Raw genomic sequence first — 57,082 nt, 5'->3', positions numbered from 1 at the left:
GATAATGCTGCTACACGTGGTGCAATTGTTAAAATTGCGCACTTAGTTAGTGTTGAAGTTGTTGAAGGTTAAACAATAGTCTATATCAAGGAGGTGTAACTGCATGAAATTACATGAATTAGAAATTAGTGAAGGTGCCCGTCACAGTCGCAAACGTGTTGGTCGCGGTACTTCTTCTGGTACTGGTAAAACAGCCGGCCGTGGTCAAAAAGGTTTGTTGGCTCGTTCTGGTGGTAAAACACGTCCCGGTTTTGAAGGTGGCCAAATGCCTTTATACAGACGTATGCCAAAACGCGGTTTCAAAAACATCAACCGCAAAGAATACGCAGTCATCAACATTCGTGATTTAAATAAATTCGATGCTGGTACTGAAATCACACCTGCATTCTTAAAAGAAAACGGCGTGATCAAAAATACTAAATCAGGAGTTAAATTACTAGCTAAGGGCGAATTGACAACTAAGTTAGATATCAAAGTTAATCAATTCTCTCAAGCTGCCAAAGAAGCAGTTGAAGCTGCCGGCGGTTCTATTGAGGTGATTTAATTGTTCAAAACGTTGAGAGATGCTTTCAAAGTAAAGGAAATTCGTTCTAAAATTCTCTTTACTTTGGGCATTTTAGTCATTTATGCCCTCGGGTCACAAGTCACTGTGCCAGGTGTAAATGCGAAAGCTTTGACATCGATTGGCCAAACTGGTTTAATTTCCTTTATGGATACAGTCAGTGGTGGTGGTTTAAGCAACTACTCCATTTTCTCCATGGGGGTGTCACCGTACATCACAGCTCAGATCGTCATTCAGTTATTGCAAATGGACATTGTCCCCAAGCTAACTGAATGGAGTAAGCAAGGTGAAGTCGGCCGGCGGAAATCAAATCAGGTTACCCGTTATCTGACGATTGTCTTAGCATTCATTCAATCCATTGGTATTACTGCTGGATTCAACGCTTTGAGTAGCATGGGCTTGGTTAAAAATCCCGGGACAGGTACGTTTGTTGTCATTGGGATCATCTTAACCGGTGGGACCATGTTATTAACTTGGATGGGTGAGCAAATCACCGATCGTGGTTTAGGTAATGGGATTACTATGATTATCTTTGCTGGTATCATTGCCCGCTTGCCTGCTGGCGTGCAGCAGTTATACAAAGATCAAGTTGTCAATGCCGGTGCTGGTAATCAGTGGAAGGGCTGGATTTTCCTAGCCGTATTACTTATCGCTGTGCTCGTGATCATCGCATTTGTAACTTACGTGCAACAAGCAAACCGTAAGATTCCGATTCGTTATACCCGGCGTGTTGTCGGTGGTGGTAGTGAATCATTTCTACCATTGAAAATCAATGTGGCTGGGGTTATCCCAGTAATCTTCGCCAGTTCTTTTATTGTAATGCCTTCAACGATTCTGTTGATTTTCCAACAAAATCACAGTGAAGATCATTGGTTCCAAGTTCTACAAAACGTCTTCAGCATGCAAACAACGACGGGTGCAATTTTATACACGGTGCTAATTATCCTGTTTACGTTCTTCTACGCTTTTGTGCAGGTCAATCCTGAAAAAGTATCTGAGAATTTACAAAAACAAGGCAGTTACATTCCTAGCGTTTGGCCAGGTAAAGCAACTGAAAAATACTTATCACAGATGTTGATGAAATTATCCACTGTCGGATCATTGTTCTTAGGTTTAGTTGCCCTGTTACCACAGTTGGCAACCAACCTTTGGGGTCTACCACAATCCATTGGGTTGGGGGGAACCAGTTTGTTGATCGTTGTGCAAGCAGCGATTGAAATGAACCGCCAATTAAGTGGTTTGTTGATGAAACGTGAATATGTAGGATTTATAAGAGACTGAGGAGAACATAATGAATTTAATTTTAATGGGTTTACCTGGTGCTGGTAAGGGCACGCAAGCCGAAAAAATTGTGGATGAATTTCACATCCAACATATTTCGACTGGGGATATGTTTCGCGAAGCTATTGCTAACAAAACAGAAATTGGTTTGAAAGCAAAAGCTTTTATGGATCAAGGTAACTTAGTACCTGACGACGTAACTGAAGCTATTGTGAAAGCACGCTTGGCCCAAGGGGATACAGCTGATGGCTATATGCTTGATGGTTTTCCTCGGACCATTGCCCAAGCTGAAGCTTTGAATCAGATTACGGCCGATTTAGACAAACCCCTTGATGCTGTCATTAACATAGACGTTGATCCAAAAAAATTGGTTGATCGTCTATCCGGTCGCTACATTTGTAAGAACTGTGGCGCAACTTACCACAAAATTTACAATCCGACGAAGGTTGCAGGGACTTGTGATCGTTGTGGCGGACATGAATTTTTCCAACGTGAAGATGACAAACCTGAAACAGTTAAAAATCGTTTAGACGTCAACATCAAAATGAACACTCCTTTAATTGATTTTTATAAATCAAAAGGTCTATTACACACAGTTAACGGTGATCAAGACATTGATGATGTATTTAAACAAATAACTGGCGTCTTAGCTAAGCTGAACTAACTTTTCAACCAAGCAAGCAGCATCAGTTGCAAATTATTTGTAATATGGTATACTAACTCGGTATGACACGGCGGTGAGTGCTGAGGCTCTCACCATTTTTATGCGTTCAGTTTTGTAAGGGAGGTTTCCACTTGGCTAAGGACGATGTTATTGAAGTTGAAGGTAAAGTAATTGATACTTTGCCCAACGCAATGTTTAAAGTAGAATTAGAAAATGGCGCAACTATTTTGGCACACGTCTCTGGTAAAATTCGGATGCATTACATTCGTATTTTACCTGGGGATCGTGTCACAGTTGAATTGTCACCTTATGACTTGACTAAAGGTAGAATCACTTACCGTTTCAAGTAGTCGTAAGCAGTCGATCTAGATGTACATCTTTATAAAGGAGGATGTCGTATTATGAAAGTAAGACCATCAGTAAAACCAATGTGCGAACATTGTAAAGTAATTAAAAGAAAAGGCCGTGTCATGGTAATTTGTTCTGCAAATCCAAAACACAAACAACGCCAAGGTTAATATTAAATAAATAGGAGGTGCCAATATGGCTCGTATCGCTGGTATTGATTTACCTAAAGATAAGCGTATCGTCATTGCTTTAACTTATATTTTTGGTATTGGTAACACGACTGCACAAAAAATCTTAGCAACTGCTGGTGTATCTGAAGACGTTCGTACAAACGCCTTAACACCTGATCAAGAAGATAAGATTCGTGCCGTTGTCGACAACTACCGTGTTGAAGGTGACTTACGCCGTTCTGTTAATATGGATATCAAACGTCTACAAGAAATTGGTTCTTATCGTGGGATGCGTCATCGTCGGGGTTTACCTGTACGTGGCCAAAACACTAAGAACAATGCCCGGACTCGTAAAGGCCCTAAGGTCTCCATCGCCGGCAAGAAGAAATAACTGAAAAGGGAGGTTAACTAATGGCAACGAAGAAAACAACACGTAAACGCCGTGTTCGTAAAAATATCGAATCTGGCGTTGCGCACATTCACTCAACATTTAATAATACTTTGGTTATGATCACTGATCCCCAAGGCAACGCAATTGCTTGGTCTTCAGCTGGTGCTTTAGGTTTCAAAGGTAGCCGTAAGTCAACACCATTTGCGGCGCAAATGGCTGCTGAATCTGCTGCAAAAGAATCTATGGAACATGGCATGAAGGCTGTAGAAGTTGCTGTCAAAGGACCTGGCTCAGGTCGTGAAGCTGCAATTCGTTCACTTCAAGCTACTGGTTTGGAAGTAACGGCCATTCGTGACGTGACACCTGTACCCCATAATGGTTCTCGTCCACCAAAACGTCGTCGTGTTTAGTTGGGTGCGGTTATAGATTGTCAATATTATTTCTAAACGTAAATCTGATAAGCACTGCTCATTTTGAAAGGGGTACTGACAAGAATGATCGAATTTGAAAAGCCAACGATTGCTAAAGTTGATGAAAGTACAAATTATGGGAAGTTCGTAATTGAGCCTCTTGAACGCGGATATGGGACTACTTTGGGTAATTCATTAAGACGGATTTTACTGTCTTCATTATCTGGCGCAGCAGTTTCTAGCATCCAAATTGACGGTGTACTTCACGAATTTTCGACTATCGATGGCGTTCTTGAAGATGTCACACAGATCATCTTGAATATTAAAAAACTCGCTTTGAAATCTCATAGCGAGGAAGCAAGAACGGTTGAAATTGACGTTGAAGGTCCAGCAAAAGTTACTGCGGGTGATATCATTACCGATAGCGATATTGAAGTATTGAATCCTGAACAATATATTTGTACTGTAGCTGAAGGTGGCCATTTTCACGTTCGTATGATGGTTAAACAAGGTCGTGGGTATGTGCCAGCTGACCAAAACAAAACTGAAGATACCCCTATTGGTGTTTTACCAATTGATTCTATTTTTACCCCAATCGATCGCGTGAATTATCAAGTTGAAAGCACTCGTGTCGGAAAACGCAATGATTTTGACAAACTGACGCTTGACGTTTGGACCAATGGTTCCATTAATCCCCGTGAAGCAATTAGTTTGGCTGCTAAGATTTTAACGGATCATTTAAGCATCTTCGTAAACTTAACTGATGAAGCTAAGAATACCGAAGTTATGGTTGAAAAAGAAGAAACCCATAAGGAAAAGATGCTTGAAATGACAATTGAAGAATTGGACTTGTCTGTCCGTTCGTACAATTGCTTGAAACGTGCCGGAATCAATACAGTGCAGGAATTGACTAACAAGACCGAAGCTGACATGATGAAGGTTCGTAACTTAGGCCGTAAATCCTTAGAAGAAGTTAAAAATAAACTTAGTGATCTAGGTTTATCACTCAAACAAGAAGATTAAATGTAAAAGGAGGGTTAAATAATGGGTTATCGTAAATTAGGCCGTGCTTCTGCACCACGAAAAGCGATGCTACGCGATTTAACTACTGATTTAATTATCAATGAACGTATTGTAACAACTGAAACACGGGCAAAAGAAATTCGTAAGTCTGTCGAAAAGATGATCACTTTAGGCAAACGCGGTGATTTACCTGCACGTCGTCGGGCTGCTGCTTATGTCCGCGATGAAATCGCTGATATCCGTGAAGAAGAAGACAACGTGGTTGTTCAATCCGCTTTACAAAAGTTATTTAGCGATATTGCACCAAGATACACAGACCGTCAAGGCGGTTACACACGTATCATGAAAACACAACCAAGACGCGGTGATGGCGCTCCAATGGCAATTATCGAGTTTGTATAACATTCGCATTTTAATTTAAATTAAAATTGATCATTCCATACGGTGATAGGACGCTACGATGATGGGTCATCCCAAGTCTAGTTCGAACGCATTTCTTTAGAGATGTTTCATCTGCGAATGATTTTTTTGTGCACTTTTTTAAAGAATTCATTTTTTTAGCGATATCCCTTTTTAGAAGCCAGCGTTTTTATGATATGATGAAGCTAAATTCATTTTTGAGGATAATGTCATGAAGAGCATAGAAGTCAAGCATTTAAGCTATCGTTACAGTGCAGATACGGAGCTAGTCTTACAAGATGTCAGCTTCAATGTAGCTGCCGGGCAATGGATCGCCATTGTGGGCCATAACGGTAGTGGTAAAAGTACCTTAACTAAAAATTTAAATGGGTTATTAGCCCCAACTAGCGGCGAAGTCGTGATCAACGGCACAACCTTGACCGAAGATTCAGTCTGGGATATCCGCAAACAAATCGGGATCGTTTTTCAAAACCCTGATAATCAATTTGTGGGGGCAACGGTGGAAGACGATGTGGCCTTTGGGCTGGAAAATCGGCAGATTCCCCATGATGAGATGCATCGGCGGGTAAAAAAGGCTTTAAGTGATGTGGGCATGGCCGATTTTGCCACGAGAGAGCCAGCTCATCTATCCGGGGGCCAAAAGCAACGGGTGGCCTTGGCCGGTATCATTGCCATGCAGCCAGCAATCATCATTTTAGATGAAGCTACCAGCATGCTAGATCCTAAAGGCCGCAGTGACGTGTTAGGCATCGTGCAAGCACTGCAGACTCGGTTGCATGTGACTGTGTTGTCGGTGACCCACGATTTAGAAGAAGCGGCCCTAGCTGACCAAATATTGGTCTTAGATGGGGGGCGCCTCCAAGCCACTGGGACACCCAAGGAAATATTCTCCCAGGTGGACCTGATTCAACGGGCGGGGTTGACCTTGCCTTTTGTGCCCCAATTAACAGAAGATTTAAAAACCTCGGGCATTACACTGCCGGAGACGTATTTGAGTGAAGAGGAGTTGATTTCTGCGTTATGGCAATTACATTCAAAAATGTAGATTATTTTTATGATTTAGGAACTCCCATTGCCACGGCAGGGTTGAAGAATATTTCGTTGACTATCCCCGATAATAGCTATACGGCCATTATTGGCCATACAGGTAGTGGGAAATCAACATTACTCCAACACTTGAATGCGCTTTTAAAACCCAGTCACGGGGAAGTACAAATTGATTCTCGGGTGATCACCGCCGAGACAAATAATAAAAACTTAAAATCCCTCCGTAAAAAAGTCGGGATTGTTTTTCAATTTGCGGAACATCAGTTGTTTGAAGAGACCGTGGGGAAAGATATTGCTTTCGGGCCAATGAATTTTGGGGCGACACAAGCTGAAGCTTTGGAGATTGCCCGAGAAATGTTGACCACGGTGGGCTTAGATGAAAAATACTTCGACGTGTCGCCCTTTGACCTTTCTGGGGGCCAGATGCGTCGGGTAGCCATTGCCGGGGTACTGGCCCTCAAGCCAGATATCTTGGTGTTAGACGAGCCCACAGCCGGCCTAGACCCTAAGAGTCGCCAAGCGATGATGGACCTGTTTTTAGAATTACATGAAAAACGGGGGTTATCTATTATTTTGGTGACCCACCAAATGGATGACGTGGCTGATTTTGCCGAGCACGTCTTCATTTTAGAGCAGGGGCAGTTGATCAAATCTGGCACGCCCCAAGAAATTTTTAACGATTATCAATTTATGCTGGACCATGGCTTGGGATTACCTAAAGCCACCCAGTTTGCGCTGAAAATGCGCCAACAGGGGTTTAAGGTACCTACTTTACCCTTGAAAGAAGCAGAATTGGTTGATCTTATTACAAAACAGTTGACAGAGACGGAGCAGTGAAATGGATAAGCTGATATTAGGTAGATTTGTCCCTGGGGACACATGGATCCATCATATGGACCCCCGCAGTAAAATTTTGATAAGTTTTTACTTTATTGCGATTATCTTTTTGGCCAATAATGTGGCCAGCTATGCGTTGATGATCGCCTTTACCTTGGGTGTGATCTTTTTATCCGGTGTGGATCAAAAGTTCTTTTTCAGGGGTGTGCGACCGCTGTTCTTCTTGATTTTGATTACGGTCTTATTTCAACTGTTCCTGACCCGTGGTGGGCATGTTTATTGGCAGTTTGGGCCCTTTGCTTTGAGCCAATATGGGATCATCAGCAGTATTTATGTATTTTTACGGTTTATGATGATTATTTTAATGTCCACGTTACTAACGTTGACGACGGCACCGTTAATGATTGCCGATGGCATCGAAGCGTTGTTAAATCCGTTAAAGAAGTTACACTTACCCATTGATCAATTAGCCCTGATGATTTCTTTAGCCTTACGTTTTGTCCCCACGTTAATGGATGAAACCATGGCCATCATGAATGCCCAGCGGGCCCGGGGGGTTGATTTTGGAGATGGGGGCTTGATGAAACGAGTCAAAGCCATGGTCCCCGTTTTGATTCCTTTGTTTGTCAATACGTTTTCCCGAGCCGGGGATTTGGCGATTGCCATGGAATCCCGGGGGTATAACGGCGAAACAGAGCGGACCCGTTATCGGGTGTTGCAGTGGCACGCGGTTGATACCATCGCCATTATTGTCATGGTCGTCTTGACCGCTGCTTTAATCTTTGCAAGAAATTAGGAGTTTTTATGACACGTTATAAATTAACTATGGCCTATGATGGCACAGATTTCTCTGGTTTTCAGCGCCAGCCCAATCAGCGCACCGTCCAAGGCGTTTTAGAAAAGGCCCTCTTTAAAATGACCAAGGGGGCCGCCGTAACGGTGCACGGATCCGGCCGGACCGATGCCGGTGTCCATGCCCTGGGCCAAGTGATCCATTTTGATTACCCGGGCAATATTCCCGCTGAGAATATGTTAAAGGCTTTAAATTCTTTAATGCCCCTGGATACGGAAATTTTAAACAGCGCCATCGTACCAGAAACTTTTCATGCCCAATTCAATACCACGGGCAAGCGTTATCTTTATAAAGTGGACCGGGGCTACTACACCAATCCTTTTACCCGGCACTATGCCGGTCATTATCCATACCCCTTAGATTTAGCAAAAATCAAACTGGCCTTAGAAGATGTGAAGGGGACCCATGATTTCACCAGCTTCGCAGCATCTGGTGGGGTAATCAAAAACAAGGTTCGTACGATTTATGATGCGCAGGTTTGGACTGTCCCTGAACAAAATCAAATCCAATTTGAATTTTATGGCAATGGTTTTTTATATAATATGGTGCGGATATTAGTGGCCACCTTATTAGAGATTGGCAACGGCCGCCGGGATGTCCACGATTTTTTACGATTATATGAGGTCAAGGATCGCCAACAGGCCAGAGGGACTGCGCCGGCCAGTGGCCTGTACTTAAAAAAAGTTTACTATGAATCTGAAAATTCCCATTGACTTAGGGGGGGATATTAGATAAACTAGTAAACGGTATTGTTTGCCCCACGATAAGCCCCGGAAACTTACTGGTGTCAAACATCGACTCGAAAAATGGAGGAAATACAACGTGCGTACAACTTATATGGCTAAACCAACTGAAATTGAACGTAAATGGTATGTTGTCGACGCTACAGATATCGCCTTAGGTCGTGTATCTGCTGTCGTTGCATCAATTTTACGCGGTAAAAACAAACCAACTTTCACACCTAACATTGACACAGGTGACAACGTCATCATCATCAATGCTGGCAAAGTAAAGTTGACTGGTCGCAAAGCAACTCATAAATTCTACTATCATCATAGTAATCACCCTGGTGGTTTGAAAACTAAGACTGCCGGCGAATTATTAGCTAACAATCCAGTGCGCTTGGTTGAAAATTCAATCAAGGGTATGTTACCTAAAAATAGCTTGGGTCATCAACAATTCTTGAAGTTACATGTTTATGCAGATGCTGATCACAAACATGAAGCTCAAAAACCTGAAGCATTAGACTTAACAAAGTTAATTTAATTAAGGAGGAATTATAGTGGCTCAAGTATCTTATTCTGGCACTGGTCGTCGTAAAGACTCAGTAGCCCGCGTTCGCCTCGTACCCGGTTCTGGTAAAATTACCATCAACAACCGCGACGTTGTGGATTACATCCCATTTGAAAATTTAATCAATGATATGAAACAACCTTTAGACATTACCGAAACAGCAGGTAGCTATGACATTTTGGTAAATGTTAACGGTGGTGGCTTCTCTGGTCAAGCCGGTGCTATCAGACATGGTATCTCCCGTGCTTTATTAGACGTCGATCCTGATTTCCGTGGACCTTTAAAACGTGCAGGCATGTTAACCCGTGACCCTCGTATGAAGGAACGTAAGAAACCTGGTTTGAAGAAAGCCCGTAAAGCTAGTCAATTTTCAAAACGTTAATATTTTATATATTATCATTCAAAGCACTTCTCCTGTGGGAGAGGTGTTTTTTTGTCTCTTCATATAAAAGTCGGTCAAATAAATAACTAATTTACAACAGGGGCTTGCCTTGGAGTTCGGACGAAGGTTTATAGTCAATCTATGCTGTGAGACAGAAATAAATCGATGCAGCATTCAAACTGAACCATTAAATGGAGGAATTACGATGAACTTATTAATATTAGCCGCTAATGGTCAAATTGCCCGGATCGTTGAATCCCGTATTTTAGATGAAGCTCAATTTGCGGATGTGCACCTAACGCTGGGCTTGCGCAATCCGAATCGTTTGCAAGAACTTGCTACCAATCCCCGGGTGAAATTGTTGGACGTTGATCTGGATAATGCTGATGAAGTGAAACAAGCTATGGTTGGTCAGGATATGGTTTTCACCGCTGTGGTTGACCATGATTCCAATAATACTGCCACTAAAAATGTCATTGCTGCTGCCAAAGCAGCCGGTACCAAACGGATCATTGCTACCAGCTTACTGGGGCTATACGATGAAGTTCCAGGTGAATTTGGCCGTTGGAATCACCAAATGGTTGACAGTGGGTTACCAGCTGCAATTGCGGCCGATAAGCTGTTGGCCGATTCTGGGATCACTTACACCACTTTGCGCCTACCTTGGTTGAATGACCGCCCTGAGGTTAAATATGCCATCACTCATCGCCATGACACCTATATTGGCGTGTCTGGCTCCCGTCGCAGTATTGCGGATGTTGTTTTACGGATCGTGGCAGACCCAAGTTTTGCCGCCAATGATAGTATTGGTATTGCTGACCCTGATACCCAGGGCCAAGATCGGCCAGTTTATTGAGGATCGATTCGTTAAGCAGGATGTGCCGTGATGCGTCAGATAAAATGGAAAATAACTATCGAGGGCTTGCCTTGGTGTGCAGACCAAGGGTTACAATGAATTTGAATTGAATGAAGCCTAAACAAAAAGAAATGGAGTGCTTTATAAAATGCAAACAGTTAAATTAAATAATGGCGTTCAAATGCCGATCCTAGGCTATGGTGTATTTCAAATCACCGATCAACAGGTGGCTGAAACTGCCGTTGTCGATGCCATCGACAGTGGGTATCGTTTGATTGATACCGCTGCTTCTTATGGTAATGAAGCGGCGGTTGGTAAAGGCATCAAGCGCAGTGGGGTGGCCCGCAAAGATTTATTCATCACCACCAAACTTTGGGTGTCGGATACCGGGTATGAAGCGACCAAAAAAGCTTTTAACAAATCCTTGGAACGGCTACAACTGGATTATTTGGATTTATATTTGATTCACCAGCCTTATGGGGATGTTTATGGTTCATGGCGGGCCATGGAAGAATTGTATGAAGCCGGAAAAATTAGAGCCATTGGTGTGTCTAACTTCACGGCTGATCGGCTGATTGATTTGATGCTGAATAATAAGGTGAAACCTGCGTTAAATCAGATAGAAGTCAATCCGTGGATGCAACAAAAAGATGAGGTCGCTTATCTGCAAGCTCATGACGTGCAACCCGAAGCCTGGGCACCTTTTGCAGAAGGTAAACACGACATTTTCAAAAATGACGTGTTAACTAAAATTGGGGCTAACTATGGCAAATCTGTGGGTCAAGTCATTTTGCGCTGGCTGACCCAACGGGGGATCGTTGCGGTTTCAAAATCTTCCCGGAAAGAACGGATGGCCGAAAACATTAACAGTCTTGACTTCAAATTAACCGCTGCTGAAATGCAACAAATTGCGCAACTCGATAAAAAAGAAAGTCAATTTTTTGACCATCGTGATCCAGCTGCGGTTGAAAGAATTTTAAACTTGGTTCGTAAAGTCTAATTCAAAGGGGAGGCAATTATTATGAATATTGATGCTGTTGCTAAAAAATTTGATTTGACTAAAGATACCCTGCGTTACTGGGAACGGTTGGGTTTACTGCCACCCATTGAACGGAATCAAAGCGGCTATCGCACTTATAGTGAGCATGATATGAACTGGGTATTTTATATCAAAGTTCTGCGTAATGCGGGAATGACCATTGAAGCATTGATCGAATTTGTGAAATTGTACCGGGAAGGGGATCAGACGACTGAAGCTCGGAAATTGTTGTTGATTGATCAACGTGAGGAATTATTAAACAAAGTGGCGGCCATTCAAAAGACAGTTAAATATTTGAATTATAAAATTGATCATTTTGAAGACCACACATTGAATTATGAAAAAGAAAAGTTAGCTTATGAGGAGGAAAAAATTAATGAATAAAGTCGTTGTAATTACTGGTGCATCTAGTGGTATTGGCGAAACAACTGCCAAACTTTTAGCCCAAGACGGGGACTTACTGGTTTTAGGCGCCCGGCGTGAAGCTAAATTGCAACAAATCGTCAGTGATATTGAAGCGGCTGGTGGCAAGGCGGTTTATGCCTTGACTGACGTGACCAGTTTAGAGAGCGTCCAAGCATTGGCTAAACTTGCTTTAGACAAGTTTGGTCACATCGATGTATGGATGAATAATGCCGGTTTAATGCCCCATTCTGAATTTATCAAGGGCAAAGTTGCCGACTGGAATCGCATGATCGACGTCAACCTGCGAGGGCTGTTGTATGGGATTGATGCAGCCTTGCCAAGTATGCGGGCTCAAAAATCTGGCCAATTTATCAATGTGGCTTCCGTGGCCGCCCATGCGGTGCATCCCGGTGGCGGTGTTTACAGTGCCACCAAAGCTGGTGTTTTAATGATCAGTGAGGCCTTGCGTCAAGAAGAAGCGGCCGCTAAAAGTAATGTTCGTGTCACCGTGGTTTCCCCAGGTGCGGTGGCAACTGAACTGGTGGACCATGTGACGGATCAAAGCACCAAACAAGCATTGGAAGGTTATTATAAACAAAATGCGATTTCTCCAGAGCGGGTGGCGACTTCAATTAAAGCGGCCATTGATTTGCCGGCGGATGCAGCATTAAATGAAATTATCATTAGACCGACGCAGCAAGAATAGGATGTGACTTTTTGGAAAAAAGACAACTGGGTGCTTTGACGGCAGACGCAATGGGACTAGGTTGCATGGGCATGAGTTTTGCCATGGGGCCTTGCCTGATCAAAAGCAAATGGTCAAGTTATTGCAAGCTGCTGTAGAAAATGGCGAAACCTTTTTTGATACCGCTGAAGTTTATGGCCCCTTTACCAGTGAATCCCTGTTGGGCAAGGCGTTGGCCCCATATAAAGATAAAGTCACCATTGCAACTAAGTGTGGCATTCGAATTGAGAATGGCAAGCAAATTGTGGATGGCAATATTACGGGGATTCAGGAATCTGTAGAAGGGTCACTGCAAAGATTGGGTGTCGACGCCATTGACCTTTATTACCTGCATCGGGTTGATCCTAATGTGCCAATTGAAGACGTGGCTTATAAGATGGGGCAGCTGAAAAAAGCTGGCAAAATTAAGCATTGGGGTTTATCAGAAGCTGGTGTGCAAACGATTCGTAAAGCCCATGGGGTTGAACCCTTAGCAGCCGTGGAGAGTGAATACTCACTTTGGACGCGGGAACCAGAGCAGGAACTATTGCCCACACTTGAATCATTGGGTATCGGCTTTGTCCCGTTTAGTCCCCTGGGCAAGGGCTATCTTACTGGTAAAATCACAGCAGCTACTGAATTTAGCAAGGGGGATGGCCGCAATAATTTACCGCGATTTACGCAACATGCAATTGCAGCCAATCAGCAGTTGATCAAAGTCATTAGTGAGTTTGCCACAGCTAAACAAGCCACACCAGCACAAATTGCGTTGGCTTGGTTATTAGCACAAAAGCCTTGGATCGTCCCAATTCCTGGTACGACTAAATTAAACCGACTTAAAGAAAATCTTGGCGCTCTTAAGGTCAAATTCACCGATACTGAATTAACACAGTTGAATCAATTGTCAAAACAAGTTAAAATCACCGGCAATCGTTATTCAGCAGAATTAGCGAAAAGAGCTGGTCGCTAGCTAACTTTCAAAAATTTGAATAGCATCATTTGAAATACCGTTACGCTATGAACGGTATTTTTTTGTTTTCTATCATTCGATTTAGGCATAACTAGATATTAAATATAGGTATTTTACATTAGTACCCCGCGCCCACATAATAAAACTATGCTAGTTGAACCGCTAAAACCTGGTTCAACGCATCAAATTGATGTGACGTAATATAAGGAGGAATTTTTGATGACGATTCAAAATGAAGTTGTAATTATTACCGGTGCTTCTAGTGGTATTGGGGCAGCAACTGCCAAGCTATTGGCCCAAAAAGGCGCTAAGTTGGTTCTAGGGGCGCGACGAGCAGCTAAACTGACCCAGCTTGTTGCCGACATCACAGCTACAGGCGGCCAAGCCATTTATCAAGTCATGGATGTGACGAAACCGGCTGATAACCAAGCCCTGGTCCAGCTAGCTAAAGACAAATATGGCAGAGTGGATGCGATATTTTTAAACGCGGGTCTGATGCCCAACTCACCATTATCAGCCCTTGAAGTTGATAAATGGCAGGCCATGGTTGATGTGAATTTAAAGGGCGTCTTAAATGGCATTGCCGCCGTATTGCCAGAATTTAAAGCGCAAAAGTTTGGACATGTGATAACTACCAGCTCAGTGGCGGGGCTAAAGGCTTATCCTGGCGGGGCCGTTTACGGCGCAACGAAGTGGGCTGTGCGTGATTTAATGGAAGTCTTACGAATGGAATCGGCCCAAGAAGGCACCCATATTCGCACGGCAACCATTTATCCGGCGGCAATTCAATCAGAGTTACTGCAGACTATTGATGACAAAACAACTCTACAAGGGATGCAACAGGTTTATGAGACCTATCAAATCGCACCTGAACGTGTCGCTAACGTGGTGGCATTTACCATTGATCAACCAGCAGATACCAACATCAGTGAATTAACCATTGGCCCCACGGATCAACCCTGGTAAGTTTAGGCAATTAAAACATTGCTTTGGTTGGAGCGATATTTTTACTTACTGATGCCATATAAATCGGGCTTGCCTTAAAGCCCACTTTAAGGTTTATGCTGATATGACGATGTATTAGAAAAGGGAAGTGAAAGTATGAAGAAAACGTTCTGGACAATAGTGGGGCTGATGGTATTATTGACGATTGGTGAAATTGGTTTGTATCAAAAAAATCAGCTACAAAATAACGTTACCGTGTCAGTACAAGATAAGGCTTGCCGCGTGACACCGGCAGATAGGCCCATCTTAGACAAAGCAATGATTTTACACGGCAGCAATTTGATAAACAAGTGAGGGAAGAGCTTATGACAACCAAAGTAACTTATATAAATGCCAACAGTCCCGAATTTAAAGCTTTAGATACTATTGTTGATAAAAATCAGCAGCTTTTACAAATTTTGAATACGCAGTATCAGACACCAACCAGGATTTTGGCCCAAGTTGGCCAGATCATTGGACAAGTTATTGACCCCAGCGTAACCATCCATTTACCTTTTCGCAGTGACTATGGCCGCCACATTACCCTAGGCAAAAGGGTATTTATCAATAGCAATGCCATGTTTGTGGATTTAGGGGGGATTACCATAGAAGATGATGTATTGATTGGTCCCAATGTCACCATCGTCAGTGTGAATCATGCCCAGGATGCCTTGGATCGTAAAAGTTTATATTTAAATTCGGTGCATATCCAAGCAAATGCTTGGTTAGGGGCCAATACCACGGTTTTACCCGGGGTCACCATCGGCAAAAATGCAATTATCGCCGCCGGAGCTGTGGTTACCCACGATGTCGCACCCAACACAATTGTGGCGGGCGTACCGGCCAGAGTCATTAAGTCGACCTTGAATTAGGTGAGAAGGGGGCAAAGCAATTGCTAATTAAAAAGAGGACCATGTTGCTGCTGGCCCTGCTGGTTAGTATCATCCCCATATTCGGGGGTAAACTGTATATTCAAAAAGCGCAGGCTGCAACCTATGTTCAACAAAATATCCCCACGTTATTTTTCCACGGCTGGGGTGGCAGTTACCATTCTGAGACCCAGATGACGACCGCCGCAAAATCGGCGGGGGTCACGGATACGGTGGTCCGGGCTGATGTGAGTCCTAAGGGGCATGTTCATTTTGTGGGTCAGTTAGCTGCTAATGCTAAAAATCCGATTATTCAGGTGAACTACCAGAATAATCGGAATGGTAATTATTATGAAGACGGCCGCTGGGCCAAAAATGTTATCGTGGCTTTACAAAAACAATACCACTTTCAAAAAATGAATTTAGTGGGGCACTCCATGGGCAATATGGCTATTATGTATTATTTAATGGCCAACACCAATGATCCAACACTACCCACTTTAAACAAACAAGTGGACATTGCCGGTCACTTTAATGGTATTTTAGGGATGAATGATGCGCCTAATCAAATGAAGTTGGCAGCCAATGGGCAACCCATCCACATGGACAAAGATTATCGGGCGCTACTTAAATTGAGAAAGACTTATCCAAAACAAGTCCGGGTTTTGAACATCTATGGGGATAAAAATGATGGTACCCATTCTGATGGGGATGTGAGCAATGCGTCGTCACAATCATTACGGTATCTCATTGCCAAGCGGGCCCAGTCTTATACCGAAAAGAAATTTGTTGGACCCCAGGCCCAACATAGTCGTTTACATGAAAATAAAGCAGTGGATAAGGTTTTGATTCGTTTTTTGTGGCCCCAGTCTTAGGTTAAATCAGATTTAACTTGTTTTAAAAAGGCATTGGCCGCTTCGGAACGGTGCTGTTGTTGCAACCAGATTAGACTGACTTTGCTGCGCAGGGCCGGTTTCAAGGGGATAAATTTTAAATCAGTTTGCTGCGTATTGATGATTCCATCCACACAAAGGGCGTAACCAACTTTGGCGGTTACCAATAAAGAGGCATTGTATAGCAAGTTATAAGTGGCCACGATAGCTGCGGGGTCAAAGGCTTGGCCGGCCCAAGTTTGCAAGATATCGATCACACCGCTTTGCTGGGACATGATCAAAGAAACACCCGACAGATCTTTTGGGGTGATAAAAGCTTGTTGGCCCAGCTTAGAATCTTTTAAGGCCAGAACACCCCATTGACTGGTGGTTGGTAAGGTCACAAAGGCATAGTTGCTTTTATCCACAGGTTCCATGACTAACCCAAAATCAAAAATATTGGTTTGAATTTTAGCATGGATATCATCAGCGTTAGTGCTGGTGATATTTATTTTGATTTGGGGATAAGTTGTTTGTAACTGTTTAATCGTCTGGGCAATCAGCAGCATGTGTTTAGACTCGCCACAGCCAATGGCAATTGAACCAGCTATGTCGGGATTATGATGAATATTGGCAGTGGTCTTATCCGCTAAAGCAACGATTTGAGTCGCTTGGTTGACCAAGTATTGTCCGGCTGCCGTGAGCTTTAAAGGGAGTTGTTGACGGTCAAATAAAGTGACACCCAGTTCTTGTTCTAAATCTTGGAGTTGCCGTGAAATCGTGGGTTGAGACACATGCAGCTGTTGGGCTGCGCGACTGATATTTTGTTCAGCGGCCACCGCTAAAAAATAACGTAAGACACGTATTTCCATGATATAACCTCCATAGTTACAATTTTATTTATAAAAAGGCTTGCCTTAGAGTTTGGACTAAGGTTTAGAATAAAGTTATTCTGTTAAGGATACAGGCTTTAAAAGACAGAATATGATGCAATTCATGAGACAACAATGATTTATTGAAAGTGTGAGAATATGGCCAATGAGAAAGCTTTGATTATTTATTTTTCGGTATCTGGGAACACAAAACGTGCCGCTGAAAAATTACAGCAGCAAACTGGGGCTGATATTTATCGCCTACAACCGGCAACCCCTTACCCTGATGATTACGATGGGGTGATTGCTGTCGGTGAAAAGGAAAAAGACAACAATATTCACCCCGCTATTAAGGGAAAATTACCTAATTTGGCCCAGTATCACAAAGTCTATATTGGTTATCCAATCTGGTGGCAACGCCCGCCAATGCTGATCGACAGTTTGTTTGAGCAATGTGATTTAGCTGGCAAACAAATCGTAGCTTTTGCCACCAGTGCTGAAACACCGCTAGCCGATACCCTTTCAGAAATGAAAAAGCTAGCAAAAACAGCTGGTGCTACACTGGTACCAGCATAAATAGTGTGCCAGTAAACGTGCAAACAGTTAGTAATATTAAAAATATACGGAGGCATTTTATGAAAGCAGCAGTATTTATAGAACCAGGTAAAGTTGAGGTCAAAGAATTAGCCAAACCAACGCTGGAAAAACCCACCGATGCCATTATTCGCATCGTGCGGGCCAGCGTGTGCGGGTCTGATTTATGGTGGTTCCGGGGCATCAGTCACCGTGACGCTAATACCACTGTGGGCCATGAAGCTATTGGCATCATTGAGGCGGTGGGGTCTGAAGTCACCGCGGTCAAACCTGGGGATTTCGTCATTGCCCCGTTTACCCATGGCTGCGGGCATTGTGCGGCTTGTTTAGCCGGGTTTGATGGTGATTGCCTGAATCAAGAACCCGGCATTAATGGGGGTTATCAAGGCCAATATTTACGTTTTCCAAATGCCAACTGGGCTTTGATCAAGATTCCGGGGCACCCCAGTGATTATTCGGATGCCGTTTTAAATTCACTGGTAACCTTGGCCGACGTGATGGCCACCGGGTATCACGCCGCAGCCAGTGCTGAGGTGAAATCAGGCGATACAGTCGTGGTCATGGGGGATGGTGCCGTTGGTCTTTGTGGAGTTATCGCCGCTAAGTTGCGGGGGGCTAAACGGATTATTGCCATGAGTCGCCATGCTGATCGCCAAGCACTAGCCAAAGAATTTGGTGCCACCGATATTGTGGCTGAACGGGGCCAAGCAGCCGTTGACAAAGTCAAGGCTTTGACTGATGGCGTTGGTGTGGATGCTGTTTTGGAATGTGTGGGCACGGCCCAATCCGTGGACACTGCTGTACAAGTTGGCCGCCCCGGCGCCATTGTGGGTCGTGTGGGCGTCCCACAAAAAGCGGAAATGAATACCAATCAATTGTTTTGGCAAAATATCGGCCTGCGTGGTGGTGTGGCCTCAGTCACCACCTATGACAAAACCGTTTTATTAAAGGCAGTTTTAACAGGTCAAATTAATCCTGGGAAAGTCTTTACCCAACGGTTTGACCTCGACCACATTCAAGACGCCTACGATGCTATGGACCAGCGTCTAGCCATTAAATCCTTAGTGGTAATTAGTGACTAGTCAGGATCAAGTGGCGAAACCAGATAAAGACAATTTTGCCTGTGGTCCTTTTGCTTGATTTTTAGAGTCACAACTGCTAGCATAACAAACAATATAGATGGCTGGGGCTACTAGCCAACTTCGGCGTAACTTAGGTTGCGCCGTTTTAAATTTAAACACGCAATAATTTGTTAAATCAGCTGAAGGGAACCGACAAAACATGAAATTAACAGGCAATGAGATCTTGATCACAGGTGGCACATCGGGGATTGGTTTAGCACTAGCTACTAACTTATTAGAAAAGGGCAATCAGGTCGTGGTGCTGGGGCGCCGCCAAGACAAATTAGCCGCAGTTCAGGTTCAGCATCCCAAGTTATTAACCTTTCAGGCCGATGTGGGGCAACCTGAATCTTTGCAGCCACTGTTAACGTGGCTGCCGGCACATTTACCTAAGTTAAACATGGTGATCAATTCCGCCGGGATTATGCAACCTCATGATTTGTTGGATCCCCATTTAACGTTAACGGCCTTAACCGCCGATATTCAAATCAATCTCATGGGCACGATTGCTGTGGATCAATTGCTATTACCCCAATTATTGGCCCAAGAGGAAGCCATGATCGTCAATGTTTCTTCTGGGTTGGCTTACCTCAGCTCCGCACCACATCCCACTTATTCTGCCTCGAAAGCCGGGGTACACATGTTTACATCGGCCTTAAGAGAACAGCTGACTTATGCTGATAAAAATCAGGTTCATGTGCTGGAATTGGTGCCACCATTGGTTTCTGAAACAGGTTTACAAAGTGGCGATTTAGCCGGTTCTTTTGGGAATATGAAACTGGCGGATTTGGTCGAGGTCACGCTCAAGGGGATGGCTCAAAATAAGCCCCGGATCAATGCGGGTGCTGCCAAAATTTTACAAAAAATGGAACAGATCATGCCCAATCAAGCTGAAAAAATGATTGCCAAAGATAGTCTAAAACAATTCTTTCCGGAGGGCTTATAGGTCCGGCATGATTTTTAGGGCGTATGAAGCCCCAATTTGAATAACTAGTGTTACCATAAATGTAGTTACAAAATTGACAGTTATTAGAGGAGTGGGTCAGATGTATGCAGATTTGAATGGCAAAGTTGCCGTTATCACCGGGGGTTCCAAGGGGATTGGTAATGCCATCGCCCAACGGTTTGGGCAAGAACATATGAAAGTTGTCATCAACTATAACAGTGATCCTGAAGGTGCCCAAAAAGTGGCTGACGCGATCTTAGATCAAGGTGGTCAAGGGGCCGTGACAGTGCAAGCTGATGTGGCCACGGAAGCTGGGGTGCAAGCTATCTTAGATGCGGCCCTGACAAACTTCGGGGATTTAGATGTCTGGGTCAACAACGCCGGTATGGAAATCAAAGCACCCACCCACGAACTGACCCTAGCAGACTGGAACAAGGTCATCTCGATCAATGAAACGGGCGTCTTCTTAGGGTCAAAAGCGGCCTTGGCTTATTTTAAAGCCCACAAAAAGCCTGGCAACATTATCAACATGTCTTCTGTTCATGAACAAATTCCTTGGCCGACGTTTGCCAGTTATGCCGCGGCCAAGGGCGCAGTGAAGCTATTCACCCAAACCATTGCCATGGAATATGCCAAGGACGGTATTCGGGTCAATGGCATTGGTCCAGGGGCCATCAACACGCCCATCAATGCGGATAAATTTGCCGACCAGGCCCAATATGATCAAACCGTCGCCATGGTCCCCATGAATCGCATTGGCAAACCGGAAGAAGTCGCGGCCGGGGCAGCTTGGTTGGCGTCTAGTGAATCCAGTTATGTCACGGGGATCACTTTATTTATCGACGGGGGGATGACCTTGTATCCCGCTTTTAAAGATGGCCAAGGCTAAGGAGAGAAACGACCATGACTAGCATCAGTATGATTTTGATCGGGTTATTAGGTATTTTGCACCTAGGGTTTATGTATTTGGAAATGTTTGCCCCCAAAGCCTTGCAAGCCAAGAGCTTTGGCATGCCACTGGCCTTTGTGACCCAACTTAACGCCCAAGTGGCTCTGAAAAATCAAGGTATCTATAACGGGGCTTTGGGTGTGGTTTTGTTGTTGAGTCTCTGGTTACTCAGTGGTAGCGGGCAAATCGCTACCCTGCGCTTACTGGCTGGTTTTGTCATTGTCGTGGGGGTATATGGTGGTGCCACAGTAACTAAAAAAATATATGGTCTACAGGCGTTGCCCGGGGCCTTAGCCTTGATCAGTTTATTTTTTTAAATAAGGTTAGATGCTAAAAATTTAAATAAAACTAAGCGCTAATATATAACACAAAAAAACTGCTGGAGCTATTTTCCGGCAGTTTTTTTAAGGACATAAGGTGAGGTGTGACTTACCTGGTGTTGGGGCGTTATTTGTTCATCAAAACCATAAGTTTCTGAAACCACATATAAGGGCCGTCCCCGGGATTGCATGAAGATACGACCAACGTAATTGCCTAAAATACCCAAGGTGATCAAGATGAAGCCGCCAATCATCAGGCTGAATAACGCAATTTCTACCCCCAGGGTAAAGCCGTTCACCACGCCCACAATCAGACTGGCCAAGGCCCCTAACAACAAGAGCCCCCCTAGCCACTGGGCCAGCTTTAAGGGCACCATTGAAAATGACACTAAGCCATCCGTGGCTAACTTCAACATCTTCCGCAGGGTATATTTGGTTTCACCGGAGGCGCGTTCTTGGCGAACATAATGTACCGTGGTCTGCTTAAAGCCCAGCCAGCTCACCATCCCCCGCAAAAAGGGATCGGTCTCAGGCATTTGATTTAAAACCGTCACCACCCGGCGGTCCATTAAGCGAAAGTCCCCGGTATCTAAGGGCATATGGACGCTAGTGATTTGTCGTAGCAAGCGGTAGAACAAACTAGCCGAAGCCTTCTTGAAAAAGGTTTCGCCTTCTCGCTGCTGACGTTGTCCGGCAACCACGTCATAGCCTTGGTGCCACTTGTCGATCATGGTGGCAATGATGCTAGGTGGGTCTTGCAAATCTGCATCCATGACCACCACTGCCGTACCCTGGGCATAGTGAAGCCCAGCAGAAATGGCTAACTGCTGGCCGAAGTTTCTGGAAAAAGATACTAATCTCACACTGGGATGAGCCAGCGCGTTTTCTTTGAGGATTGTTTCTGTTTGATCGGTTGAGCCGTCGTTAACAAAAATCAATTCATAATGCTCAGGCCGATTTTGACAGTAATCAAGCAGCACATCAATTGTTTTTTGAATCCCCGCTGTTTCATTATAGACTGGCAAGACGATTGAGATGAGTTCTTTGTTCATAAATAAGACCCCGTTTACTTGATTTTCATAAAAATATAAGTTCAAAGTTATAAAATAGTTGCTGATTTAATTGTAACGTACAGACTGATTTTATTGTAGACCAGCACTTAAAATGGGACCACATTTTGTTGCGCAAGGGCAGTGTAAACTAACGAACTTGTAAACCGCTTTTGATTATGAACGATTAGCGGGTAATCGGCTAGTTGGTAATGATAGGTATTTATTATATCAACTTGCTGGCCCGTATTGCCATTATTTGTGATGGTAATACGATATTTGCCCGCATTTAGCGCATGGGAGAGACGATAAACATCGCTATGCTGTTTTAAATCATAAGTTTGCTGTGTTTTGAGATTGGTCAGTTGCACTAAGACCTTAGAATTTTGATGAATCTGCACAGAAAAGTAAGTGGCATTGACGTTTAACACAACTTGTTGGGTGATGGTGCTGCCAGCAGCCATCAGAGTGGGCTTGGCATGGTATTGGGCAGAAAGTTGACTGCGTTGGGCCGCGACCACTTGGGTTTTCGGATCAGTATCAGCTAACCACTTGGACCAACCTATTAAACCCGCGCCGGTGACTAAAAGCAGCATGAGCGGTAATAAGCGTCTGAGCGGCAAGGCTTGCCGGTGCGGTTTCGGCAAGGTTGCAATTTGAAAAAAAAGTAGCGGTAAGATCAATTGACCATAGCGAGCTTCAACTTCCCAAAAAAGAACATGAAAGGCCAGATAGCCTAACGTCGTAAGGACCGCTAACAACGTCACCACATCCCGGGTGTGCTTTAAATTGGGTCGCCATGTCCATAAGCGCCAGCTAGCAGTTAACAAAAGTATCAGCGTGGCAACTTGATAAGTGCGGGCTATCAAAGCATCCAGGAATTGCGCATGGTTTTGATACCAGGCAGGTGCAGCGCGATAGCCACCATTATACCAATCTTGAATGTCAGTGACGTTGAAGAAAACACCTAACTTCAAGGTCCATAGTTTTAATAGTCCAATTGGGCCAAGTTCTTGAAGACGTTTGGGGATGGCTTGTAAATCGTATTGCTGACGGGCTTGTTTATTGGGGAGTTTAACCGCATGTTCAACATCTGAGGTGGAATAAGTGCCTGTCGTGGTTGTATTGGTGCCAACCAACAGCCAGGAGGTGACCGGCAATTCAAAGGTCGCATTGGGTTGGAAATTACTAGCCGTATAGATTAGCTGCTTGGCCGGGAGGCTTAGGGCAAATCCCAAGACAATCAATAATATCGGCGTTAGTAATTTGAAATGATGCCACAATTTCTTACCGAAAATCAGTCCCAATAAAATGACCAGGGCAGGTAGGAGTACAATCAGATTCGGCTTGAGCAATTGGCCTAATAAGACGGCGGTACAAAGCAGCACGCCACTGCCAAAGCGTTGACGTTTAGAACGCCGAGGCCAAAACAATAAGGTTCGTAAAATTACCAGTAAGACGAGCATGGAAGGTAAATCGGAATAAAATACTTGCAGATAATAGGTGTAGGCAAAAGGGGTCATGGTCAAAAAAGCAAGGGTACCCAGTAAAGTTGTATTTCCTTGATGGGTCTGATAAAGCGTATAAAGCACCAGACAGATGAAAGTATCTAATAGCAAGATATTTAAGATAGCTAAGGCGACATTGGTGTTTAACGTCAACCATCGTGCTAAACGCAGCCATAAAGCTAGTAAGTAAGTGATGGGGACATTATTGGGATAACGCCAGAAATAGGTTGTTCGCCAACTGAGTTTGCCTGCTGCCATTTTGTCAGCCTGGGACAAAACACGATAAGGATCATGGAAGATGGTATCTGGCAGAAATGTGAGTATAAGAATTTGCAAGACTAACATCAAGCCTAAAACAAGCACTAGTAGCCATTTGATCTGCTGGCGAGTTAGGCGATTGATACACGGTGCCAGTAAGTACCAAGTCAGCATGATACTACCACTTATTAAGAGAATAGCAGTACTGTCAAGACTAGTATTGAAGTTGATGAGCTTGCTGAGGATACCAAGAATCAAGCCAATTGCCAACAAAATAGGCAACAGCATCGGTTTACGAACTTTAGACATTTTTTAGATCACACCCAACTTTGAGTCCTGCGACTGACGTTCTAATAACTATCTTGAAGCAACTTGTGATAATCTGCAAGGGACGTTTTTTTACATAGGTTTTACAAAAGCTATTATTATTTACTGGCAAGGTGAAATAACTAGGATTTTGAGGGATGTTGTTTGAACAATAGCCGATTTATGATTTGAATCACGAATGCTTCTTGCGGTGTAAAGAGTAGCCAAAAAGCCCCCGCCAAGAGCAGACTACCCATGACATCTGATGGAAAGTGGTCTCGCAAAACGATTCGTGAAGCAGCGACCATTAATAACCAGACGATACCAATTAAGATAGCAGCTAATTTTTTCTCTTGATCCTTGATCAGTGGTAAAACCACCAGCAATAAGGTGCAAACGAAAATTGTGGTACAAAATGTGTGGCCACTGGGGAAACTAAAACCAGTGTCTGGCACGACTTGATGGATTGGCCGGGGCCGTTGCACGATGTATTTAATAATCTCAACGATGCCAGCACCCGCCAATTGAATGGTGCCCACCCACAAGCTGTAGGCGGGACTTCGATAAACCCATAAATAGCCACAAAGTATTGCTGTTAAAACGAAAACCGTGGCCGGGCTGCCTAAAAAGGCAATCACCTTAAAAATCGTTATGTTTAAGGCCGTTGTTGTGGCCAATAGTGCTTGAAGATAGCTGTCCATAACTGTCAACCAGCGGGTTTGCAACATCACATTGATAGCAAGAAACAAGAAGAGGAGCAGTAATGCATGACCAATAAAATAGCGTCGTTTAAGTGTCATTGAATGGCACCCCCTTTTTTACGGAGGGTCATGACGATCACTGGTAGCAGTGAAATGATGACGATGGCAATTAAGATGAGCTCGAAATGTACTTTGATAAAGGCGATATTGCCAAAGAAATAACCCGAACCAAGCGCTAAGGCGACCCAACTGAAGCCGCCACTGATGTTATAGATAATGAAATCGCGATAGTTCATTTGCCCGATGCCGGCTGTAAAGGGGATGAAGGTCCGAATGATCGGGATAAAACGGCCTAAAAAAATGGCCAGTTTACCATGTTGGTTGAAGAAGGTTTGGGAACGTTTTAGATATTGTGGTTTGATGAAGCGATTTAATTTCGAAGTTGTGGTCAAATAATGGCCGAGATGTTTACCAATTTCGAAATTGACGGAATCGCCCCCAACTGCCGCTAGGGTTAATAACAAGAGCAAGAGCCAAATATTTAAAGACTGTTTTGAAAGTGCGGCTAAGGAACCGCATAAGAACAGCAGTGAATCTCCGGGAAGAAAGGGGACCACAACTAGGCCAGTTTCGATAAAAATCAACAAAAATAAGCCGATGTAAATTAAATTGCCATACTGACCGATCAACTGTGGTAGTATCTGATTGATATTTGGAATGAAGGATAAGAGTATTGAAAGTGACATAGGCCAAGCCCCCTGCATAATTTGAATGGATACAGTCGCAGCATGCAAACTGTATCATGGCCTTAGCATAGTTGAAAAAAGTGGCTGCACCTAGCTAGTCAAACTAAAGCTAAATTAAATTTTCAAGTTGTGATGGCTTTAAAAGCTTGCTACAGCGGTCAATTATTCTGAGTTTTTTTCAGAATACCTTATAAATTGCCACAAAAAACAGCGCAAAAGAATTAATCAGTCTTTTGCGCTGTTGTAGTGGGTTGCTGCAGGGTGAGTATAAGCTGGATGATTGTCCCCTGGGGGTGATTGGCGGTGATTTCAAAATGGCCATGGCTCATTTTAGCCAGCTGGTCGGCAATGGCTAGGCCTAACCCGGTGCCTGGCACCGCACCTCGCACATCGGCACTGCGGTAAAAACGTTCGAAAATATGAGCTCTGTCTTTGGAATCAATGCCACGGCCTTGATCGGCGACGGCTAGGCTAACTTGATCAGGCCCAGCTTGTTTCAAAGTAACGTGAATGGTGCTATTTTCAGGCGAGTATTTCGCAGCATTGGTGATTAAATTGTCGACGATCTGGACCAGGGCTGCCGCATTGCCATCAATGAAGATAGCCGGTGCGATAGCGCTGGTGATGGTTTGAACAATGGTGGGATTCAATTGTTGGAGCAGATCGTCTAAGGTGGTACTTAAATTAAAGCGCTGTGTTTGCAGGGGTAATTGATCCGCATGGGAAAGTTGTAACAACTCATCAATGAGTTGTTGCATTTGGCGGGATTCGTCAATAATGTAAGTGACGGATTTGGGAACAATTTCAGGATGTTCTGCGGCGTGGCGTTCAATCAGTTGGGCATGACTTCTGATGGTTGCAATGGGCGTGCGTAATTCATGGGCAGCATTCATCACAAAACTTTTCTGTTGTTCCTGCCGTTGGTGCAATTGGGCAAGCAGGGCATTGAAGCTGGTGGCTAAGTCAGTAACCTCCGTGGGGTATTTAGGGACGGGCAATTGTGTGGCATCAGTATCCGGCTGATCGGCGGTGATAATGGTTTGAGTACTTTGGGAGAGGGTGCGCAGAGAATCTGTCAACTTGTGGGTGAGTCGACGGATATAAAAGGGACTTACGAACAAGGTTAAAATCAGCAACAAAATTGTCACCGTCAGGACGCGGCCTAAAATTGCCATTTGATTTTGGACACTTTGCCAAAGTTCATATTTAATACCCCGAGCGTGAACCATTTGGTGAAAAAATAAGCCTTTGTCGGGACGATAATATAAATTTCGAATGAGCGGCACGGCCACTGGCTTGCTGGCCAGAAGTTTAACCGTGTTGGGGGAATAATAGTGTTTCACTTTGGCATCGGCTCGCATATTGTAAATCGAAATATAACTGGAGCTGGTATCTAAAGTGCTATTTTTACGCCAAGTATCCCAATCATTATCGCTATCGATATCGGTTTTTTTTAAACTAGTCATTGTATGGGCGGAAGTGATAGTGACCTCTTCTAGCAACTGATGGCCAACCGCAATCACAATTAACATACCTAGGGATAGGGTAATGAAGACGACCATGGCCATTAAATGGCGCAACATGATGGCGGCACTGGATTGATTTTTCATTTTCATCAATAAAATCACCTGATTTATAAGGCTGCGACATTGTCAGAAATCATATAGCCAATGCCACGAATGGTATGGATCAACTTTTTTTCGCTTGAGTTGGCATCAATTTTAGCCCGAAGATTGCGAACATAAACATCCAAAATATTAGGTTGGCCATCAAAATCAATGCCCCAAACGGCATCCAACAGGTCATCTCTAGGGCAAGGCTGGTCCTGGTGGGCTAATAAAACTAGGAGTAATTCATATTCCCGCTGGGTCAAAGGAATAATCAGGCCATGGCGTTGGACACGCTTGGTATCGGTGTCCACACTGAGGTCATCAATGTGATAACCCGTGTTAAAGGCGGTATTTTGCTGGCTGTGCCGCAGGGCAACTTCGATCCGGACCAAGAGCTCTTCCATTTCAAAGGGTTTAGTGATGTAGTCATCAGCCCCACCACTGAGGCCGGCTACTTTATCACCGATGTAGTCGCGAGCAGTCAGCATGATTATCGGCACTTGGCTGGTTCTGCGAATACGCCGTAAAACGCCAAAACCATCCAATTTAGGTAACATCCAGTCCAAAATGATTAGTTGAATTTGATTTTGATTGGCTTTGAATTTAGCCAAAGCCTCTAAGCCGTCCTTGGCCCAGATGACCTGCATGTCCTCCAATTCAAATTCGGTTTTGAGTGAATCGGCTAGACCCGGTTCGTCTTCTACGAGTAACAAAGTTGTTTTCAAAAAATCCAGCGTCCTTTCATTTTGGTGTAACAGTCGTTATGTGTCTTGCGGATAGTAGTTGCCGAGAAAATTAGCCATTATAATTACTTTACTTAGTGCATTTATGGTAGCATTTTAGGTAGCGCAATCATAGTGGTTGTTCAAATCATAATTATGACGTTAATGTTTAAAGTCATTTAGCTAAGGAGGCTCACAAAATGCATCAAGATGTTAAAATACTTGCATTAGAACAAGCGAAAATTCATGGGGGGAAACTAGCTGTTGAACCAACAATTGAAGTGAATAATAAACACGATTTGAGTGTGGCTTATACACCAGGTGTCGCGGCTGTTTCTTCAGCTATCGCTGCTGATCCCAAGCTGGCAAGAACCCTAACCATCAAGAAAAACACCGTGGCGGTGGTCAGTGATGGTTCGGCGGTTTTAGGTTTGGGGAACATTGGCCCCGAAGCAGCTATGCCGGTTATGGAAGGCAAAGCCGCTTTGTTCAAACGCTTTGCCAATGTGGATGCTATCCCGATTGTGTTAGATACCCAAGACACGGAGACTATTATTCAAACCGTGAAGGCCATTGCCCCAACATTTGGGGGCATCAATTTAGAAGATATCAGTGCCCCGCGGTGTTTTGAAATTGAACGCCGCTTGATTGAAGAATGTGACATTCCCATCTTTCACGATGACCAACATGGGACCGCAATTGTGGTTTTAGCAGCGGTCTTGAATAGCTTGAAACTCATTGACAAGACCTTGGCATCTGTTCGAATCGTGATCAATGGTGGCGGCTCTGCAGGGCTTTCGGTCGCTAAGAAGTTTTTAGCCGCTGGGGCCAAAAATATTGTGATTGTGGATAAAGTGGGCATTCTCAATGAAAATGACGCCGCCAAGCTCCCGGCCCATCATGCGGCCATTGCTAAAGTGACCAATCGAGAAAAACTAGCCGGCACGCTAGAAGACGCGTTAGTCGATGCAGATATTTTCATCGGCGTTTCGGCACCAGGGGTCTTAAAACCAGCCTGGATCAAAACGATGGCGGCTAAGCCAGTGATTTTTGCCATGGCTAACCCCGTGCCAGAAATTTATCCTGATGAAGCTCTGGCCGCTGGGGCTTATATTGCCGCTACTGGTCGTAGTGACTTTCCTAATCAAATCAACAATGTGCTGGCCTTTCCTGGTATCTTCAGAGGGGCACTGGATGCTCAAGCCACTGATATCACCATTGCAATGCAACTGGCAGCCGCTGCTGGGATTGCTAGTTTGATCCCGGATAATGAGTTGACGCCTACCAATATCATGCCGGATGCCTTCCAACCCGGTGTGGCGAAAGTGGTAGCTCAGGCTGTTGAGGATGCGGTCCATGCCAAAGCTAGTGTGATCCGCAACTAAGGGGATATACTTACCAATCAAGCAATAATTAGGCTTTAAAATGAAAGCGAATTCAGATAATAAAAGATTATCTGGACGCGCTTTTTTTACGGTTAATTGACCAACATGACAAATGTCACAGCTATTTGGTGACAAAGCCAACTACTGCTTGGGCAGAATTTAAGTTAAGATAAAGTCATCATAAAGCTACAGAGAGGTGTTAAATAATGACAGTCATTCAAGCGACCCATTTAAAATTTAATTACGGTAGTAAACAGGTCTTAAAAGATATCGACTTCACGGTTGAAAAGGGCGAGATCATCGGCCTCATCGGTGAAAATGGGGCGGGTAAGTCCACTCTCTTAAATATTTTACTGGGTCTCTTACCGGCCCACGGGGCAGCTACGGTGCTAGATCAAAAACCCGGTACAGCTTTTAACAAAGCCCACCTTGGTTCCATGTTACAAGGGGATATGCGTCTCAGTGGGATTACAGTTTTAGAAATGCTCCAAGAAGCCGCCGCACAATATCCTAAGGCTTTAGATCCCCAGGCAATATTAACGGAGATTGGCTTACAAGCCCAAGGCAATCAGCGCATAACCAGTTTATCCGGGGGCCAATTGCGGCGGGTCACCTTTGGCATGGCGTTAGTTGGTAACCCGGATTTGTTATTTTTAGATGAACCCACCGCGGGGATGGATGCTAAAGCGCGCCAAGATTTTTGGCAGCATATTGAAACCTTACGCCAACAAGGGAAAACCATGATCATTACCAGCCATTATTTAGAAGAAATTCAACAAATTGCTGATCGACTTTTGATCCTACAGGATGGCCGTTTCACTTTTCAAGGCACCCTAGATGAACTGCAAGCCCAGCACCTGGAGACCGTCATTTCATGTCGAACCGAACTGCAGCCTGCGATTTTTAAGGGCCTGCCTGCCGTCACCAATGTCCAACAAACTGGTCTGTTACTAAAAATCCATAGTACGGACGGTGACTTGACCTTAAAGGCCCTAGTTCCTTTACTAGATCAACTGCATCAAATCAGTGTTACCCGCAAATCCCTAGAAGACATCTTCATTCAGATGACTGGAAAGTAGGCTTAATATGAAAACTATACTGAATCAACTGCGCTTTGATGGCAAGCGTCTCATTTTCCGAAATTTATCGTTCTTCTTCTTTTCTATTCTCATGCCCGCAGGTTTTTACGTCCTATTCACCAAAGTGATGATGGTTACCGGATCCAGTACCCAGCAGCAGCAATTTGCCAAGACCTATATGGGCAGTATGATTGTTTATAGCATCTTGATCAGTGCCATTTTCGGGATTGCCTCAATTTTAAAGCGGGATCGGGATCAAGGGTTATTGGTATTCTTGAGTTTGGCCCCCAAAGGCACGTTGCCTTATTATATCTCGGTCTTTATTTGCATCCTGGGAATCAACTTGGGGGCAGTGGTAGTTTTAGGGGCGCTGGCCGTGTTTTTAAATCAGGTGAGCCTCAGTGCCAACCAGTGGCTGAATATCTTTGGTCTGGTGATCTTATGCCAAATTCCGTTATTGCTCATCGGCACCGCTATGTCTTTTATCAAGCGGCAAGAGACCCTCAGCGTGGTCAGCAATTTGGTGACCTTTCCCATGGCGGTGGTCAGCGGCCTTTGGTGGCCCATCAATATGTTGCCCAATTGGCTGCAGACCATTGGCAAGCTCACACCCACGTATTTTGCCAACAACAGCTTGAGTCATGTATTGACCAATGGTAAAGTTGATTTAATGAATGTTGGCGGCGTTTTGGCTTGGTTAGGTTTAGGGGTAGCTTTAGTTATTCTGATGGCCAAACGCACGGCAAGAAAAGGTGTTGTGTTAGATCATGGGTAAACGCTTTGGATGGCTGCACAATTTGCAATGGGCCAGCTATGTCTGGTTGCTCTATTTGCCGTTTTCGATTATGTTGTATTTACCGGTGAAAAGTAACGCCGATATCTTGTGGCTAATACTTTGTGGGGTTTTTTTGGTACTTTACGTGTTAGTTTCAGAAGTTCCTAGCGCACGGCGGCTGACGATTCCCTTGGAGTTGTTATTGACCGGGGCCTTTGCGATTTTTACGTTTAATTTTTATATGATTATTTTTCCCGGTTGGCAGATTTCCTTTATCATTGCCAGTTACCCGAGAAAATATTTCCATTGGTTTGTGGGCACGTACTATGCCCTTGTTGCCATAGCTTTGATTCAATTGGGATTTGTGGCACCCCAAGATTTTGCACATTTTCAAATCGGTATGGTGGGCTTGTTTTTCCCACTGGTATCACCTTTAGTAAGTTATTGGTTCGCCCGTTCTATCGTCCAGCGGCGACAACTCCAACAAACCAACCGCCGTCTGGAGAACTTGGTCCGCCGAGGGGAACGGGAGCGGATTGCCCGGGACTTGCATGACACCTTGGGACAGAGTTTTTCCATGATCACTTTAAAAGCCGAACTGGCCCAGAAGTTATTACAAAAGGCCCCAGATAAGGTCAGTGGAGAATTGCAAGATATTGCCCAGACCAGCCGGGAGAATTTGCAATTAGTTCGAACCATTGTCAATGGTTTGCATGAAGAATCCATTGGGGAAGTCCTATTGACCCAAGCCCAAAACTTAGCCCAAGCCAAAGTGATTCTGTTGACTCAGGGGGAAGAAGCCGCCAGTAATTGGCCCACGGCTGTGCAAAATCGCTTTGGGGCGGTATTGACTGAGGCTATCACCAATATCATTCGCCATGCCAAAGCTCACCAGGCTCAAATTGATTTTTCAGAAACGTCAACCCATTATGAAGTCCAGATATTAGATGACGGCCAGGCCACCAATTTTGTGCGAGCGGGCTCCAACGGCATCAAGGGGATGCAGGCCCGCTTGGCGGAAGTCAAAGGTAATTTTGATATCAGTCATAACCGCCAAGGTACCTTGGTGACCTTGACCATTCCAAAGGAGGTAAATTCGTGATCAGTTTATATTTAGCTGAAGACCAAAGCATGTTAAATTCAGCTTTAACACAAATTCTAAATTTAGAAGATGATTTACAGGTCCTAGGCAGTGCTGAAGACGGTGCCACGGCTTGGACCCAGATTCAAAAACTACAACCGGATGTGGCCATTTTAGATATTGAAATGCCGCAAATGACCGGCCTGGAAGTGGCCAGCCAAATTCAAGCTAGCGCTTTGAAGACCAAGGTGATCATTTTAACCACCTTTGCCCAAAGTACCTATTTTCAGCAAGCGGTGGCCGCGAAAGTGGCTGGTTATTTGTTAAAAGATAGCCCCAGTGATGATTTGATTGCGGTTATCCGCCAAGTCATGACCGGCAAAACTGTTTATGCCCCGGAGTTAGTGGTGAATATGGTATCCGCCGAGCATAACCCTTTGACCGACCGAGAAATGGCGGTATTAGCCGAAGCGGACAGCGGCTTGCCCACCAAACAAATTGCGGCAACTTTATTTTTATCTGAAGGCACCGTGCGGAATTATTTATCAGCCATTTTTAGTAAATTGGGCGTTCACAATCGCCTGGAAGCTATTCAAGTGGCGAAAAAAAATAAGTGGATGCGTTGAAAAAAGCCTAGACCAATTTTTGGCAATCTAGGCTTTTTTCAATGGCTCAAAGTTTCTTTTCAAAGCCCTCCATCGGGGCTAAGGTGTTTTGGTAATTGACTTGGTTAGTGGAATCATCAGTGAAATTCATAACTTGATAAAAGCTGGTTCGCAGGTATGTTTGCATGACGCTGGGAATAGCTAACTCGTCCATGTCTAAGGGACTCATTTGGGTTCTGATGGCACCTAAATCACCGGCTGTTACTTTTTGCACCCATTGGGGTTCTCTTAATAATTCCCGCCCCAGCGCTACTAGCTCAGCCCCATCTGCTAAGACGGCCTGGGCATCAGTTGGCGTGGTGACGGCGCCAATACCAATTAAAGGGACGACACCCTTTGTATGAGCGGCAAATTGGGACAGAAGGGTCTGGTTGTTGGTTTGATCATTTAAAGAAGTTCGTTGATAACTGCCCATGGACAGATGGATATAATCGACTTTAGTTTTGATTTGATCCACGAAGGCCAATGAATCCGCTAGGCGAATCCCAGGTGTTTCGATCTCTTCTGGGGAGATGCGATAACCTAAGGCAAAAGGGCGTGATGTGGCGTTTTCAATGGCCTGGTGAACGGCGTTAATCACAGCCAGGGGGAAGTGCAGCCGCTTTTCAAAGCTACCACCCCAGGCATCCGTCCGTTGATTTGAATTTTCCGAAAAGAATTGTTGGAGCAGGTAAGTATTGGCGCCATGGAGTTCAACGCCGTCAAAGCCAGCGGTAATTGCCCGTTGCGTAGCCGCAGCAAAGTCGGCAATTATACTTTGAATCTCTTCAACACTTAGGGCTCTAGGGGTCTCGGAATCAGCTGGATAGCTGGCAGCAATGGCGCTGGCACTCACGGGTTGAGTACCGCGAAGAATCTGCTGGTTAGTTTTGCGACCCGCGTGGAAAATTTGCAGAATGGCTTTGGTGCCATTTTGATGAATAGCCTGGGCCAGTTGGGTCAAGCCAGGGATCATGTCATCTGAAGCTACAGACAGCTCGCCTTCAAAGCCTTTACCGCTGGCACTGACATTGGCCACGCCAGTGATCACCAGCCCAGGACCGGCGGCACGGGTTTGGTAATAGTGGATTTCATCGCTGGTGACCATGCCATTGTAAAAACTGGTCATGGTGGTCATAGGGGACATAACAATTCTATTTTTGAGAATTAAACCATTTTTAAACGTTAGGGGTTCTAGAAATTGATAGTGGGTCATCAAACATACTTCCTTTCGCAATAGCTAGTTATATCAGACAACATATGTTAGTATAACTGTTACGGTATTGCCCACAAGTACGCACTTTTTGGGAACATAGTTACTAAAAAGTACCTAATGTATTTTAACAAGGAAGAGGAGCGCTTCGTTTTGGAAAAAATCTATCATATCGGTGTCGAAGCAACGCTAGATGTCATTGGCGGTAAGTGGAAACCCATCATTTTATGTCATTTGGGCAAAGGCCCCTTACGGACTGGGGAATTAAAGCGGCGCATCCCCGCCATTACCCAAAAGATGCTGACCCAGCAACTGCGAGAACTAGAAGCAGACAATATTATTATTCGCCAAGTTTATAATCAGGTGCCACCCAAGGTAGAATATTCCCTATCCAATGAAGGCAAAACCCTGCGTCATTTGTTAGTGGCCATGTCAGAGTGGGGCGAAAAGCGCGTGCAACACTTACAGGCCCAAGGGGATAATGTGGCCTTAATTAGTAAAGGTCATGAGGGCTATTTAAACTTTTAACTAGACCAATTTTCATCAATTTGGAACGGCATGAAAGCCTCACCATAGTCTCATAATTTTCTCCTCAAATCCCCCTTGCCTTTGCTGACAAAAGGTGTTATAAATATCAGACAAGATATTAATATGTTTGGGGGTATAGTGATGTTGTTCGCGCAAAGGGCTACAGATTATGAAGTGGTTGGTTTATTTAGAAATAATCTGGGCCAACCTGTCGCTGAGAAGAGAATTTGTCACAATATGTCAAAGAAAGAAGCCAAGATGCAGATGAAAGTTCATCTATTACGGGCTTATTCTGAAACTATTGACTTAGACTCTCCAGTGCAGATTGACGTGCATCCTACCAACAAGTAGGACGCGTACTTGGTTTACTTAAGGTTTAATTCCCTTTATAATAGGATTAGTATGCAAAGGGAGGCAATGAGATGGATAATCAAACTGAAAAAGAACCAGAATTTGCCGTGGGCGACAAGATCACTGTCCGCAAGAGTACAGATGTGCCGGTTTCTTTTAAGGGGACCGTATCTAAGGTATACACGAACTCAGCTATGGTGACCATTGAAGATTTTGATCCATCAGAACGCACAGTTGTGGAAGATTTAAAGTACCGCACAATTGTTAATTTCAAGCATTTGCGAAAATCTGGTAAGTCAAAGAAATCGACAACACCCAAGGATAAAGATAAGAAGTAACCAAAGATTAAGAGTTGAAACGTCTAACAATTAGGTTAGGCGTTTTTTTGTGGTCGTAAAAACCTTGCACAATAGCGATCTATGCGGGCCAAACCCCCAACTAGATGGCTATTTTTTATTAACTTTAAGTAAGTCGTATTGCTTTCACCCCAAAACCTATCATGCTAAACTGACCCTAATTATGAAACTAAGTTAAGGAGGCAAGCGCATGGCTGCACAGACTGCACCAAATAAGCAAAAGCAATATCATTGGCTGATCTTGGTGGCAATTGGGTTATTTTCGTTCATGTCCAACTTGGATGCCAGTATTGTGAATATTGCCATGCCCCAGATTTCTAAGGGGCTGGCCATTCCGGTGAATCAAGCAGAATGGGTCACATCAATTTATTTGATTTTTATGTGTGCGTTGTTGCTATTTTTTGGTCGTTTAGGGGATATGTATGGGAAGACTAGGGTATTTAAGGTGGGGACTTTAGTGTTCATCTTAGGGTCCTTTTTATCTGGTTTAGAGCTGAATTTAGGTTTCTTGTTGTTTGCCCGCATTATTCAAGCCTTTGGGGCTAGCATGACCTTGTCCAATAGTTTTGGGATCGTCACCAGTGCTTTTGAACTCAAGCAACGGGGCCGAGCCATGGGCTTTGTGGGGACCTTTGTGGCATTGGGCAGTGTGGCCGGACCTGCTTTAGGGGGCTTGATCCTAGCCCACTTGACTTGGGGCTATATCTTTTGGGTCAATGTACCGGTGGGCATTATCGCTATCTTGATCAGTTTCATTGTTTTCCCAAAGCAAGATCAAACGAAATCTGAACCTATGGACTGGCCAGGTTTTTTGAGTTTTGCCGGGTTTATCGTGGCTTTGTTCATGGCTATCTTTTTAGGCCAAGAATGGCACTTCAATGACCTGCGCGTGTTAGGACTATTTTTAGCGGCACTTATTTTATTGGGGACCTTTATCATCGTGGAGCGGCGCCACGCGCAACCCTTGGTGGATTTTAAACTATTTAAAAATCAGCCTTTTACCTATGGTATAGTTGCTGCCTTGTTAATTTTTCTATCCAATTTTTTCCCCAATGTTTTGATGCCTTTTTATTTATATAACGCCCGGGGTTTTGCCATCGGGACGGCCGGGTTATTACTGGCGATTTTCCCCATCGTGATGTTGGTGGCCGGGCCCATTGGCGGGTATTTAGCAGATTATTATAATGCCCAATTTGTGACTATTATCGGCTTATCCTTGATTGCGGTATCCCAATTATTATTCACTTTTTTACAAGTGGACACGGCTTTATGGTATTACATCGGAGCCACAGTGATCATGGCGTTAGGTACAGGGCTGTTTCAGTCACCTAATAATGATTTAGTAATGTCTAGTGTGGATAAGACCCAATTAGGGGTGGCGGGCAGTATCAATGCCTTAGCCCGGAATTTGGGCATGGTGTTAGGCGTAGCCTTTGCAACGACGGTATTATTTTGGGGGATGACCTTAGCCGGCGGGTATAAGATCACCACCTATGTCGCCGGGCGACCAGATTTGTTCTTAGCAGGTTCTAGAATTGCGTATATTGTCTCTATGATTTTTTGTTTGCTGGCTGATGGTATCAGCATTGCCCGCTACATTCAGGATAAACGCGCTACGGTTCAAAGTTAATTGGCAATTGTTCTTAAAAATACTGAGTTCTCAAGGTGTGATTTTAGGAGCCAATGTTGACATTTAAGCCGTTGGGGTCGATGATGATTTTAATTTATTTCATCATTATAAATTAAACTACTGACCGTAAAGGTTAGATTGGTGTCTTATATTGTGCATCTTAATTTTTTCAGTAGTACCTTTTCTTCGTTACGTTCTAGAAATTTCCGTAATTTTTGGTTGGGACAATGTCTTTCCGTCATAGGAACCTGGATTCAGCGCACGAGCCAAACGTGGTTGGTTTATCAAATGACTAAATCCGCCTTGTTGGTAGGGGTCGTGACGGCTTGCCAATTTATACCAATCCTTGGTTTGACTTTAATTGCCGGGACATTGATTGATCGTTATCCCAAGCGGACTATTTTGTTGATCACTCAATTTGGTTTTCTCTTGTTGGGCTTGGCCATGACGATACTGGTATTCTCCGGGGTTATTCAATACTGGCAGGTCTTGGTGATTGCCTTGGGGTATGGCACATTGCAAAGTATTGATACGCCAACTCGACAATCCTTTGTAGTGGAACTAGTGGGTCAAAAAGATTTGATGAATGGTATTTCCCTAAATTCGTCCATCTTTAATTTGGCTAAAATTGTTGGTCCGGCTATTGCAGGTATTTTAATTGTAAAGGTAGGGATCGGCTGGTGTTTTTTGATTGATACCGGCAGTTACATTGCGGTTATTCTGGGTCTTTATCATGTGCAAACTATCCAAAAAACAACTACCAGCGTGCGTCATGCTGTCCTGCAAGATATTCACGAAGGGCTTGCATATGTTTGGCACAATGATAATATTCGGATCAGTGCTGAAATGATGTTGATTGTTTGTACGCTTAATTTCAACAACAATGTTATTATTCCCATTTATGCCCAGACAGTTTTGCATCAAGGGGCACAGGGGTATGCCAGCTTGTTATCAGCTACGGGGATTGGGTCATTGATAGCTGCTTTTCTAATGAGTTATCTTGCCCGCTATGGTTTGCGCCGTAGTTTATACTTGCTGGTCACAGCAGGAACGATTGTCGTTCAAATGGCGATGGTTTTTGTCCACAGTTATGGGCTGGCTTGGGGATTGATGGTGGTGATTGGGTTTTGCAATATGATTTTTTTGAATCAGTCCAATGCCTCTTTTCAATTTTCGGTACCTGATGCCTTAAGAGGCCGGATCATGAGTGTCTATGTTTTATTAAATCAAGGCTCGACACCTATTGGGAGTCTGTATGTTGGGGGAATCATGGATTTAACTTCTGGTTTGTTTGGTTTTCCCGCTTGCGGGTTGTTGGCATTGATTTTACTTGTGCCGCTGTTAGTCAGCAATCGGTTCGTGGTGAAAAAGTGGTTGACACACTGATGTAAATATTTTTTGAACAATTTACGACACAAAAAAGTGTCTGAACATTGTTTTTTTTCTAATTTTATCTTAATATAGTGCTTAGTTGCTATTTAATCAAAATATGAGGGACGGTTATATATGGATGAGAAATTAAAGGTTGGTATTATCGGCGCAACAGGCATGGTGGGACAACGTTACATTTCGTTGTTGGAAAACCACCCTTGGTTTGAAGTAACTACGGTCGCTGCAAGCCCCCATAGTGCTGGTAAAACTTACGAAGAAGCTGTCAACGGCCGTTGGCGCATGGATACACCAATTCCAGAAGCTGTTAAGAACTTAACAATTCTAGATGTAAACGACATTGATAAAGTTGCCTCTCAAGTGGATTTCGTCTTTTCTGCGGTCAATATGTCCAAAGATGCTATCAAGAAAATTGAAACAGAATACGCCCAAACGGAAACACCAGTGGTTTCTAACAACAGTGCCCATCGCTGGACGCCAGATGTTCCAATGGTTGTTCCTGAAATCAATCCCGATCACACAGATATCATCAAGTACCAACGGGAACGTTTAGGGACTAAACGGGGTTTCATCGCCGTTAAGCCAAACTGTTCCATCCAAAGCTATACGCCGGCCTTATCTGCTTGGCAACAATTTGAGCCTTATGAAGTTGTTGCCACCACTTACCAAGCCATCTCTGGGGCTGGGAAGACATTTGAAGACTGGCCTGAAATGAAGGGCAATATTATTCCTTACATCAGTGGGGAAGAAGAAAAGTCTGAAAAAGAACCACTGCGGATCTGGGGCAGTATTGACCCTGAAAAGAAGGCCATTGTGCCTGCAACAACGCCAGTCATTACTACCCAGTGTGTACGGGTGCCAATTTTATATGGTCATACAGCTGCTGCATTTGTGAAGTTCAGACAAAACCCAACTAAGCAAGAATTGATCGATGCTTTGACAAGCTATCATGGAATTCCCCAAGAACAGAATTTGCCAAGTGCTCCGAAACAATTCATCCAATATATGACCGAAGACGATCGGCCCCAAGTTCAATTAGATGTTAACTTTGAAAACGGCATGGGTATTTCTATTGGCCGTTTACGAGAAGATACCGTCTATGATTGGAAATTCATCGGCTTGTCGCACAACACGGCCCGTGGTGCCGCTGGTGGGGCAATCTTACTGGCAGAATTGCTTAAAGCGCAAGATTATATTGCTAAGAAATAATTAATCGTCTGTTATTAATTAAAATTAAAAAAGGTCCCGGTGAGAAATCTAAAATTTGATTTCTTACCGGGACCTTTTCAGTGTGATGCGTGATTTTTAACGATTACGCATTATATTTTTCCAGATATTCTCTAAATGGTACCAGATCTTTGGATTCATAAGTCTTATTAAAGGCATCCACGTCGGCTTGACTGTGGGTGGCGGTATCTAAGACTAAGTTTTCAACTGGGATTGGCCGTTCGTCGGCAATCTTCACGTCAATGACGATTGGGCCATCTGGATTTTCAGCTGCTTTGAAGGCAGCCTTTAATTCAGCTAAAGTACGAACGGTGAAGCCCTTAGCGCCTAAGGCTGTGGCAGCAGCACCCCAATCGCCGCCTTGGATATCAACACCGTAATGGCTTTGATGAGTGTCATCTTGTTCGGCCTTGATGAAACCAAAGCTTTCGTTACTCAAGATAACATTGACGATTGGCAGGTTATATTTGACTTCGGTAATAATATCTTGGGAAGCCATCGCCCAACCCCCATCACCACTGATGGTGATAACTTGGCGATCTGGGAAGCTTAATTTAGCAGCTAAGCCAGCTGGTAAGCCGTAACCCATGGTGGCAAACCAACCAGAAGTGGTAAAGGCTTGTTTTGGTGTCATGTCTAAGAAACGCACGGAATCGATGGTGACATTACCCACGTCAGTTGGAAAGAGGGCATCAGGTTTAGCGATGCGGTTGATTTGTTCATAAACTGGTTCAACCCGTAAAGGTGTGCGGTCGTCTTCAGAGAAGCTCTTGACCCATTGCATCCAGTTAGCCCGATCATCTAAAGCAGCCTTGTAAAAGCCAGTGGTGTCTTTCTTGTGGCCCCGTTCAAGGAATAATTCTAAGACGCGCTTGGCATCCCCAAGAATGGACACATCGGTGTGATGGCGTTTGCCAAATTTAGAACTATCAATATCTACTTGGATGAACTTAGCCGCTTGGTTAAAGAAGTAAGCCGCAAATGGGAAGTCACTACCTACAAATAAGATGGTATCGGCATTAGCCATGATGTCATTACCAGGTTTGGTGGCGACCCGGGCCGCTGTGCCCATGTAGGCCGGATTGTCATCTGGAATTAAGCCCTTGGCTAAAACGGTGGAGACAATTGGCAGGGAGTATAATTCAGCGACTTTTTGGGCTTCATCAGAAGCCCCGCGAATACCTTGACCCACATACATCACTGGCCGTTTCGCAGCATCTAATAACTTGATGGCCGCATCAATGTCAGCAACGGCAGGTTCATAATTTGGTTTGCGGTAATTACCAGCAGTAGATTCATAAGTGTCTGGGATGTCCACCCAACCTAGATCCACTGGAATCGTGACCACAGCGACGCCACTTTCTTTATAAGCATGACGAATAGCTTGATCCACCACGTGGGGTAGTTGGGCCGCTGTCATAACAGTCCGGTTATAAACAGCCACATCAGCAAACATCGGATTTTCATTTAATTCTTGGAAGAAGTCAGTATTCATAGCAGGTGCGGCCACTTGCCCAATTAAAGCTAAAACTGGCACGTGATCCATTTTGGCATCGTATAAGCCGTTAAATAGATGGGTGGCCCCGGGACCAGCAGAGCCAAAGGTGACCCCTAATTTGCCCGTTAATTTAGCGTCAGCCGCAGCGGCGATGGCGCCGGTTTCTTCATGTCGGACTTGAATATATTTAATACTGTCCCGTTGGTTAAAGAGTGCATCCATGGTGGAGTTAAAAGAACCCCCCGGAATGCCATAGAGGTGATCGACACCCCAAGATTCCAATACTTTGACCATTGCAATGCCAGATTTAATTGTGTCTGCCATTCTAAAATCCCCCTTTAAAATAAAAATATTCAATAGTTTTCTTACAAAAAGTAAGTTGCCTACATTTAAAAGTATACCGCTTCCATAGAAAGGAAACAAATATTAAGCTCAAAAAAAGTGAAACAATGGGAATTTTCATTATGAAAATAAAATTTTCTAATAAAATTGTTGTACCGCCTCAGATGGTGCCAGCACAACGCCCACGGGCTTCTTTTTACTAATCTAATTATAACATCAAACAAATGAAAACAATAAGTTTCAGAAACTGGCTGTTATGTCAACTGAAAACGTGCTACCATTAGAAATTGATTAATATTTTTTTGGAGGTGTAATATGGAGGTCTTCTTTGGCAGCCTATCCGGCGTGTTGATCATTTTGGTCATGATCGCCGTGGGGTATGTCCTAACCCGAGCAGGATGGTTTGATGATCAAGCCAGTCGGCTAATCGCCCGGTTAGTGACCCAAGTGGCACTACCCTGTTACATGATCGATACGATCATGCGGGACTTTTCTAAGAAACAACTGCAGACATTGTTGCCGGATTTGCGGTTTCCGGTAATCTCCATGATTATTCTGTTTGCCCTATCTTTTGCCGCCGTTCAAGTCTTTCAAATCCGTAAGAGCCGTGTGGGGCTATTTAAATCAATGTTCTTTAACTCCAACACCGTTTTTATTGGCTTACCTGTTAACAAGGCGTTGTTTGGCAATGCCAGTTTACCTTATGTCTTGGTTTATTACATGGCCAATACCTTTTTCTTTTGGACCTTAGGGGTTTATTTGATCAAAAAGGACGGGACTGGAGAAGCCAGCTTTAATTTCTTGACGGCTGTAAAAAAAGTTTTCTCACCGCCATTATTTGGCTTTATTTTAGGGGTTATCTTTGTGCTGTTAGGCTGGCATCTGCCAGTGTTTATCATGTCGGACTTCTATTATATTGGCGCTCTAACGATTCCATTGTCCATGTTCTTCATTGGGATTCAAATCGCCTTGGTGGGGTTGCGGCATTTCAGTTTTTCCAAGGATTCCTTGGGGATTTTACTGGGCCGGTTTATCTTGGCACCAATCATCATGGCTTGTCTGGTTTTACCAACGCACTTACCCGTTTTATTGAAACAAGTTTTCATCATGCAGTCCGCCATGCCGGTAATGACCAATGCGCCGGTTGTCGCTAAGTTATATGGCGCAGATGCTGACTATGCGGCGATCATGGTGACGGAAAGTACGGTCATCAGTATGGCTGTGATTCCGATTTTAATGACACTGATTCAAATGGTTCACTAATTCAACAAAAGAGGTCCTATTGTTTTGCGAAAGACGTTTCTATTCGTTTTGATTTCAACTTTCTTATTTAGTTCCATGGAAATTACTTTAAAATTAGCCGGTAGTGTTTTTAACCCGATTCAACTGAACTTTATCCGCTTCTTGATTGGCGGGCTGGTACTATTGCCCCTAGCCTTACGGTCGATGAAAGCTAATGATTTACATATTGATAGGAAAGCCTTCGCCAGCTTTGCTTTGACTGGCTTGTTATGTGTGATTGTCAGCATGACTTTGTTCCAATTAGCCGTTGTCTATGGCAAAGCCAGCATCGTGGCGGTATTGTTTAGCTCTAATCCTGTATTTGCCCTTTTATTTTCTTACTTAATTTTACATGAAAAACTATCTCGGAGCAGTCTAGTCTCTGTCATCGTTTCCACCATTGGTTTGTTAGTCATTATCAATCCCTTTCATCTCAGCAATGGGGTGGGGATGATCTTAGCGGTATTATCGGCCATCACCTTTGGCTTTTACAGCATTATCTCTCGGAAAGTTTCTAAAAACCGTCACTTCAATGGGGTGACCATGACTTGTTTTACCTTTATCTTGGGTAGTTTAGAATTGGCGCTGTTGATGGGGCTCAGCCATTTACCCATTGTGGCCCAGTTATTTGGTCATAGTAGTTTAGCCAAGGATTTTGTGGCCATTCCTTATTTTGCGGGGATTTCAGCCAGCACCATCTTAATGATCCTCTTCATTGGCATTGGGGTCACGGGGATCGGCTTTGCCACTTACTTCATGGCCATGGAGCGCTCTGATGTATCCACGGCTTCCCTGGTATTCTTCATCAAACCAGCCTTAGCTCCTATTTTAGCCCTCATATTGATCAGTGAATCTATCGTGGCCAATACTTGGGTGGGGATCGTCGTGATTTTACTAGGCTCTGCGGTCAGCTTTTTTGGGCAACGTGCCGACGAGCAAAAGAGTGCCATGGCAACAACTGGTTACTTGCAAACCGTTGAAACGGAAGGGGAAGCTGCCGATATTATTGACGCCGCCCACCGCAAGCAGATCTTAGCCCAATTGGCAGCCAGAAGAGCGGCCTTAGGTCAAAATTTGCAGAACAGCAAATTTCAAAAGCAAACTCATTCCACACCGTATTAAAATTGAATTAGAAACAATTAGCCTATATTATAGCCAATCACTAGTCTTTAAAGACTTAGTGACTGGTTATTTATTTTGGAAAATGGGAATTTAATGACATAAGATTAGCGTTATGGTAGAATAACAACAGTTTTTGTTCCAAAAATAACTATAAAGATGGGAGATACGAATATTGAAACAGTTTAATTTACGACGACTAACATTAATGGCAGTCCTAATGGCCTTACAACTGGTGTTGGGGAGCATGTTTTCGATTCAGTTTTTACTAACTAAAATCTCATTTGGGTTTATTCCCATGGCAATCTGTGCCTATTTATTTGGGTCTTGGGTCACGGCCAATATCTCGGGCTTATCTTATTTGTTGGGGATGCTATTATTTCCAAAATTTGCCTTCTTCTTAGGTTTTGCGGTGACAGCCTGGTTATCCGGTTTTGTCTTTGGCTACTTTTTACACCGCAAACTAAACTTGTGGCGCATTACTGCAGCCACAGCCATCGTGACTTTTATTTTAAACCTCTTCTTGAATAGTTTATGGCTACATATGATGTACACCACGTCTTGGCCAGCTTTGTTTGCCCAACGAGTGCCGCAAGAAATTGTTACATTGATCATTTACGTGGCGGTTTTATGGGTCTTAAACCGGAAGTACTTCACAGATCGCTTGGCTAGTTTGGCGCAGGTTCAAATTTAAAAATTAAAAAAATTCGACTTGTGAGCGCTTTAATGCGCAAAACAGGTCGAATTTTTGATTGGCGCGTATTAGAATACTTGTAGGCCGTCTTGATCCACGGAAAGTTTTAAGAACTGCCCAGAATGGCTTTGGGCTTTGAGCGCTTGGATGATGGCATCGGCTTTTTCCTCAGGACAAACACTGATGATGGCCGGACCCGCACCAGAGATAAAGGTGGCGTATGCCCCATTGGCCTTGGCGATACGCCGTTTGGCCGCCAAATCTGGGACAAATTGATCCCGATAGGCTTCTTGGAGGGTGTCAGCTTCCATCATGGGGCCGGCTAATTGCAAATCACCACTGATCAGTGCGGCAATCATGACATTTGAAATGGCACTGCCAGTGATAGCTTGGTCGTAAGAAATGGTTTCTGGCAGCACGCTACGGCTTTCAAAAGAAGGTAGGCGAACGTCTGGAATATAAGCGACGATGGTCGCCATGGGGAAACGGTGCCGGACGGAATACACATTGCCATCCACTACTGCAGCGGTGACGAAGTTGCCCCGAAAGGCAGGGGCCACGTTGTCAGGATGGCCTTCAATGGCAACGGCGGCGGCAATTTTTTCCTCCATGGTCATATGTAAGTTGCCTAGGCGATTGGCTAATTCAACGCCGGCTACTACGGCAGCAGCACTGCTGCCTAACCCCCGTTCCGTGGGAATTTCAGAGCGGACGATCAAAAGATGGGGTAAAACGTCCGGGGCAGTTTGGCGAATCGTTTGGACTAAAATGTTGGTATAATCAGTGGGGATGCTCTTTTGCAGATTGTGCTGTACCAGCCATTCGACAGTTTCAGCACCAACTTCAATGCTCATATATAAAGATAAAGCTAGGCCGCAGGAATCGATGCCGGCGCCCAGGTTGGCCGTTGTTGCAGGGACTTGAATTTTCATAATAACCTCCGTGACAGAAATATGAATATGTTCTCATTGTATCTCATATTATTATAATAATTCAACTGTGGCTTGCATTTAATTAATATTTAAAGGATGAATAAAATGACCCAATTGGTTTTAATTCGCCACGGCGAAAGTACCGCGAATCGTGATAATGTATACACCGGGTGGTCTGATGTACCTCTGACCACCACGGGGTGCCAGGAAGCCAAAGCCATTGGGGCGAAGCTGGCTACTTTAGGCATTGACTTTAAGGCTTGTCATACTTCGGTATTACAACGGGCCATCATGACCAGCTACTTAGTTTTAGAGCAATTACACTTAAATGACTTACCCCTGTTTAAGACTTGGCGGCTAAATGAACGCCACTATGGGGCTTTGCGGGGATTGAATAAAGATATTACCCGGGAAATATTTGGCAAGCGCCAAGTGGCCCGCTGGCGGCGGGGCTATGCCAGTGTGCCACCCCTGCTGGAAAAGGCCGATAATGACCGCCGCTATGCGAATTTAGATCCTCGAGCTATCCCTAGAGGGGAGAGCCTAAAAATGGCCTCAGCACGCTTACAACCCTATTATCAAGCCAACATCGTTCCCCGGCTAAAGCAAGGAGAAGCGCAATTGGTGGTGGCCCATGGCAGTAGCCTGCGGGCTTTGATCAAATACGTCGAAGCGATTTCTGATACTGACATTGATGGGGTAGAAGTTCAAAATGGCGAAGCCATCATTTATGACTTTGCCAAAGACATGACCTTGAGCGATAAACAACGCCTTTACGACTAAAAAAGCGCCTTAAAACTAGCGAATAGACTAGTTTTAAGGCGCTTTATGGGTTTAAAGGGTATCGCTGCTATTTTCAGGTTTTTGTTTCAAACGTTTTAATTTGACGATAGGAACTTTACCCAAAATCAATGGTACCCGCTCGGTGACCACATCAGCATATTCCAGGCCAAACCAAGTGGCCGGGGAAAGCGTGATTTTTTGTAGGAACAAACGCGCTTGGATAATGGCCTTTTGGTAACTGCCCAGCTCAGTTTCAGGGGACAGCTCTTCTTGTAACATGACAAAAGAGAAGTCACCCACTTCCCGGTCAGGGATCGTGGTATATTGTTGCGGCTGGCGGGGTAGCTCGCCCTTGGCAATCATGTCATTGATGATCTGCCGCAAGAAGATATTGACTTTTTGCTCCACTCTAAACCCTAAGTACAGCTGGACATTGATCATGTAGTCCGTGTCAAAAGTCTCCACAGTGTAACCGGCACTGTAAGGATCATCGGTGACATTCACAGTGACGAACCAATAAATCTGCGCACGTTTTGGCCGTTTGTCCAAGATGGAATACAAAATGGTCTTTTTGATGTAGCGTTCATCATGGACTTTGGTCATATACACTAAATTAGTGGTATACAAGGGGTTGGTAGTATCTTCGGACAAGGCATGGAGCTGATTCTTATAAGCTAATAAGGAAACATCTTCAGTCCGGTAGATATTGTTATAGCGATAGTAGTCGCCCATCTGCCAAATGAACATGATGCTTAAAATCACTAAGCCAATTAAGACCGTGACCCAGCCACCGTGGGCAAATTTGATGATACTAGAGATGAAGAACATGGTTTCCACAGAGCCAAAGAATAATAGAGAACCCAAACTGATAATGGTGGGCACTTTTTTCAGGCGTAGGAATTCGAAGAGTAAAATCGTGGTCATCAACATGGTCATGGTGATGGCTAAGCCATAGGCAGCTTCCATGTGTTCTGAAGTCTGGAAGGTGTAGACGATGGTACAGCACACCAGCCATAAGATGATATTGACCACGGGGATGTACAACTGCCCCCGGGAGTTGGTGGGATAGATCACATGTAAGCGGGGGAGCAAACGCAAGCGAATGCCTTCAGAAACCAAGGTGTAAGATCCGGAAATCAAAGCCTGGGAGGCGATGATGGCGGCTAAGGTGGCAATGATGATGGTGAAGAGTTTTAAAAAGCTAGGCATCATTTCAAAAAATGGGTTGAAGTCGGCGATGTGTTGAAAAGCATTGGTGCCGTTATTTTGATGGATCCAAACGGCTTGGCCAAAATAGTTTAACACCAGACAAAGATTAACGAAGGGCCAACTGCCATAAATGTTGCGCCGACCCACATGGCCCATGTCCGAATACAAGGCTTCTGCCCCGGTGGTGGCTAGGAAAACACTACCTAAGATGAAAATGCCGGCTTTATTTTCCGGGGAGAATAAGATTTTAATGGCATAATAAGGGTTTAAGGCTCTTAGGATCAGCGGATCTTTGACAATACTAAACAAGCCGATGCCGCCGATAAAAGCAAACCAAATGAACATGATTGGTCCAAAGGCCTTACCAATGGACTCGGTCCCAAAACGTTGAATGAAGAACAAGAACGTTAGGATCACGATGGTGACTAAAATAACTTCTGATTGGGAATGTAATAAAATTTTACCGTTTAAAGGGGTGCCCTTCAGGCCTTCAATGGCGGTGGTAACGGTCACTGACGGGGTCAGCATCCCATCGGCCAGCAAAAAGGCACCCCCCACCATGGCCGGGACGATCAGCCAGGCGGCCCGTTTACGGATCAAAGTGTACAAGGCAAAAATACCACCTTCACCGTTGTTATCGGCCCGTAGTGCAATGAGGACGTACTTTAAAGTGGTAATGATCACTAAGGTCCAGAATATTAATGACACTGAACCGGTGATGAACTCATCACTGATTTTACCCATGCCGCCATTTCCGGCAACGATGGACTTCATGACATAAAGCGGTGAGGTCCCAATGTCCCCATAGACGACCCCCAGGGCAATTAACAGGCCAGCTGCGGAAAGCCGCTTGCCTTTGGTGGGCGTTTTAATACGTGTGAACTTATTCATTTTCTTGATCTCCTAGAACGTTGGGTAAACGGATTTTTAGCATGACTTCTAAAGTCAGGAACCATCATAAAATAATTAATCTGACAAGTCAAAAAAAACCGCAAATCCGTTGCGACACAAGTCGTGTCGGAGCAGATTTACGGTTTTGATAAGGCTAGTTTATTAAAGGGCTAAAGCACCCATTGGATCCCAAGGAGCCAAAACTTTAGGTTGGTCATATTCCGTGTTGATGACGTTTAATTGGTCATCTGTTAAATATTTTTTGTTGATGACAACTTGGTAAACAAATTGGTCAAACCAAGCATCACTCATGACGAAGTAACCTTTATGACCGACTTTATCGCCCCAAGAGTTTTCAACTTTCCATTTAGTTGGCTTGCCATCCACTAAGTCCACACCAGTCAAGACCATGGCGTGGGTCATGAGGCTTTCACTATAGTCTAGGCGTTGGGCCTTCGTTAGGGATAGATCCACATCAAACAAATCGTCTAATTGATAAATTTCCGTATCTAAGATACCGGCCTTACGATCACTGCTTTGACCCACATCACTCCCAAACCAAACTGTTTCGCCATTTTGTAATTGTTTCACGGCTAATTGTTTGAAGGTATCAATGTCTAAGTTCATATGACGTACTTGGCGGCCGCCCACCACATTACCTAACATTTCCACGGTGTATAAGTGGTTGTAAGGCTTGTCAGCGGTTGGGGAGTTGATCATGGAGACATAATCGGCCAAGTTCCAGCCTACATATTTCGTAAAGAATTCTTGTGGGGTCACATGGTCTTGATGGTAATTGCCATCGTCATCTTTATATTCCCAATCAAAGTCTTTCACGGGTTCGCCCAAGGCAAAGACCAAGATCCGGTAAACTTCACCGACCATGATTTTACGGGTAGCGGCAATTTGGCTGTCATCGGCACCATCGTTGACTAACTGGCGTAATTTGATGGCATCTTTACGTAATTTAGTATTCAAGACCGTATTTAATTCCCGGGAAGTGGAACTGTTGTAAGTTTCTGGCATGACAGATTTTGGTACGATGCCATATTTTTCGATCAACGCACACAACATATCCCATTGGCCGCCATCTTGTTGGGGGGTAGCCAATAAGAAAGCAACTTTGCGGTCTTCAACGGGCAGACCAGCTGTATTTAAGATATTTTCATAAAAGTAGTTAGATTTTTCTAGTTTATCCCAGAAGTTGGTGTAGTTTTGGGATAATTCAAAACCCTTTAACTTGAATTGGTCTTGTAAGGGATGACGCATGGTGTTTAACGCAGCAAACATCCAGCAACGACCAGATTGTTTTTGGTTCGCAACAGTACCGGTGTTTAACTCAACGGAGAAAACGGGTTCCATTGCGCTTTGGGATTGAATAGATTCACTGCTGGCCAAGATACCATTTTTCATGGTAGTCCGGGCCAAAGCTTCACTTTTAGGTAACTTATGGAATGTATCCGTGAAGTCTTGAAGATTTTCATTAGTGATTGGTTGCGTCATTAAAAGTGCCTCCTAAAGTAGGGTGGTTCAACACCCGATTTTAATAATAGAACAACAAGCATCATTCTAGCTTAAAATCTTGAATTAGTCCAACGGGTTTGGTCACCATAAATGAAGTGTTTCACAAAACTGCTACCCAGGGAATGTGGTATTCTATAAGTATGAAATGAAAGCGTTAATTATGGAAAGGTGGTTCTTGTAATGAGTACGATTCAATACTTTAATAATGATACGATCAATGCTAAGAACAAGGCATTTTCTCGGATGAAAGTTATGGTTGAAACGGCATTTTACGGTCAAAATGTCACACCATTACAAAACGTCAGTGCAATTTATGAACTGGCTAAAGCAAATCCAGATACGATCGTCACCGATATGCCGGTTAAACATACCGATGATCTGGGCTTGCCTAGTGATGCGAAGGTATTAGTTTATAATCATGGTAAAATCGTGGGCCGGACCGCTAAGGCGCGGCGGATTCTCCAAGAGGAGACGGATACCGATGCCACAGCCCTGTTAAACGACTTACAAGAAGCAATTTATCAAGACAATCGGCACCCATTTTGGCGCAGTGATGTTTTGGTGGGGCTGGATAAAAACTTTATGGTCAAAGCTCACGTCTGTATTCCCAAGGGGTATGAACATAATTTATATTCGTATGTCATGAACTTTCAGTTTTTAAATGAAACTTATCAACAGATTTATGATAATAGCAAGCAATATGATGAACCGGACATTTATTTATATGTGGATCCGGACTATCATGATCCTAAATATCCCGATGGTCTCGCATTATTTGACCGAGAACATAACGTGGCGGCCCTTTTGGGGATGCGTTATTTCGGTGAGATGAAGAAGGGGACGTTGACCCTAGCTTGGTCCATCGCCCATCGTCACGGCTATACCGCCTGTCACGGTGGCTTGAAGAGCTTCCATTTTAAAGATCAGGCGGATGCGGTTTTTGCCATGTATGGCTTGTCCGGCTCCGGGAAGTCGACGTTGACCTTGGCCAAACATCAAAATAAATATGACATCACCGTGTTACATGATGACGCCTTCGTGATTTCTCGCGCAGACGGCTCGTCCACGGCCATGGAACCAGCATACTTTGATAAAACCAACGATTATACTGTGGCTGGGGGCGGCTTAGATTATTGTTTGACCGTGATGAACGATGGGGTCACTTTAAATGAACATGGCCAAAAGGTGCTGGTCACCGAAGACCTGAGAAATGGGAACGGGCGGATGGTGAAATCCCGCTATATCACCAAGAATCGGGTGGACTATGAAGCCCAACCCATTAGTGCGCTGTTTTGGATCATGAAGGATAACTCCTTGCCCCCAGTGATGCAAGTCACCAACCCGGTGGCCGCGGCCACCATTGGGCTGACCTTAGCCACCAAGCACTCCACCGCTGAAAACGTGTCTGCTGCCGAGATGCAACAAGTGGTGATCATCCCCTATGCCAATCCATTTAGACTATATCCATTAGTTGAAGATTACCAAGACTTCAAGGCTTTGTTTGAAAAACGCCATGCCCAATGTTATATCTTGAATACCAGTGCTTATTTAGATCAAGATATCCCCAAGGAATTAACCTTGGGAGCGGTGGAAGACATTGTGGATCAAAAAGCGAAGTTCAAACCATTCCTGGATATTCCCGGCTTAAGTTATTTGCCTTACGCCAACTATCCCATTCCTAATGGGGAAGAATATAAACAATTATTGCAGCAACGATTCCAACAACGCCTAGCCTATGTGACCCATCATAATGAGACTAGAAAACATGCGCTGCCAGACGAATGTACGCAATTTTTGACGCAAGTCATTAAGACTCTTAAGTAATGCTTAAAAGACCACAATAATCATGAACAACTTGAATAACTTTATGAGTTCAGCAATTTGCTTTATAATTGAACTCAATAAAGGTTTCAAGTTGTTTTTTTATTTTTTATGGCCTATCTAAGAGAGGATCGCTTATGAAAAAAGATGCATTGTATCATCGTACAGAAAGCGAATACGCTTTTTTATATAAACCAAAAGAATTTGTTGTGCGCATGCGCACGGCTAAAGCTGATGTAGCCCAGGTCACCCTCTATTATGGGGATCCCTTTGACAACCGTCCCCGGAAAAACGGCGCCATAGGTTGGCACTATCGCCGCATTCGCATGAATAAGGGTTTAGAGACCCAAAACCATCAATATTGGGAAATTAAGCTTCGGCCCCAATTTACTAGGATTCAATATGCCTTTCACGTCACTGGTCTAGATGGCAGCCAAACCTATTATGGGGAATTGGGTTGTGTGGATTTCAATGGCGGTGAGATTCAAAACATGGCCAACTACTTCCGCTTGCCTTATTTCCATCAAATCGACATGGCCAAAAGCCCCCAATGGGTGAAGCAAACGGTCTGGTATCAAATTTTTCCAGAGCGTTTTGCCAATGGTGATAAGTCCTTAGACCGGCCGGGTACCTTGCCCTGGGACACCGAAGCCCATCCTGGCCGCCAAGATTATTACGGTGGGGATTTACAGGGGATCATTGACCATTTAGATTATTTACAAGCTTTAGGGATCAATGGCCTTTATTTGACGCCAATCTTTAAGGCAGCCTCTAACCATAAATACGACACAATTGATTATTTAGAAATCGACCCGGACTTTGGAGATAAGCAGACTTTTAAAAAATTAGTGGATGAAGCCCATGCCCGGGGGATGCGGGTGATGCTAGATGCGGTGTTCAACCACATTGGCGATGAGTCCGTCCAGTGGCAAGATGTTTTGCGGCATCAGGAAAAGTCCCGTTTTAAAGATTGGTTCCATATTCGCAAATTCCCAGTGAGTTATGAAGCTACGGCTGATTTTGAAGTGGCCCGTAAATTAAACTATGCTACTTTTGCCTTTACCCCCCACATGCCTAAGTTAAATACTGCCAATCCGGAGGTACAGGATTATTTATTGACGGTGGCAAAGTATTGGATCGAGCAATTTGATATCGATGCTTGGCGCTTGGATGTGGCCGATGAGGTGGATCATCATTTCTGGCGAGCCTTTTCTGAGGCCTGTCATCAGCTGAAACCAGATTTTTATATCTTAGGCGAAGTTTGGCATAATTCCGAGCCTTGGTTAGATGGTTCAGAATTTACCGGGGTCATGAATTATCAATTCACCGGTTTAATCAATCGTAAATTCTTATATCATAATATTAACAATCACAGTTTTACCGAAGGCTTGAACCAACAGCTCATGTCCTATCGGGCCCAAACCAGTGAGATGATGTTCAATGTCTTAGATTCCCATGACACACCGCGGGTTTTGACCTTAGCTAATGGGGATAAGGACGCGGTTAAATCAGCCATGGCGTTTACCTTTTTACAAAAGGGTGTGCCTTGTATCTTTTATGGGGATGAAATTAGCTTAGTGGGGAACCAAGACCCAGATAATCGCCGGCCCATGTGTTGGGATGAAACCAAACAAGATGGGGAAATGTTGGCCTTTATGAAGGCTTTGATTGCCGTGCGGCGCCAATATGCCAACTTCTTGTCAGAAGCGCCCATGGTCTGGGTTGATCCAGAAAACGAACAAATGCTGACCTTGATCCGGGAGGGCCGGACCATTGAATTTGTTTGTTTATTTAATACCAGCGATACCAAGCAAACGATTGCTTTGAAAAATGGCGATCAGGAGATTTTTAGTCGCCGTTTAGATGATATCGATGGCACCGCCCAATTGTTACCTGAGGGGTTTGTGGTGTTGAAGCGTTGGAAAAAATAATTGAGTTTTGAGGTTGTGAATAATGGAGAAGCATACTTTTGAAATTGATCCCTGGCATTTAAGGACCACCGACTTTGCGCCAGACAAACAACAATTACGCTCTAAATTGCTCACCAGCAGCAATGGCTATTTAACGCGGCGGGACTTCTTAGTGACAGACGCTACCCAAAAAGCCAAGGCTGTCAACTATGCCAATGGGTTATTGGGGATGGATCCGGTGGACACCAAGCCGCAATTATTGGCGTTGCCGGACTTTGGCACAGTGGCTATCACCGTCAACCAGACCGCAGTCAGTCTACAGCCGGATAAAGTATCTGACTTTAAGCTGGATTTTGATTTGCGTAATGGGGTGGTAACCAGGGGGTTTACCTACCAAGACCCACAAGCCAAACTGCGCATTGAAACCCAGTACTTTTTAAGCCAAGTCAACAGCCACTGCGGGGTTTTTCAAACCAAAGTGGCTTTGATCACCGGTGAAGCTGGAGTGACCCTTAGCTGTGAATTGCGGGGCAATGGGGCCTTTGATATGAAGGATAAGGGTCAAAATGCCGCGGGCCAATTGTATTTGCAAGGGCAAAAATCAGACCAGGCCTTTAGTGTTTTGTTGGCCAGTGCCATAGATAGTGATACCACATTCACCGCAGATTTGACCCAAGATGCTGTCCATATTGGTCAAACCTACCAGGGCACTTTGACAAAAACAGCTGCGGTGACGTTCACCCGCTGGGTTGCCGTGGCCACTGGGCCAGCCGCCCAATTGGCCCAAATTCAACAAACCGCCAGTCAACAAGTGGCTAAAATTAATGGCCAAGCTTTTAGTGGGTTAGTTGCAGCCGAAAAAGCGGCTTGGGGGAATTTTTGGGATAATGCTGATTGTGTCATCGAGGGGGATCGTCCTGCTCAACAGGGGATCCGCTATAATTTAGCCCAGTTGTTCATGCATCGGCCACTAGTCAATCTTAATTCGTGGAGTGCCGACGGGGCCAGTCGTCTAACTGGCGCTGGTCGGTCGACTTGGGCCAGCGGTTTTGCGGCGGGGAATGCATTTTTAGGACTATTGACGGATTTCAAACCTAATCGCTATATGTTAGATTTATATGAACAATTACCCTTGGCGCAAAAACGCGCCGGGGAGTTGGGCTTGAAGGGTGCTTTTTACCCCCTGACCCAAATTGCCGGGAAAAACTTGCCCCAAGCTTTCCCCCTGGGTTCTGAAAGTATTTATACCAGTGCCCTGGTGGCGTATCGCCTGCGCAACTATATGAATTATTTTAGTGATAAGGCCTTTATGCACCATCAAGGGCTAGAAATTCTGGTGGCCCTAGCTCGTTTTTATGCCAGTCGGGTGGATTATTTACCTGAGGCAAAACGCTATACCTTCCTGGCGGTCAGTGGCCCCAATCAATTTGAAATTAATAGTAATAATAATTGGTTCATCAATACCATGGCCCATTGGACTTTGGATTATGTTTTACAAATGACCAAGCAATTGTCCAAGGCTGAGCTAGCCGCCCTGCAGATCAAGGACCAAGAGCGAACACGGTGGGCGCTTTTAAAAGATAATCTACAATTGCCCGCACCAGACGCCGAGTCCGTGTTGCCCCAAAGCGACAGCTATCGGCCTAAACTGCACCATGATTATTCGGCAATTTTGCCGGTGGCCGGATTGTCTCAAGACCGCTATCAGCGCCTGCCCTATGTGCAACAAGCTGAAGTTTTACTGGGTTTGTTGTTACTAGGGGATGATTTTGACAAGCCAGTGCTGTTAGCCAACTATAATTATTATGATAGTTTGACCCTGCATCGCTCACAAACCTCAGAAAGCATCCACGCTATTTTAGCGGCGCAACTGGACAAAAAAGTTGCCACCACGGATATTTTTAAACGCCAATTACGGTTTGATTTAGATGATACGGCCCCGGCCCAGCTGCATTTGGATACCATGGCGGCCAGCTGGCTCACCTTGGTCCATGGCCTGGCCCGGATTCAAGTGACCAATGGCCAGTTATCCCTGCGGCCGTTTTGTCCCCGGGACTGGCAACGCTACAGTTTTCATTTCAACTTCCAAGGCCGGCTTTTAGAAATCACCGTCACGGCTGAAGTCACTGAAGTCCAGCTGTTAAAGGGCATTCCCTTGACAATCCAACTGGATGGCCACGGGGTCATCATTGAATAAATTCACTTACAAAAAGGCGTAAAAATAAGGGCCGTGATCAAAACCTTGGTTTTGTCACAGCCCTTTGCTGGTTACAAGGCACTAGGCCTTGGGGATTGGATGAAATTATTTATGGGCATGGAGGATCTTGGGACCGTCTTGGGTACCCACGATCACCGTGTCCACGGTATCTAGGAATAAGCCATGTTCTAACACGCCAACTTGTTCACTGAGCCAATTGGCTAATAGGTGGGGATGTTCCACTACCCCTAAGTGCAGGTCGATGATGAAGTTGCCAGAATCGGTGATCACATCATTGCCTTGGTCATCTTTACGGAATTGCGGGTTTAGGTTTTCACTGGCTAGGCGGGCAAAAACCTTTTTACTGCCATAAGGAATAACTTCAATGGGCAGTGGGAAGCGGCCGATTCTGTCCACCAACTTGCTTTCATCCACGATCCAAAGATTGCGGGTGGAAGAAGTGGCCACGATTTTCTCAAAGGCATGGGCAGCACCGCCGCCCTTGATACCGTTAAAGCTTTTATCCACTTCATCAGCGCCATCAATGGTCAGATCCACATGATCCACGTCATCGATACTCTTCATGGTGATGCCCAGATCTTCAGCTTGAATTTCAGTCCGGCGAGAAGTTGAGACGCCGACGATGGTTAAGTTTTCAGCTTTGACCCGTTTGGCTAAGGCCGTGACCATGTGCATCACCGTTGAACCCGTCCCCAGACCCACGATCATGTGGTCTTCGACGAATTCAACGGCAGCTTCTGCGGCCATTTTTTTTAGTTCATCCTGTTTCATTATATGTTCTCCTTTAGGCAGACTATACCCTAAGTTTATCGAAAGTTAAGGCATAGTCAACCGCTTTTACGCAGATAAGCCATAAAAATAGACTGGGGCATTGAAGCGTCCCAGTCTGTGCTGATAATTTAAGGTCTAACCCGATATTCAATGTCTTGATATTCGGGATTCTTTTGAAAAGCGGCTTTAGCATAGGTGCATAATGGTAAGATGGTCTTGTCTTCGGCCCGGGCTTTATCCACCACGGCTTTAATCAGTTGGGCCGCGATGCCTTGGCCCCGCAAGTTACCGTTGACATAGGTATGATTGATAGCAAAGGATTTCTCATC

General features: G+C 44.4%; 62 protein-coding genes (2 of these 62 only partly in view). 48 read left to right on the top strand and 14 right to left on the bottom strand.

Going from position 1 to position 57,082, the window contains the following annotated elements; all coding sequences use genetic code 11:
• The 25 genes from rpmD to FC83_RS12000 all read left to right on the top strand — a co-directional run.
• Positions 1–72, top strand: partial view of a 50S ribosomal protein L30 gene (gene rpmD, locus FC83_RS12115; RefSeq protein WP_035452975.1) — the 3' end only. Its footprint begins 114 nt before the window's first position; only the last 72 of its 186 coding nucleotides appear in the window; its start codon lies beyond the left edge, outside the window; its stop codon occupies positions 70–72.
• A 31-nt stretch (positions 73–103) separates the two neighbouring features.
• Entirely contained in the window at positions 104–544 is a 441-nt protein-coding gene (gene rplO / locus FC83_RS12110) for a 50S ribosomal protein L15 (RefSeq protein WP_035452977.1), read from the top strand.
• A complete protein-coding gene (gene secY / locus FC83_RS12105; RefSeq protein WP_035452979.1) occupies positions 545–1,843 on the top strand; it encodes a preprotein translocase subunit SecY in 1,299 nt (432 codons plus the stop codon).
• A 10-nt stretch (positions 1,844–1,853) separates the two neighbouring features.
• Entirely contained in the window at positions 1,854–2,507 is a 654-nt protein-coding gene (locus FC83_RS12100; RefSeq protein WP_035452981.1) for an adenylate kinase, read from the top strand.
• A gap of 131 nt (positions 2,508–2,638) precedes the next feature.
• Positions 2,639–2,857 (top strand): translation initiation factor IF-1, encoded by a 219-nt coding sequence (infA, locus tag FC83_RS12095; protein ID WP_035452983.1) that lies wholly within the window; start codon positions 2,639–2,641, stop codon positions 2,855–2,857.
• A 51-nt stretch (positions 2,858–2,908) separates the two neighbouring features.
• Entirely contained in the window at positions 2,909–3,025 is a 117-nt protein-coding gene (gene rpmJ / locus FC83_RS16955) for a 50S ribosomal protein L36 (protein WP_057823560.1), read from the top strand.
• Positions 3,026–3,050: 25 nt separating this feature from the next.
• Positions 3,051–3,416 carry a 30S ribosomal protein S13 gene (rpsM, locus tag FC83_RS12090; RefSeq protein ID WP_035452985.1) on the top strand — a complete coding sequence of 122 codons (366 nt, stop codon included), beginning with the start codon at positions 3,051–3,053 and terminating at the stop codon, positions 3,414–3,416.
• Positions 3,417–3,436: 20 nt separating this feature from the next.
• Complete coding sequence (gene rpsK, locus FC83_RS12085) at positions 3,437–3,826, top strand: 30S ribosomal protein S11 (protein ID WP_035452987.1); 390 nt, start codon at positions 3,437–3,439, stop codon at positions 3,824–3,826.
• 84 nt (positions 3,827–3,910) lie between these two features.
• Entirely contained in the window at positions 3,911–4,849 is a 939-nt protein-coding gene (locus FC83_RS12080) for a DNA-directed RNA polymerase subunit alpha (protein WP_035452989.1), read from the top strand.
• A 21-nt stretch (positions 4,850–4,870) separates the two neighbouring features.
• A complete protein-coding gene (rplQ, locus tag FC83_RS12075) occupies positions 4,871–5,251 on the top strand; it encodes a 50S ribosomal protein L17 (protein WP_035452991.1) in 381 nt (126 codons plus the stop codon).
• Positions 5,252–5,480: 229 nt separating this feature from the next.
• On the top strand, positions 5,481–6,314 hold the full coding sequence (locus FC83_RS12070; RefSeq protein WP_057002821.1) for an energy-coupling factor ABC transporter ATP-binding protein: 834 nt from the start codon (positions 5,481–5,483) through the stop codon (positions 6,312–6,314).
• Positions 6,290–7,153 (top strand): energy-coupling factor ABC transporter ATP-binding protein, encoded by an 864-nt coding sequence (locus FC83_RS12065; protein WP_035452993.1) that lies wholly within the window; start codon positions 6,290–6,292, stop codon positions 7,151–7,153. Before FC83_RS12070 ends, FC83_RS12065 begins: the two co-directional genes overlap by 25 nt.
• A gap of 1 nt (position 7,154) precedes the next feature.
• Positions 7,155–7,949 carry an energy-coupling factor transporter transmembrane component T family protein gene (locus FC83_RS12060; protein WP_057002820.1) on the top strand — a complete coding sequence of 265 codons (795 nt, stop codon included), beginning with the start codon at positions 7,155–7,157 and terminating at the stop codon, positions 7,947–7,949.
• 8 nt (positions 7,950–7,957) lie between these two features.
• Positions 7,958–8,719 (top strand): tRNA pseudouridine(38-40) synthase TruA, encoded by a 762-nt coding sequence (truA, locus tag FC83_RS12055; RefSeq protein WP_035452997.1) that lies wholly within the window; start codon positions 7,958–7,960, stop codon positions 8,717–8,719.
• A 109-nt stretch (positions 8,720–8,828) separates the two neighbouring features.
• Positions 8,829–9,272: a 50S ribosomal protein L13 gene (gene rplM, locus FC83_RS12050; RefSeq protein WP_035452999.1), complete on the top strand. Its 444-nt coding sequence runs from the start codon at positions 8,829–8,831 to the stop codon at positions 9,270–9,272.
• Positions 9,273–9,288: 16 nt separating this feature from the next.
• Entirely contained in the window at positions 9,289–9,681 is a 393-nt protein-coding gene (gene rpsI / locus FC83_RS12045; RefSeq protein WP_035453001.1) for a 30S ribosomal protein S9, read from the top strand.
• Positions 9,682–9,886: 205 nt separating this feature from the next.
• Positions 9,887–10,537, top strand: a complete 651-nt coding sequence (locus tag FC83_RS12040; RefSeq protein WP_035453003.1) for an NAD(P)H-binding protein — start codon at positions 9,887–9,889, stop codon at positions 10,535–10,537.
• A gap of 148 nt (positions 10,538–10,685) precedes the next feature.
• Positions 10,686–11,537 carry an aldo/keto reductase gene (locus FC83_RS12035; RefSeq protein WP_035453005.1) on the top strand — a complete coding sequence of 284 codons (852 nt, stop codon included), beginning with the start codon at positions 10,686–10,688 and terminating at the stop codon, positions 11,535–11,537.
• 21 nt (positions 11,538–11,558) lie between these two features.
• A complete protein-coding gene (locus tag FC83_RS12030) occupies positions 11,559–11,960 on the top strand; it encodes a MerR family transcriptional regulator (protein WP_035453007.1) in 402 nt (133 codons plus the stop codon).
• A complete protein-coding gene (locus FC83_RS12025; RefSeq protein ID WP_035453008.1) occupies positions 11,953–12,687 on the top strand; it encodes an SDR family oxidoreductase in 735 nt (244 codons plus the stop codon). Before FC83_RS12030 ends, FC83_RS12025 begins: the two co-directional genes overlap by 8 nt.
• A gap of 91 nt (positions 12,688–12,778) precedes the next feature.
• Entirely contained in the window at positions 12,779–13,675 is an 897-nt protein-coding gene (locus tag FC83_RS12020) for an aldo/keto reductase (protein ID WP_338028714.1), read from the top strand.
• A gap of 219 nt (positions 13,676–13,894) precedes the next feature.
• Positions 13,895–14,641, top strand: a complete 747-nt coding sequence (locus tag FC83_RS12015; RefSeq protein ID WP_035453009.1) for an SDR family oxidoreductase — start codon at positions 13,895–13,897, stop codon at positions 14,639–14,641.
• Between the two features lie 135 nt (positions 14,642–14,776).
• Positions 14,777–14,974 (top strand): hypothetical protein, encoded by a 198-nt coding sequence (locus FC83_RS12010; RefSeq protein WP_035453011.1) that lies wholly within the window; start codon positions 14,777–14,779, stop codon positions 14,972–14,974.
• A gap of 11 nt (positions 14,975–14,985) precedes the next feature.
• Positions 14,986–15,531 (top strand): DapH/DapD/GlmU-related protein, encoded by a 546-nt coding sequence (locus FC83_RS12005; RefSeq protein ID WP_035453012.1) that lies wholly within the window; start codon positions 14,986–14,988, stop codon positions 15,529–15,531.
• A gap of 26 nt (positions 15,532–15,557) precedes the next feature.
• Positions 15,558–16,403 carry an alpha/beta hydrolase gene (locus FC83_RS12000; RefSeq protein WP_201782568.1) on the top strand — a complete coding sequence of 282 codons (846 nt, stop codon included), beginning with the start codon at positions 15,558–15,560 and terminating at the stop codon, positions 16,401–16,403.
• On the opposite strand, the gene FC83_RS11995 is transcribed toward FC83_RS12000, so the two are convergent.
• Positions 16,400–17,272 (bottom strand): LysR family transcriptional regulator, encoded by an 873-nt coding sequence (locus tag FC83_RS11995; protein ID WP_035453015.1) that lies wholly within the window; start codon positions 17,270–17,272, stop codon positions 16,400–16,402. The genes FC83_RS12000 and FC83_RS11995 overlap by 4 nt on opposite strands.
• A gap of 159 nt (positions 17,273–17,431) precedes the next feature.
• Between FC83_RS11995 and FC83_RS11990 the strand changes: the two genes are divergently transcribed.
• The 5 genes from FC83_RS11990 to FC83_RS11970 all read left to right on the top strand — a co-directional run bounded on the left by FC83_RS11990 (position 17,432) and on the right by FC83_RS11970 (position 21,199).
• Positions 17,432–17,848: a flavodoxin gene (locus tag FC83_RS11990; RefSeq protein WP_057002818.1), complete on the top strand. Its 417-nt coding sequence runs from the start codon at positions 17,432–17,434 to the stop codon at positions 17,846–17,848.
• 59 nt (positions 17,849–17,907) lie between these two features.
• Positions 17,908–18,948, top strand: coding sequence for a zinc-dependent alcohol dehydrogenase family protein (locus FC83_RS11985; protein WP_035453017.1), 1,041 nt, complete (start codon positions 17,908–17,910; stop codon positions 18,946–18,948).
• A 199-nt stretch (positions 18,949–19,147) separates the two neighbouring features.
• Complete coding sequence (locus tag FC83_RS11980; RefSeq protein ID WP_035453019.1) at positions 19,148–19,933, top strand: SDR family oxidoreductase; 786 nt, start codon at positions 19,148–19,150, stop codon at positions 19,931–19,933.
• A 100-nt stretch (positions 19,934–20,033) separates the two neighbouring features.
• Positions 20,034–20,822, top strand: coding sequence for a glucose-1-dehydrogenase (locus FC83_RS11975; protein ID WP_035453021.1), 789 nt, complete (start codon positions 20,034–20,036; stop codon positions 20,820–20,822).
• Positions 20,823–20,836: 14 nt separating this feature from the next.
• On the top strand, positions 20,837–21,199 hold the full coding sequence (locus FC83_RS11970) for a DUF1304 family protein (protein WP_035453023.1): 363 nt from the start codon (positions 20,837–20,839) through the stop codon (positions 21,197–21,199).
• A 68-nt stretch (positions 21,200–21,267) separates the two neighbouring features.
• On the opposite strand, the gene FC83_RS11965 is transcribed toward FC83_RS11970, so the two are convergent.
• The 6 genes from FC83_RS11965 to FC83_RS11940 form a co-directional block, all read right to left on the bottom strand.
• Positions 21,268–22,254: a glycosyltransferase family 2 protein gene (locus FC83_RS11965; RefSeq protein WP_057002817.1), complete on the bottom strand. Its 987-nt coding sequence runs from the start codon at positions 22,252–22,254 to the stop codon at positions 21,268–21,270.
• Positions 22,255–22,361: 107 nt separating this feature from the next.
• Positions 22,362–24,326: a hypothetical protein gene (locus FC83_RS11960; protein WP_057002816.1), complete on the bottom strand. Its 1,965-nt coding sequence runs from the start codon at positions 24,324–24,326 to the stop codon at positions 22,362–22,364.
• A gap of 140 nt (positions 24,327–24,466) precedes the next feature.
• Positions 24,467–25,123 carry a phosphatase PAP2 family protein gene (locus tag FC83_RS11955; protein ID WP_035453025.1) on the bottom strand — a complete coding sequence of 219 codons (657 nt, stop codon included), beginning with the start codon at positions 25,121–25,123 and terminating at the stop codon, positions 24,467–24,469.
• Entirely contained in the window at positions 25,120–25,770 is a 651-nt protein-coding gene (locus tag FC83_RS11950; RefSeq protein ID WP_035453027.1) for a VTT domain-containing protein, read from the bottom strand. The genes FC83_RS11955 and FC83_RS11950 overlap by 4 nt, the downstream gene beginning before the upstream one ends.
• A gap of 221 nt (positions 25,771–25,991) precedes the next feature.
• Entirely contained in the window at positions 25,992–27,386 is a 1,395-nt protein-coding gene (locus FC83_RS11945) for a sensor histidine kinase (protein ID WP_035453029.1), read from the bottom strand.
• Positions 27,387–27,403: 17 nt separating this feature from the next.
• Positions 27,404–28,105 carry a response regulator transcription factor gene (locus tag FC83_RS11940; RefSeq protein WP_035453030.1) on the bottom strand — a complete coding sequence of 234 codons (702 nt, stop codon included), beginning with the start codon at positions 28,103–28,105 and terminating at the stop codon, positions 27,404–27,406.
• Positions 28,106–28,302: 197 nt separating this feature from the next.
• Here FC83_RS11940 and FC83_RS11935 point away from each other — a divergent pair, with 197 nt between their 5' ends.
• The 5 genes from FC83_RS11935 to FC83_RS11915 all read left to right on the top strand — a co-directional run bounded on the left by FC83_RS11935 (position 28,303) and on the right by FC83_RS11915 (position 33,048).
• A complete protein-coding gene (locus FC83_RS11935) occupies positions 28,303–29,487 on the top strand; it encodes an NAD(P)-dependent malic enzyme (protein WP_035453033.1) in 1,185 nt (394 codons plus the stop codon).
• A gap of 203 nt (positions 29,488–29,690) precedes the next feature.
• Positions 29,691–30,566: an ABC transporter ATP-binding protein gene (locus tag FC83_RS11930; protein ID WP_035453035.1), complete on the top strand. Its 876-nt coding sequence runs from the start codon at positions 29,691–29,693 to the stop codon at positions 30,564–30,566.
• A gap of 7 nt (positions 30,567–30,573) precedes the next feature.
• Positions 30,574–31,341, top strand: a complete 768-nt coding sequence (locus FC83_RS11925; RefSeq protein ID WP_057002815.1) for an ABC transporter permease — start codon at positions 30,574–30,576, stop codon at positions 31,339–31,341.
• Complete coding sequence (locus tag FC83_RS11920) at positions 31,334–32,443, top strand: sensor histidine kinase (protein ID WP_035453036.1); 1,110 nt, start codon at positions 31,334–31,336, stop codon at positions 32,441–32,443. The genes FC83_RS11925 and FC83_RS11920 overlap by 8 nt, the downstream gene beginning before the upstream one ends.
• Positions 32,440–33,048, top strand: a complete 609-nt coding sequence (locus FC83_RS11915; RefSeq protein WP_035453038.1) for a response regulator transcription factor — start codon at positions 32,440–32,442, stop codon at positions 33,046–33,048. Before FC83_RS11920 ends, FC83_RS11915 begins: the two co-directional genes overlap by 4 nt.
• Positions 33,049–33,094: 46 nt before the next feature.
• Here the strand turns inward: FC83_RS11915 and FC83_RS11910 are convergent, their stop codons facing one another.
• A complete protein-coding gene (locus FC83_RS11910) occupies positions 33,095–34,282 on the bottom strand; it encodes an NADH-dependent flavin oxidoreductase (RefSeq protein WP_057002814.1) in 1,188 nt (395 codons plus the stop codon).
• Between the two features lie 150 nt (positions 34,283–34,432).
• On the opposite strand from FC83_RS11910, the gene FC83_RS11905 reads away from it, so the two are divergent.
• The 6 genes from FC83_RS11905 (at position 34,433) to asd (ending at position 39,742) form a co-directional block, all read left to right on the top strand.
• Complete coding sequence (locus tag FC83_RS11905; RefSeq protein WP_035453040.1) at positions 34,433–34,807, top strand: winged helix-turn-helix transcriptional regulator; 375 nt, start codon at positions 34,433–34,435, stop codon at positions 34,805–34,807.
• Positions 34,808–34,948: 141 nt separating this feature from the next.
• On the top strand, positions 34,949–35,158 hold the full coding sequence (locus FC83_RS17330; protein WP_035453043.1) for a hypothetical protein: 210 nt from the start codon (positions 34,949–34,951) through the stop codon (positions 35,156–35,158).
• Positions 35,159–35,229: 71 nt separating this feature from the next.
• On the top strand, positions 35,230–35,496 hold the full coding sequence (locus tag FC83_RS11895) for a hypothetical protein (RefSeq protein WP_052004658.1): 267 nt from the start codon (positions 35,230–35,232) through the stop codon (positions 35,494–35,496).
• Positions 35,497–35,704: 208 nt separating this feature from the next.
• Positions 35,705–37,144, top strand: coding sequence for an MFS transporter (locus FC83_RS11890; RefSeq protein WP_035453045.1), 1,440 nt, complete (start codon positions 35,705–35,707; stop codon positions 37,142–37,144).
• A gap of 153 nt (positions 37,145–37,297) precedes the next feature.
• Positions 37,298–38,530: an MFS transporter gene (locus tag FC83_RS11885; protein WP_035453103.1), complete on the top strand. Its 1,233-nt coding sequence runs from the start codon at positions 37,298–37,300 to the stop codon at positions 38,528–38,530.
• Positions 38,531–38,650: 120 nt separating this feature from the next.
• The gene (gene asd, locus FC83_RS11880) at positions 38,651–39,742 is read left to right on the top strand and encodes an aspartate-semialdehyde dehydrogenase (RefSeq protein WP_035453047.1); all 1,092 of its coding nucleotides are present in this window, start codon (positions 38,651–38,653) and stop codon (positions 39,740–39,742) included.
• A 103-nt stretch (positions 39,743–39,845) separates the two neighbouring features.
• Here asd and spxB read toward each other — a convergent pair whose 3' ends face one another.
• On the bottom strand, positions 39,846–41,582 hold the full coding sequence (spxB, locus tag FC83_RS11875; protein ID WP_035453050.1) for a pyruvate oxidase: 1,737 nt from the start codon (positions 41,580–41,582) through the stop codon (positions 39,846–39,848).
• Positions 41,583–41,915: 333 nt separating this feature from the next.
• Here spxB and FC83_RS11870 point away from each other — a divergent pair, with 333 nt between their 5' ends.
• The 3 genes from FC83_RS11870 to FC83_RS11860 all read left to right on the top strand — a co-directional run bounded on the left by FC83_RS11870 (position 41,916) and on the right by FC83_RS11860 (position 44,694).
• On the top strand, positions 41,916–42,863 hold the full coding sequence (locus FC83_RS11870; RefSeq protein WP_035453051.1) for an AEC family transporter: 948 nt from the start codon (positions 41,916–41,918) through the stop codon (positions 42,861–42,863).
• 24 nt (positions 42,864–42,887) lie between these two features.
• Positions 42,888–44,003 (top strand): DMT family transporter, encoded by a 1,116-nt coding sequence (locus tag FC83_RS11865; RefSeq protein WP_052004660.1) that lies wholly within the window; start codon positions 42,888–42,890, stop codon positions 44,001–44,003.
• Between the two features lie 172 nt (positions 44,004–44,175).
• On the top strand, positions 44,176–44,694 hold the full coding sequence (locus tag FC83_RS11860; protein WP_235184289.1) for a folate family ECF transporter S component: 519 nt from the start codon (positions 44,176–44,178) through the stop codon (positions 44,692–44,694).
• A gap of 68 nt (positions 44,695–44,762) precedes the next feature.
• On the opposite strand, the gene thrB is transcribed toward FC83_RS11860, so the two are convergent.
• Positions 44,763–45,626, bottom strand: a complete 864-nt coding sequence (gene thrB, locus FC83_RS11855; protein ID WP_057002813.1) for a homoserine kinase — start codon at positions 45,624–45,626, stop codon at positions 44,763–44,765.
• 105 nt (positions 45,627–45,731) lie between these two features.
• Here thrB and FC83_RS11850 point away from each other — a divergent pair, with 105 nt between their 5' ends.
• Positions 45,732–46,409, top strand: coding sequence for a 2,3-bisphosphoglycerate-dependent phosphoglycerate mutase (locus tag FC83_RS11850; RefSeq protein WP_035453057.1), 678 nt, complete (start codon positions 45,732–45,734; stop codon positions 46,407–46,409).
• Between the two features lie 51 nt (positions 46,410–46,460).
• Here the strand turns inward: FC83_RS11850 and FC83_RS11845 are convergent, their stop codons facing one another.
• Positions 46,461–48,509, bottom strand: coding sequence for a KUP/HAK/KT family potassium transporter (locus tag FC83_RS11845; protein ID WP_057002812.1), 2,049 nt, complete (start codon positions 48,507–48,509; stop codon positions 46,461–46,463).
• Between the two features lie 162 nt (positions 48,510–48,671).
• Entirely contained in the window at positions 48,672–50,012 is a 1,341-nt protein-coding gene (locus FC83_RS11840) for a C1 family peptidase (protein WP_035453059.1), read from the bottom strand.
• A gap of 201 nt (positions 50,013–50,213) precedes the next feature.
• On the opposite strand from FC83_RS11840, the gene FC83_RS11835 reads away from it, so the two are divergent.
• The 3 genes from FC83_RS11835 to FC83_RS11825 all read left to right on the top strand — a co-directional run bounded on the left by FC83_RS11835 (position 50,214) and on the right by FC83_RS11825 (position 55,961).
• Positions 50,214–51,857, top strand: a complete 1,644-nt coding sequence (locus FC83_RS11835) for a phosphoenolpyruvate carboxykinase (ATP) (protein WP_035453061.1) — start codon at positions 50,214–50,216, stop codon at positions 51,855–51,857.
• Between the two features lie 134 nt (positions 51,858–51,991).
• A complete protein-coding gene (locus FC83_RS11830) occupies positions 51,992–53,785 on the top strand; it encodes a glycoside hydrolase family 13 protein (protein WP_035453063.1) in 1,794 nt (597 codons plus the stop codon).
• Between the two features lie 22 nt (positions 53,786–53,807).
• Positions 53,808–55,961, top strand: a complete 2,154-nt coding sequence (locus FC83_RS11825) for a glycosyl hydrolase family 65 domain-containing protein (protein ID WP_035453065.1) — start codon at positions 53,808–53,810, stop codon at positions 55,959–55,961.
• A gap of 105 nt (positions 55,962–56,066) precedes the next feature.
• Here FC83_RS11825 and rpiA read toward each other — a convergent pair whose 3' ends face one another.
• Both rpiA and FC83_RS11815 read right to left on the bottom strand, forming a co-directional pair.
• Positions 56,067–56,753, bottom strand: a complete 687-nt coding sequence (rpiA, locus tag FC83_RS11820) for a ribose-5-phosphate isomerase RpiA (RefSeq protein ID WP_057002811.1) — start codon at positions 56,751–56,753, stop codon at positions 56,067–56,069.
• Positions 56,754–56,881: 128 nt separating this feature from the next.
• Positions 56,882–57,082, bottom strand: the 3' portion of a protein-coding gene (locus tag FC83_RS11815) for a GNAT family N-acetyltransferase (RefSeq protein WP_035453068.1). 87 nt of this gene lie beyond the right edge of the window; 201 of the gene's 288 nt are visible here — the last part of the coding sequence; the start codon falls outside the window, past its right edge; it ends in the stop codon at positions 56,882–56,884.

This window comes from Agrilactobacillus composti DSM 18527 = JCM 14202, assembly GCF_001436375.1.
Taxonomy (GTDB): domain Bacteria; phylum Bacillota; class Bacilli; order Lactobacillales; family Lactobacillaceae; genus Agrilactobacillus; species Agrilactobacillus composti.
The sequence above is the reverse complement of the archived record's forward strand: the minus strand, read 5'-3'. Positions and strand labels throughout refer to the sequence as shown.

Excerpts from the sequence above, each read along its gene's own strand:
- rplO (WP_035452977.1), top strand. The coding sequence starts at position 104 with ATGAAATTACATGAATTAGAAATTAGTGAAGGTGCCCGTCACAGTCGC.
- FC83_RS12100 (WP_035452981.1), top strand. The coding sequence starts at position 1,854 with ATGAATTTAATTTTAATGGGTTTACCTGGTGCTGGTAAGGGCACGCAA.
- rpmJ (WP_057823560.1), top strand. The coding sequence starts at position 2,909 with ATGAAAGTAAGACCATCAGTAAAACCAATGTGCGAACATTGTAAAGTA.
- rpsM (WP_035452985.1), top strand. The coding sequence starts at position 3,051 with ATGGCTCGTATCGCTGGTATTGATTTACCTAAAGATAAGCGTATCGTC.
- rpsK (WP_035452987.1), top strand. The coding sequence starts at position 3,437 with ATGGCAACGAAGAAAACAACACGTAAACGCCGTGTTCGTAAAAATATC.
- FC83_RS12080 (WP_035452989.1), top strand. The coding sequence starts at position 3,911 with ATGATCGAATTTGAAAAGCCAACGATTGCTAAAGTTGATGAAAGTACA.
- rplQ (WP_035452991.1), top strand. The coding sequence starts at position 4,871 with ATGGGTTATCGTAAATTAGGCCGTGCTTCTGCACCACGAAAAGCGATG.
- FC83_RS12070 (WP_057002821.1), top strand. The coding sequence starts at position 5,481 with ATGAAGAGCATAGAAGTCAAGCATTTAAGCTATCGTTACAGTGCAGAT.
- FC83_RS12065 (WP_035452993.1), top strand. The coding sequence starts at position 6,290 with ATGGCAATTACATTCAAAAATGTAGATTATTTTTATGATTTAGGAACT.
- FC83_RS12060 (WP_057002820.1), top strand. The coding sequence starts at position 7,155 with ATGGATAAGCTGATATTAGGTAGATTTGTCCCTGGGGACACATGGATC.
- truA (WP_035452997.1), top strand. The coding sequence starts at position 7,958 with ATGACACGTTATAAATTAACTATGGCCTATGATGGCACAGATTTCTCT.
- FC83_RS12040 (WP_035453003.1), top strand. The coding sequence starts at position 9,887 with ATGAACTTATTAATATTAGCCGCTAATGGTCAAATTGCCCGGATCGTT.
- FC83_RS12035 (WP_035453005.1), top strand. The coding sequence starts at position 10,686 with ATGCAAACAGTTAAATTAAATAATGGCGTTCAAATGCCGATCCTAGGC.
- FC83_RS12030 (WP_035453007.1), top strand. The coding sequence starts at position 11,559 with ATGAATATTGATGCTGTTGCTAAAAAATTTGATTTGACTAAAGATACC.
- FC83_RS12025 (WP_035453008.1), top strand. The coding sequence starts at position 11,953 with ATGAATAAAGTCGTTGTAATTACTGGTGCATCTAGTGGTATTGGCGAA.
- FC83_RS12015 (WP_035453009.1), top strand. The coding sequence starts at position 13,895 with ATGACGATTCAAAATGAAGTTGTAATTATTACCGGTGCTTCTAGTGGT.
- FC83_RS12010 (WP_035453011.1), top strand. The coding sequence starts at position 14,777 with ATGAAGAAAACGTTCTGGACAATAGTGGGGCTGATGGTATTATTGACG.
- FC83_RS12005 (WP_035453012.1), top strand. The coding sequence starts at position 14,986 with ATGACAACCAAAGTAACTTATATAAATGCCAACAGTCCCGAATTTAAA.
- FC83_RS11995 (WP_035453015.1), bottom strand. The coding sequence starts at position 17,272 with ATGGAAATACGTGTCTTACGTTATTTTTTAGCGGTGGCCGCTGAACAA.
- FC83_RS11990 (WP_057002818.1), top strand. The coding sequence starts at position 17,432 with ATGGCCAATGAGAAAGCTTTGATTATTTATTTTTCGGTATCTGGGAAC.
- FC83_RS11985 (WP_035453017.1), top strand. The coding sequence starts at position 17,908 with ATGAAAGCAGCAGTATTTATAGAACCAGGTAAAGTTGAGGTCAAAGAA.
- FC83_RS11980 (WP_035453019.1), top strand. The coding sequence starts at position 19,148 with ATGAAATTAACAGGCAATGAGATCTTGATCACAGGTGGCACATCGGGG.
- FC83_RS11975 (WP_035453021.1), top strand. The coding sequence starts at position 20,034 with ATGTATGCAGATTTGAATGGCAAAGTTGCCGTTATCACCGGGGGTTCC.
- FC83_RS11970 (WP_035453023.1), top strand. The coding sequence starts at position 20,837 with ATGACTAGCATCAGTATGATTTTGATCGGGTTATTAGGTATTTTGCAC.
- FC83_RS11965 (WP_057002817.1), bottom strand. The coding sequence starts at position 22,254 with ATGAACAAAGAACTCATCTCAATCGTCTTGCCAGTCTATAATGAAACA.
- FC83_RS11960 (WP_057002816.1), bottom strand. The coding sequence starts at position 24,326 with ATGTCTAAAGTTCGTAAACCGATGCTGTTGCCTATTTTGTTGGCAATT.
- FC83_RS11955 (WP_035453025.1), bottom strand. The coding sequence starts at position 25,123 with ATGACACTTAAACGACGCTATTTTATTGGTCATGCATTACTGCTCCTC.
- FC83_RS11950 (WP_035453027.1), bottom strand. The coding sequence starts at position 25,770 with ATGTCACTTTCAATACTCTTATCCTTCATTCCAAATATCAATCAGATA.
- FC83_RS11945 (WP_035453029.1), bottom strand. The coding sequence starts at position 27,386 with ATGAAAATGAAAAATCAATCCAGTGCCGCCATCATGTTGCGCCATTTA.
- FC83_RS11935 (WP_035453033.1), top strand. The coding sequence starts at position 28,303 with ATGCATCAAGATGTTAAAATACTTGCATTAGAACAAGCGAAAATTCAT.
- FC83_RS11925 (WP_057002815.1), top strand. The coding sequence starts at position 30,574 with ATGAAAACTATACTGAATCAACTGCGCTTTGATGGCAAGCGTCTCATT.
- FC83_RS11920 (WP_035453036.1), top strand. The coding sequence starts at position 31,334 with ATGGGTAAACGCTTTGGATGGCTGCACAATTTGCAATGGGCCAGCTAT.
- FC83_RS11910 (WP_057002814.1), bottom strand. The coding sequence starts at position 34,282 with ATGACCCACTATCAATTTCTAGAACCCCTAACGTTTAAAAATGGTTTA.
- FC83_RS17330 (WP_035453043.1), top strand. The coding sequence starts at position 34,949 with ATGTTGTTCGCGCAAAGGGCTACAGATTATGAAGTGGTTGGTTTATTT.
- FC83_RS11895 (WP_052004658.1), top strand. The coding sequence starts at position 35,230 with ATGGATAATCAAACTGAAAAAGAACCAGAATTTGCCGTGGGCGACAAG.
- FC83_RS11890 (WP_035453045.1), top strand. The coding sequence starts at position 35,705 with ATGGCTGCACAGACTGCACCAAATAAGCAAAAGCAATATCATTGGCTG.
- asd (WP_035453047.1), top strand. The coding sequence starts at position 38,651 with ATGGATGAGAAATTAAAGGTTGGTATTATCGGCGCAACAGGCATGGTG.
- spxB (WP_035453050.1), bottom strand. The coding sequence starts at position 41,582 with ATGGCAGACACAATTAAATCTGGCATTGCAATGGTCAAAGTATTGGAA.
- FC83_RS11870 (WP_035453051.1), top strand. The coding sequence starts at position 41,916 with ATGGAGGTCTTCTTTGGCAGCCTATCCGGCGTGTTGATCATTTTGGTC.
- thrB (WP_057002813.1), bottom strand. The coding sequence starts at position 45,626 with ATGAAAATTCAAGTCCCTGCAACAACGGCCAACCTGGGCGCCGGCATC.
- FC83_RS11850 (WP_035453057.1), top strand. The coding sequence starts at position 45,732 with ATGACCCAATTGGTTTTAATTCGCCACGGCGAAAGTACCGCGAATCGT.
- FC83_RS11845 (WP_057002812.1), bottom strand. The coding sequence starts at position 48,509 with ATGAATAAGTTCACACGTATTAAAACGCCCACCAAAGGCAAGCGGCTT.
- FC83_RS11840 (WP_035453059.1), bottom strand. The coding sequence starts at position 50,012 with ATGACGCAACCAATCACTAATGAAAATCTTCAAGACTTCACGGATACA.
- FC83_RS11835 (WP_035453061.1), top strand. The coding sequence starts at position 50,214 with ATGAGTACGATTCAATACTTTAATAATGATACGATCAATGCTAAGAAC.
- FC83_RS11830 (WP_035453063.1), top strand. The coding sequence starts at position 51,992 with ATGAAAAAAGATGCATTGTATCATCGTACAGAAAGCGAATACGCTTTT.
- FC83_RS11825 (WP_035453065.1), top strand. The coding sequence starts at position 53,808 with ATGGAGAAGCATACTTTTGAAATTGATCCCTGGCATTTAAGGACCACC.
- rpiA (WP_057002811.1), bottom strand. The coding sequence starts at position 56,753 with ATGAAACAGGATGAACTAAAAAAAATGGCCGCAGAAGCTGCCGTTGAA.